Annotated in this window: 33 protein-coding genes, 1 tRNA gene and 1 pseudogene (1 of these 35 running past the window's edge); 15 read left to right on the top strand and 20 right to left on the bottom strand. The window is 34.8% G+C overall.

Going from position 1 to position 42,901, the window contains the following annotated elements:
- Positions 1 to 39: 39 nt before the first annotated feature.
- From K3248_RS06805 to parE, 4 genes are all read left to right on the top strand, one after another.
- The gene (locus K3248_RS06805; protein ID WP_220717635.1) at positions 40 to 684 is read left to right on the top strand and encodes a LemA family protein; all 645 of its coding nucleotides are present in this window, start codon (positions 40 to 42) and stop codon (positions 682 to 684) included.
- The gene (locus K3248_RS06800; RefSeq protein WP_220717634.1) at positions 684 to 1,526 is read left to right on the top strand and encodes a TPM domain-containing protein; all 843 of its coding nucleotides are present in this window, start codon (positions 684 to 686) and stop codon (positions 1,524 to 1,526) included. The genes K3248_RS06805 and K3248_RS06800 overlap by 1 nt, the downstream gene beginning before the upstream one ends.
- A 147-nt stretch (positions 1,527 to 1,673) precedes the next feature.
- Entirely contained in the window at positions 1,674 to 2,411 is a 738-nt protein-coding gene (gene lipB / locus K3248_RS06795; protein ID WP_220717633.1) for a lipoyl(octanoyl) transferase LipB, read from the top strand.
- 83 nt (positions 2,412 to 2,494) lie between these two features.
- Entirely contained in the window at positions 2,495 to 4,561 is a 2,067-nt protein-coding gene (parE, locus tag K3248_RS06790) for a DNA topoisomerase IV subunit B (protein ID WP_220717632.1), read from the top strand.
- 17 nt (positions 4,562 to 4,578) lie between these two features.
- On the opposite strand, the gene recJ is transcribed toward parE, so the two are convergent.
- A complete protein-coding gene (gene recJ / locus K3248_RS06785) occupies positions 4,579 to 6,363 on the bottom strand; it encodes a single-stranded-DNA-specific exonuclease RecJ (protein ID WP_220717631.1) in 1,785 nt (594 codons plus the stop codon).
- A gap of 297 nt (positions 6,364 to 6,660) precedes the next feature.
- On the opposite strand from recJ, the gene rplM reads away from it, so the two are divergent.
- Both rplM and rpsI read left to right on the top strand, forming a co-directional pair.
- Positions 6,661 to 7,125 carry a 50S ribosomal protein L13 gene (rplM, locus tag K3248_RS06780; RefSeq protein WP_220717630.1) on the top strand — a complete coding sequence of 155 codons (465 nt, stop codon included), beginning with the start codon at positions 6,661 to 6,663 and terminating at the stop codon, positions 7,123 to 7,125.
- A 2-nt stretch (positions 7,126 to 7,127) separates the two neighbouring features.
- A complete protein-coding gene (gene rpsI, locus K3248_RS06775) occupies positions 7,128 to 7,613 on the top strand; it encodes a 30S ribosomal protein S9 (protein WP_220717629.1) in 486 nt (161 codons plus the stop codon).
- Positions 7,614 to 7,963: 350 nt separating this feature from the next.
- Here the strand turns inward: rpsI and K3248_RS06770 are convergent, their stop codons facing one another.
- The 7 genes from K3248_RS06770 to K3248_RS06740 form a co-directional block, all read right to left on the bottom strand.
- Entirely contained in the window at positions 7,964 to 8,329 is a 366-nt protein-coding gene (locus K3248_RS06770) for a response regulator (protein WP_220717628.1), read from the bottom strand.
- A 915-nt stretch (positions 8,330 to 9,244) separates the two neighbouring features.
- Entirely contained in the window at positions 9,245 to 11,977 is a 2,733-nt protein-coding gene (locus K3248_RS06765; protein WP_220717627.1) for an autotransporter outer membrane beta-barrel domain-containing protein, read from the bottom strand.
- A gap of 1,145 nt (positions 11,978 to 13,122) precedes the next feature.
- Positions 13,123 to 13,533, bottom strand: a complete 411-nt coding sequence (locus K3248_RS06760) for a hypothetical protein (RefSeq protein WP_220717626.1) — start codon at positions 13,531 to 13,533, stop codon at positions 13,123 to 13,125.
- Between the two features lie 1,256 nt (positions 13,534 to 14,789).
- Positions 14,790 to 16,178, bottom strand: a complete 1,389-nt coding sequence (locus K3248_RS06755; protein ID WP_220717625.1) for an amino acid permease — start codon at positions 16,176 to 16,178, stop codon at positions 14,790 to 14,792.
- 475 nt (positions 16,179 to 16,653) lie between these two features.
- Positions 16,654 to 17,016, bottom strand: a complete 363-nt coding sequence (locus K3248_RS06750) for a hypothetical protein (protein ID WP_220717624.1) — start codon at positions 17,014 to 17,016, stop codon at positions 16,654 to 16,656.
- A gap of 241 nt (positions 17,017 to 17,257) precedes the next feature.
- Entirely contained in the window at positions 17,258 to 18,796 is a 1,539-nt protein-coding gene (gene hutH, locus K3248_RS06745; protein ID WP_220717623.1) for a histidine ammonia-lyase, read from the bottom strand.
- 291 nt (positions 18,797 to 19,087) lie between these two features.
- Positions 19,088 to 19,164 (bottom strand) — tRNA-Arg (locus K3248_RS06740).
- A gap of 269 nt (positions 19,165 to 19,433) precedes the next feature.
- Here K3248_RS06740 and K3248_RS06735 point away from each other — a divergent pair.
- Complete coding sequence (locus tag K3248_RS06735) at positions 19,434 to 20,207, top strand: NAD kinase (RefSeq protein ID WP_220717622.1); 774 nt, start codon at positions 19,434 to 19,436, stop codon at positions 20,205 to 20,207.
- A gap of 147 nt (positions 20,208 to 20,354) precedes the next feature.
- Entirely contained in the window at positions 20,355 to 21,770 is a 1,416-nt protein-coding gene (locus K3248_RS06730) for a DEAD/DEAH box helicase (RefSeq protein ID WP_220717621.1), read from the top strand.
- Between the two features lie 46 nt (positions 21,771 to 21,816).
- Here K3248_RS06730 and gltX (K3248_RS06725) read toward each other — a convergent pair whose 3' ends face one another.
- From gltX (K3248_RS06725) to K3248_RS06695, 7 genes are all read right to left on the bottom strand, one after another.
- The gene (gene gltX / locus K3248_RS06725) at positions 21,817 to 23,196 is read right to left on the bottom strand and encodes a glutamate--tRNA ligase (protein ID WP_220717620.1); all 1,380 of its coding nucleotides are present in this window, start codon (positions 23,194 to 23,196) and stop codon (positions 21,817 to 21,819) included.
- Between the two features lie 10 nt (positions 23,197 to 23,206).
- Positions 23,207 to 24,868 (bottom strand): NAD+ synthase, encoded by a 1,662-nt coding sequence (locus K3248_RS06720; RefSeq protein ID WP_220717619.1) that lies wholly within the window; start codon positions 24,866 to 24,868, stop codon positions 23,207 to 23,209.
- Between the two features lie 140 nt (positions 24,869 to 25,008).
- Positions 25,009 to 26,367 (bottom strand): class II 3-deoxy-7-phosphoheptulonate synthase, encoded by a 1,359-nt coding sequence (locus K3248_RS06715; protein ID WP_220717618.1) that lies wholly within the window; start codon positions 26,365 to 26,367, stop codon positions 25,009 to 25,011.
- Positions 26,368 to 26,439: 72 nt separating this feature from the next.
- Positions 26,440 to 27,831 (bottom strand): glutathione-disulfide reductase, encoded by a 1,392-nt coding sequence (gene gor, locus K3248_RS06710; protein WP_220717617.1) that lies wholly within the window; start codon positions 27,829 to 27,831, stop codon positions 26,440 to 26,442.
- A gap of 197 nt (positions 27,832 to 28,028) precedes the next feature.
- On the bottom strand, positions 28,029 to 28,586 hold the full coding sequence (locus K3248_RS06705) for a DUF2059 domain-containing protein (protein ID WP_220717616.1): 558 nt from the start codon (positions 28,584 to 28,586) through the stop codon (positions 28,029 to 28,031).
- A gap of 100 nt (positions 28,587 to 28,686) precedes the next feature.
- Positions 28,687 to 29,394, bottom strand: coding sequence for a ribose-5-phosphate isomerase RpiA (gene rpiA, locus K3248_RS06700; RefSeq protein ID WP_220717615.1), 708 nt, complete (start codon positions 29,392 to 29,394; stop codon positions 28,687 to 28,689).
- Between the two features lie 262 nt (positions 29,395 to 29,656).
- Complete coding sequence (locus tag K3248_RS06695) at positions 29,657 to 31,921, bottom strand: ComEC/Rec2 family competence protein (RefSeq protein WP_220717639.1); 2,265 nt, start codon at positions 31,919 to 31,921, stop codon at positions 29,657 to 29,659.
- 112 nt (positions 31,922 to 32,033) lie between these two features.
- Between K3248_RS06695 and gltX (K3248_RS06690) the strand changes: the two genes are divergently transcribed.
- The 7 genes from gltX (K3248_RS06690) (at position 32,034) to K3248_RS06660 (ending at position 39,408) form a co-directional block, all read left to right on the top strand.
- Positions 32,034 to 33,461: a glutamate--tRNA ligase gene (gene gltX, locus K3248_RS06690; protein WP_220717614.1), complete on the top strand. Its 1,428-nt coding sequence runs from the start codon at positions 32,034 to 32,036 to the stop codon at positions 33,459 to 33,461.
- Positions 33,462 to 33,698: 237 nt separating this feature from the next.
- Positions 33,699 to 34,994 (top strand): citrate synthase, encoded by a 1,296-nt coding sequence (locus K3248_RS06685; RefSeq protein WP_220717613.1) that lies wholly within the window; start codon positions 33,699 to 33,701, stop codon positions 34,992 to 34,994.
- A 184-nt stretch (positions 34,995 to 35,178) separates the two neighbouring features.
- Entirely contained in the window at positions 35,179 to 35,931 is a 753-nt protein-coding gene (locus tag K3248_RS06680; protein WP_220717612.1) for a transporter substrate-binding domain-containing protein, read from the top strand.
- Positions 35,932 to 36,323: 392 nt separating this feature from the next.
- Positions 36,324 to 37,076, top strand: coding sequence for a transporter substrate-binding domain-containing protein (locus K3248_RS06675; protein ID WP_220717611.1), 753 nt, complete (start codon positions 36,324 to 36,326; stop codon positions 37,074 to 37,076).
- Between the two features lie 77 nt (positions 37,077 to 37,153).
- Entirely contained in the window at positions 37,154 to 37,873 is a 720-nt protein-coding gene (locus tag K3248_RS06670) for an ABC transporter permease (RefSeq protein ID WP_220717610.1), read from the top strand.
- 1 nt (position 37,874) lies between these two features.
- Positions 37,875 to 38,582: an ABC transporter permease gene (locus tag K3248_RS06665; RefSeq protein ID WP_220717609.1), complete on the top strand. Its 708-nt coding sequence runs from the start codon at positions 37,875 to 37,877 to the stop codon at positions 38,580 to 38,582.
- Positions 38,583 to 38,634: 52 nt separating this feature from the next.
- A complete protein-coding gene (locus tag K3248_RS06660; protein WP_220717608.1) occupies positions 38,635 to 39,408 on the top strand; it encodes an amino acid ABC transporter ATP-binding protein in 774 nt (257 codons plus the stop codon).
- A 21-nt stretch (positions 39,409 to 39,429) separates the two neighbouring features.
- Here the strand turns inward: K3248_RS06660 and lpxB are convergent, their stop codons facing one another.
- The 5 genes and pseudogenes from lpxB to lpxD form a co-directional block, all read right to left on the bottom strand.
- Positions 39,430 to 40,629: a lipid-A-disaccharide synthase gene (lpxB, locus tag K3248_RS06655; RefSeq protein ID WP_220717607.1), complete on the bottom strand. Its 1,200-nt coding sequence runs from the start codon at positions 40,627 to 40,629 to the stop codon at positions 39,430 to 39,432.
- Positions 40,622 to 41,494 (bottom strand): LpxI family protein, encoded by an 873-nt coding sequence (locus tag K3248_RS06650; RefSeq protein ID WP_220717606.1) that lies wholly within the window; start codon positions 41,492 to 41,494, stop codon positions 40,622 to 40,624. Before K3248_RS06650 ends, lpxB begins: the two co-directional genes overlap by 8 nt.
- Positions 41,443 to 42,320 (bottom strand): annotated as a pseudogene (gene lpxA, locus K3248_RS06645) (acyl-ACP--UDP-N-acetylglucosamine O-acyltransferase). Before lpxA ends, K3248_RS06650 begins: the two are co-directional and overlap by 52 nt.
- Positions 42,321 to 42,349: 29 nt before the next feature.
- Positions 42,350 to 42,817, bottom strand: coding sequence for a 3-hydroxyacyl-ACP dehydratase FabZ (fabZ, locus tag K3248_RS06640; RefSeq protein ID WP_220717604.1), 468 nt, complete (start codon positions 42,815 to 42,817; stop codon positions 42,350 to 42,352).
- Between the two features lies 1 nt (position 42,818).
- Positions 42,819 to 42,901 carry the 3' portion of a UDP-3-O-(3-hydroxymyristoyl)glucosamine N-acyltransferase gene (gene lpxD, locus K3248_RS06635; RefSeq protein ID WP_220717603.1) on the bottom strand. 964 nt of this gene lie beyond the right edge of the window, so the window shows 83 of its 1,047 coding nt (coding positions 965-1,047); its start codon lies off the right edge, out of view; the stop codon is at positions 42,819 to 42,821.

Raw genomic sequence — 42,901 nt, 5'->3', positions numbered from 1 at the left:
ACCCTATATAATATATAAAATAATTGTGGAGATATTTTTATGTTCAATATACAAACTACTTCAACTGTATTTTTTTATCCTTCGTTTAAAATATTAAAACAATTTTTAAGCACTTTTTTCTTAGCATGTTTAATACCATTTTTAAGTGGTTGTGGATTTAATACCATACCAACAAATGAAGAAAAAGCACATGCTGCATGGAGTGAAGTACTAAATCAATATCAACGTCGTGCAGACCTCATTCCCAATCTTGTAGAAACTGTCAAAGCCTATGCAGCTCATGAACAAGCTGTTTTTACAAATGTTATTGAAGCACGTGCCAAAGCAACCCAAGTCAATATTCATACTGATATGTTAAATAATCCACAAATGATGCAGAAATATCTCAACAATCAAGCCAATTTATCAAGCGCCCTTTCGCGTCTTATGGCTGTAGTTGAAAATTATCCTGATCTGAAAGCAAATCAGAATTTTCTTGCTCTTCAATCACAATTAGAAGGAACTGAAAACCGAATTTCTGTTGCACGCCGTGATTATATTGAATCCGTACGTGCCTACAATACCGCACTAAAAACAATGCCAACAATGATATGGGTAAAATTATGGTTTCGCAATGCTAAACCTATGCCAACATTTACTATTGATACTGATAAACAACAGACACCGAAGGTTAACTTTAACTAATGAAACCATTTCGACATTGTATTGTTTTGCCATATTTATGGGCTTTTTTGGGTATTCTATATCTGTTTATTGCATTTGAAAATGTCGCTCATGCACAAAACAAATTTCCTCCCTTAACGGGCTATATTAACGATATAGCCCATTTGCTTGATAATGCAGCAAAGCAGGATTTAACAAAAAAACTAGCTGAACTCGAAAAGAAAACAGGGGATCAAATTGTTATTGTAACTCTTCCTACCCTTTCAGGAAACAATATAGAAACATATAGTAATTCGCTTTTCCGCAGGTGGGGCTTAGGTCAAAAACAAATCAATAATGGTGTCTTACTTGTCATTGCACCACATGAACGTGAAATGCGTATTGAAGTAGGCTATGGTTTAGAAGGAGTACTCACAGATGCTCTTTCTGCAGTTATCATTAATACTTTTGTTCTTCCTAATTTTCGCGAAGGAAATTATCAAAAAGGAATTGTCGAATCCGTTCATGCAATTATCAATCTTATTACAGAAAGTGATTCTGACTTTTCTTTTAAAATCAAAGAAAAAGCTAAAGCTGTTGAAGAAAAACGTAAGCAAGATGAAAAAGAAGAAAGGATCGTGAACACAATCATATTTTTAACCATTTTTATGGTATTGGTTCTGCCTATTTTCGCAATGATTTTTGGAAAAAAAATAGGGCCACAACAATATCTCTGGATGGGTATCATTTTCACACCTTGGTTTCTAAACTTAAATGCTGGAAATAGACGTTCTGGTGGAATCTTTAGAAAAAATTCAGGAGAAGGAGGATTTAGAGGCGGTGGAGGTTCATCCGGTGGTGGCGGTGCTACAGGAAGATGGTAAAGCGCACATAAACTTCTAGCTTAGCAACTTCTTAAAGATAAAACTTATCACCATATACTCTCATTTTTAATAAACTATTTTACATATTATTCTATAATTTTGTTACTGAGTATAGTACGAATTCAAATATAAACATAAATAGCGAGCATGACATTTAAATTAAAACATACTGATCGTAATCATCTATCACATCAGTTTAAAGCCCTCCCTGAAAACCCACCTGTTGAATGGAAAATAAGTAATAACTTAATCGAATACCCTGCAGCACTGCATTATATGCAAGAGCACGTAGAAAATATTCTTGCAAAAAATGCACATGAACAAGTTTGGCTCCTTGAACACCCTTCCCTTTATACGGCTGGTACAAGTGCGAATAAAAAAGATCTTTTATCACCTCATTTGTTTCCTGTTTACGAAGCAGGTCGAGGTGGTGAATTTACATATCATGGTCCAGGACAGCGTATCGCTTATATTATGCTTGATCTTAAACGTCGGAAACAAGATCTGCGTGCTTTTATTAGCGCGCTAGAAGAATGGATCATACAAATGCTTGCAAAATTTGATATTAAAGGTGAACGTCGTGAAGATCGCGTTGGTGTTTGGGTTAAACGACATAATTTTCCAATAACACAAGACAGACTCTCTTGCGAAGATAAAATCGCTGCTATTGGCATTCGCGTACGAAAATGGGTGAGTTTTCATGGAGTTTCCATTAATGTTAATCCTAATTTAGCACATTATTCAGGTATTGTGCCCTGCGGAATCTCAAATTACGGTATAACAAGCTTTTTTGATTTAGGTTATCCTGTCACAATGCATGATATTGATATTGCTCTCAAAAAAACATTTGAACAAATTTTTGGTCCAACAATTGATATCTCCTAAGCACATTGATTTTTAAATAGAAAACAGGCATAAAATTTACTATGTTGAAGGACTTATTTTAACGAGGTGGATAATCAAACGTTATGAGCGATAACAACAAGGATCTTTTCAGTATTTTTCATAATGCTCAATCTCGGATAAATACAAAAGAAAAAAAATTACAATCTCTAATAAATTCAAAAGCAGTGACTTCAAAAAAAGATACGAAAGATACACAAGAAGATAGCTATAATGCCCTTTCAATTCGTGTGCTTGAAGGCTTAGAGCCTGTGCGTTTACGCCCTGGAATGTATATTGGTGGGACAGACAGTAAAGCACTTCATCATTTGTTTGCTGAAATTATTGACAACGCCATGGATGAAGCCGTTGCTGGTTATGCAGATTTAATTGATGTATCATTAGATAAAAATGGTTATTTAACAGTTACGGATAATGGACGTGGAATTCCTGTCGAAAATCATCCTCAAATGCCCAATAAATCTACTCTTGAAGTCATTATGACGCAACTCCATTCAGGTGGTAAATTTGATGGTAAAGCTTATCAAACTTCTGGTGGACTCCATGGAGTAGGAATCTCTGTCGTTAATGCTCTTTCCGATGATATGGAAGTTGAAGTTGCACGAGAACGAAAACTTTATCGACAACGCTTCTCACGTGGAATTCCTCAATCTGGATTAGAAGAGTTGGGAGATGTTTATAATCGTCGTGGCACACGCGTCCGTTTTCATCCTGATCATAAAATTTTTGGCGAACAAGCAGCCTTTGATCCAGAAAAAATTTATAAAATGACACGCTCCAAAGCTTATCTTTTTGGTGGTGTAAAAATTCGCTGGAATTGTGATCCTTTCATACTTGAAGGAATAAAAAATATTCCAGAAAAAGATGTTTTCCACTTTCCTGATGGGCTTAAAGACTATTTACTTTCATCATTGAAAAATGAATATCGTGTAACATCGGAAATTTTTTCTGGCAAAACAAAACAAGATAATGGTCATGGTTCCGTTGAATGGGCTATTGCTTGGTATGGTGGCGACGCTCATGTACAATCTTACTGCAATACTATTCCTACTGGAGAGGGTGGAACACACGAAACAGGATTACGTCAAGCTCTTTTGCGCGGATTGAAATCTTATGCTGAATTAATAGGAAACAAGCGTGCTTCTATCATTACATCTGATGATATTATGATTTCAACAGCTGCAATACTTTCAGTCTTTATCAAAAATCCTGAATTTGTTGGACAAACCAAAGACCGATTAGCAACAATTGAAGCACAGCGTATTGTTGAAAACGCAATACGCGATCCTTTCGATCATTGGCTAACAAATTCTCCACAAGAATCAACAAAACTTCTTGATTGGGTTATTGAGCGTGCTGAAGAACGCATTAAAAGACGCCAAGACAAAGAAATAAATCGAAAAACGGCTGTCCGAAAATTACGTTTACCTGGAAAGCTTGCAGACTGTAGCCAAAACCGTGCTGCCGGTGCTGAATTATTTATTGTTGAAGGTGATTCTGCTGGTGGTTCTGCTAAACAAGCAAGAAACAGAACTAATCAAGCTATTTTACCTCTTCGTGGAAAAATCCTAAATGTAGCTAGTGCAGCATATGAGAAAATGAACTCAAGCCAAACAATCGGTGATCTTATTTTGGCACTTGGATGTGGAACACGCTCTAAATATCGTGAAAAAGATCTTAGATATGAGCGTATCATCATTATGACAGATGCAGATGTTGATGGTGCTCATATTGCCTCACTTCTTATGACCTTCTTTTTTCAAGAAATGCCTGACCTTATTCGCCAAGGACATTTATATCTTGCTGTGCCTCCCCTTTATAGAATATCACAAGGAGGAAAAATTGCTTACGCACGTGATGATATTCATAAAGATGAATTGCTCAAAACTGAATTTACTGGAAAAGCTAAAATTGAAATTGGACGTTTCAAAGGACTTGGTGAAATGCGTGCTGAACAACTTAAAGAAACAACAATGCATCCTGAAAAACGCACATTACTCCGCATTTCCATTGATGATACGGAAATGCAAGGAACTAAAAACACTGTCGAAAGTCTCATGGGAACAAAGCCAGAAGCACGATTTCGCTTTATACAAGAAAACTCTACCTTTGCTTCTAATCTAGATATTTAAATTTCAAACAATCTTTTTTACACTACTGCAGCTGCATCAATAACACGTAATTGCGGCGTAACTGTTCCATTCCAGTAATTCAAACTAAGATTACCAGCCAAATGGATTATTTCACCAACATTTCTAGATAGAAAATCACCAAGCGATGTTCCTACAGAACGAAAGGCAATAGCTTGTAGTTTTTTTCCTTCAATGTTAGAAATAGAAAGGCGAAGATGTCCTTTACCTACCTCACATAGATTAATTAACCTATGAGAAGGAAAAACAAAAACAGGCGTCATATTCCCTGAACCAAATGGTCCTGCTTTTTCTATCGTATCAAAAAGTATTTGATTAGCAGCAGAAGCAGAAAGACAACCATCTATACTAAGAGATTTTTTAGCACGTAACTGTGAAACCATTAAAGCGACTTTTTCTTCCAACCACTTTCGAAAATTTGCAATTTTTTCTGATTGGATTGTAACCCCTGCTGCCATGCTGTGTCCTCCCCCTTTTTCCAATAAATTTAATGTAACGGCTTCACGAACAAGGGCCCCTAAATCTATACCGCTAATTGAACGCCCTGATCCTACAGCACTTCCATCCTCTTTCAAAGCAATTGCAAAAACAGGACAAAAAAAACGCTCTTTCAAGCGAGAAGCAAGAATACCAATAATTCCCGGATGCCATTCTTGATGCGCAATAACAAGTGATAAAGGTGTTTCATTTCCTTTATAAAGTGAAGCAATAGAAGCTTCCGCTTGCGCCAATTGAATACTCTCCATTTCTTGGCGCTCTTGATTAAGTCTATCCAATTGTTCTGCCATTCTGTCCACTTCATTTTTATCCTCACAGCTTAGCAAACGTGCTCCTAAAGCTTGATCACCAATGCGCCCTCCTGCATTAATTCGGGGACCTAATAAAAAGCCAAAATGAAAACTATTAAGTGGTTCACCTATACGTGCTACCTTTGTTAAAGCCGCTATACCAGGATTATGCATGGAACGCGCAACTTGAAGACCTTTTACTACAAAAGCACGGTTAACACCTTGTAATGGAACGATATCACATATAGTCGCCAATGCAACAAGATCAAGCATACTTAAAATATCAGGAAGTGTTTCTCCAATTTTTTTCTTCCGCAGCAAACGATGAACCCATGCTAATGTTACAAATACAACACCAGCAGCACATAAATGACCTTGTCCAGAAAGATCATCAGGGCGATTAGGATTGACCAAAGCAACAGCTTCCCCATGCACCTCTGACATTTGATGATGATCTAAAACCACAACATCTGCCCCTGCAAGTCTAGCTGCCTTGATCGCATCTGGACTGTTTGCCCCACAATCAACAGTAATAATCAAATGAGCACCTTCTTGTACTAACATTCGCATCGCTTGTTCATTGGGACCATATCCTTCAACAATACGGTCAGGGATATAAATTCTTACTTCAATCCCAAAATAACGCAAAAAACGTGCAATAAGTGCCGATGAACACGCACCATCAACATCATAATCACCAAAAACTGCGATCTGTTCTTGATTCAAAATGGCTTGAAAAATGCGCTCTGCTGCAGATTCCATATCTCTAAAAGTTGTCGGATCTGGCATGAGCATACGCAACGTTGGATTAATAAAAGAAACAGCGTCAAATTCATCCACATTTCTTGCTGAAAGAACGCGCGCCAACGCGTCTGGAAAACCAAACTTTTGAGAAATAGCACGTGCATTATTGATCCCTTGGATATCTAAGGCATCCAACCAAGCCTGACCAGAAGCGGAACATTCAACATTGAGAAAATAACGAGATGATTGCATTATCCTTCATTTTATACATAGAAGTAAATAAAATACAATCACTCCTTCAAGATAAAGCATTCTAACATACTGCATTTTCACTACAAATGTGGCAAAATATTTTATAATAAAAAGTAGTATCATAACACCTCAATCGTAAGATACTGTTTTATAAATCTTTATTTTCTCTTGACGTCAATCAAAAGACATTATATCAGTGCTTGGAATAGACGTTAAATATTTTGTCATAATGGCAATTTTCAACGCAAAACAACAAAATTATCTTTGATTACAGAAGATTTAATAAAGGATACTTCTATGGCAACTTTTTCACAAAAGCCAACTGAAGTGGTGAAAAAATGGGTTATTATTGACGCAGAGAACCTTGTTTTAGGTCGTCTTGCCACATTTGTTGCTAATCGCTTGCGTGGCAAACATAAAGCTACATTTACTCCACATATTGATGATGGTGATAATGTTATTGTGATCAATGCAAATAAAATAGCTCTCACCGGAAAAAAATATACAGATAAAATATATTATTGGCATACCGGCTATATCGGAGGAATCAAGGAACGTACAGCGCGCCAAATTCTTGAAGGCCGTTTTCCTGAACGTGTTGTTGAAAAAGCTGTGGAGCGCATGATTCCTCGTGGACCACTAGGTCGTCGCCAATTGAAGAATCTTCGTGTTTATGCTGGAAGCCAACATCCGCATGCAGCACAACAGCCTGAAGCTCTTGACGTTGGTGCTTTAAACCGCAAAAACAAAAGGATTGCTTGATTATGGCTGAAATTAATTCTCTTTCTGAACTTAGCGTAGTAGAAAATTTTACAGAAGCTAAGGAAAATATTGCTCCTATTCACGTGCAAAAACTTGATTCGCAAGGACGTGCCTATGCAACAGGAAAACGTAAAGATGCCGTTGCTCGTGTATGGATCAAACCAGGTTCTGGAAAAATCACTGTTAATAATAAAGAATTTGATAAATATTTTGCTCGTCCTGTTTTGAGAATGATTCTTCGCCAACCAATTGTTGCAACAAATAGAGATACCCAATTTGATATTGTTGTAACCGTTGCAGGGGGGGGGCTTTCTGGGCAAGCTGGTGCAGTACGCCATGGTATTTCCAAAGCTTTAACTTATTACGAGCCAGAACTCCGTACCATTTTGAAGAAGGGGGGCTTTCTTACGCGTGATAGTCGTGTTGTTGAACGTAAAAAATACGGTAAAGCAAAAGCGCGTCGTTCATTCCAATTTTCGAAACGTTAATGTCGATTTTTGTATAAGATATAGAGTCCCGTTTTTGCGGGACTTTTTTTGTTTGCTAAAGCAAAATATCCTTTATAGTGTTATGCGACTGTTCATTTTTTTGAGGAACATATAGTAAAAATTTATATCTGTTAGAAAAAGTGAAAATCCAAAACAGCTTATTTTCTAAGTAAAGATTAAAAAGAAATCTCTTAAAAATAGCCCTAAACTTCGACCCTCATTCTTAGAATTATGCTCTCATCTCCAAAAATCTTTGGGCACACACTTGTTCACAAAAATATTCATAATATGCCTTTAGTGATCTCATGCATTTTTCAATGCTCTTTTTTCTACTATTATTAAGCAAGATTTTAGTCCAAAAAATTCTTTACCATTGTGATAAAATGAGGAACAGAAATGGGCTTTGACATATATTCCTCACAGCCACTAGCACGAATCCGTTCTTCATCCCCTTTCATAGCAAAGGCGGTCACAGCAACAACAGGGATAAATCTTAGTTCTGCATCCTCTTTTAATTGTTTAATAACATCGATACCTGATACCTCAGGCAATTGGATATCCACAAGGATGAGAGAGGGCATGGATGAACGCGCTAAATCCAATGCCATAAGACCATTACGCGTTTCAACTGTTTCGTAGCCACTCGCTTCTACAAGATCACGGAATAACTTCATATTAAGTTCATTATCTTCCACGATCATGACTTTTTTTGACATTAGTATTACTCCATCTTTTGAGATATATAGCAACTAATACATATTCCCTCTTAACTAAGATAAAATGATAAAAAAAATTGTAAACCACAAAGAAACTGAAGAGCTCTTAATAAAAGCATTTTTTGGCAAATATTTATATGCTCATCATTATGCTGCTTGAATTTATAAAAGTGAAATTCATAATAATCGTAAGATTGTGTTATCGTATGTTTTTTATTCAGTATGCAAAATTTATAAAATCCTAATCAACTCAAATCTCTTATTATCTTAGAAAAAGATATACATCGCTTTAATAAGCCGGACATTAATTTTTGAATATTTAAAAAATATAATTAAGTAAATTTTATTTATTATGTATAGATTTTCTATATAAAAATAATGATTTTATTTCTAAATGGAGATTATTTTTTCCATAAATAGAACATTTCATATTTTATTGTTTTTAAACTCTTTTAATTCATTAATATAACCGTTTAATAACAAGTTAGAATAAGAATATTATTGGTGGATTTTTAACAAAATTTTTAAGAGGTAACATATCTAATTAATGCGTTATTAAATGCAAAAGATAGTCTTTTGTAAGCTCTATATTACTGATCACTTTAGCTGTGTAATATATGTTAAAATTCATAAAATATTACATATGATTGTCTGATGCTTCATATTAAAATTTTAAAATAGAATCTTAACTGCTTATTCTGATATTCTCAAATAATTTCAGTGAAAAAGAAAGAAAAATAGGAAATAACACTCCAATATGCCAAATGGCAATAATGCTACAGGCGTTTTAAATGTGTAAAGTAATCTTCTTATAAGGTACTCTCTCTCAAAACAGACCGATAACTTATAGTTTAATAAAATACTGTATAAAAAATTAGACATTAACCATTTTAATTAACTCTTTTAAAATATTTATTAAAAGCGATAACGTAACCCTCCAGAAAAACGAATTCCAGAAAACCCCGCCTTGGTAAGCCTATGCTGATAATTTAAAGCACCGTGAAATATAACTTCAGAAGACAATTGTGAATTGATACCTAGTCCAACTTCTAAAGAAGAACCAAAATCACCCAACTGAAATTTATCTTTTAAATGCACAAACTCTTTTCTTCCAAAATGGTTTAAAAAATGAATCTTTCCATATAAAGAAATAATACGATTCTTTTCAGGTTCCGCAAATGTCTTAGTTACCTCCCCACCAATACGTATCACCCACTGTTCGAGATTTCCTATATCAATGTCAAATCTATCAATGTCGTGTGCTTTATAAAACTGAAGATATTGATAAATAAGCTGAATTTGTGGATCAAAAACAAAACCTTCATACTTTGTGATAAACTCTTTGCCAGCAGATAAAGAAATATTCAAAGGATTTGCCTTTACTGTTGCCATTTTTCCCAAAATGGTATGGACATCACCTGTAAATAGTCCATAGGATAAAAGCCCATTCACATAAAAGCTAGTGCTATGTTCCATATTACCATATGCTGTAAGCGACAATTTGTGAAATGCACTTTTTTTACTTTGTTCAACATTTTGAGGTTGTAAAGAAAGATTTCCATAAGTCCCCATAACCCCAAAAGATATCTTACGATACACGCTCTCTATTGTTTTGAGAAAAATGCCTGTCTCTATAGCATTATAATCAAGATTACCTCCATATCCATATTCCAGTACAGACAGATTAGAGGTGTAATGATATTTACCACCATACCCATAAACAAATAAAACTGGTATGTCCTCTATTTTTGATAATCTATTAGGAAGAGATTGCATAGCTTTCAATGGTTTATATTGATGCGTTACATCCATTAGCCCAGTATGAAATAAGAAATTTGGTAAAAGAAGATAGGTTGGAACTTGTGGCACAACATCTCTTATTCTTAATTCAGCATCAGTTACAACAGATGTATCTAAAGTAGACTGAATGTATTTATTCTCAAGGCGAAAATCCCAAAACTCTCCATCGCCTTTAACTAATCTTTGATTAGGATGTGCTTTTCCAAGAGAAGAACTAGAACCATAGGCACGGAGATAATATTTGTAAGGTAAACCTTCTAATGCAATGTAAGAATGACTCAGTACAAAAGAATCTTCCGCTGCTTTTCCAGAAACTTGAATAAGTGAAATATTTTGAGTCTTCTCATTACTTGCCACCTCTCCATGATTTCCTTTAATAAACTGCACATGGACTATTGTTTTCCCAGAAACATCACCATGAATTAAAAGCCGATCAGTCATGTGATTATTCAGCGAGCCATCGTCATTGAGATGCGTATTGAGATAAAGATGTGCACTATTCTCTACACTGTACACTTCTTCCCCTCCCCCTCCAACATGAAGGACCTGATATTCTTGAGATATTGGAAGATCAAAAGCAATAACGCTATCAGAAAGTTTTAAAAATGAAAGAGATGAAACTAAATGATTTGAGTTTTGTAAATTATTCTCTTTTCTCTTTGTTAATAACCACTTAGATCCTCCTGTTAAATAAAGCTCAACAAGAGAATCATCTGTAACACGAGTACCTCCCACAAGTGAAGAAGAATCTACCAACATCGCTACAGAAGCTTTCTTCTCAGCGGTTAATAATAAATCACCAGAAATTTTTGTGCCTGTGGTCACAGCGATATATGCATTACTCTTATTATTATAGATAGCTGTACCATCTGGAACCTCAAAAATCGTTTTTTTCAAAAAGACAATCCCTTGTTCATATCCATTACTTCTCTTATCCATATCAAAATCTATACCATATTCGTTACCTCTCACTGTAATTTTTGAATCTTCAATATTAACCCGAGAAACTAAAATACTCCCTTCCCTACCCATATTTGAGCGTGCATTGGTATCTAATCCAATCCACAAAGCACGAACATTATCAGCGATAACATCGGTATTTTTTAAATGGATAGAACCATCTTTATTGATATTGAAAACTGCATGAACAGTATCTTTATCCTTCATTTTATGACTTTTAGCACGAATTGTTAGACCATCTAAAGTTGCACGTCCCCTTTCCTCCACATAAAGTGCAGCAGCATCCTTCACATCAATAGACCCACTTATCATCTGAATATTTGCATCCGCCCCACTGAAAAGGGCCATCTCTTGACCAATAGCTTGGCCTTCTATTTTTATTGTTGAATTTGCTAAAATAACAGATGTTCCTTGCTTTTCTGCATAAACGCCTCCTTGAAAAGTCGTAATTTCTCCACGATTTACTTCTATTATTCCATCATCAGCTCTAAGACCTATTGATATATTTTTAAAAGTTGAATCGTTCAAAACCACCTTCCCCCCTCGTGAAGCTACAACACCATAAGAGTCTCTTAAACCATCTATACCTCTTACTTGTACACGCATTGCTTGGATAATTGTGTTTGGCTCTTGTGCTCCTATAACAGCAGATGATATAAGAGAATTCTCTTCCCTATTTTTCTTTTCGAGGGGCGCAATAAACTGATAGACTTTATCGCCTATTATATGTTTTTTACCATCACCACATCTATAAGGTAATCTGTTTTTGTCACATGAAAATAATACAGATGAATCAGCATATACTTTAGCATTCATATGCAATAAAAAAGAAAAAATAGTTGCTGTAAAAACGCATGCATATAAGCGATTTTTAGATACTCTGATCATCACTCTTTTTCAAACTTTCTTTAATAAAAATACATGAGAAACAAATCATACCATAAATAACATTACGTATAAAATAAACAAACAATTATATTAATTATCTAATTTATTTTTATGTTTATAATTTATTTTGTATTTTACTGAATGAGAATAATGCAAACCAATAGAAAACCAATTTTAGGCAACTTCTGCCAATAAAACATGTTATAAAATTGCAAACTATGAAAAAAGGGGCATAAAAAACTTAACCTCAATTCTTCTCTTAGAAAGAGCAAAACGGAGAAGAAATTTTAATATAACCTATAGGAAAATAGAATAATATACGTCTTTCTATAGCAATAGAAATCTTTAGAAGATTCTACCAACATACATTTGCTAACGACTTTGATATAAAAGCTATTGATCTTTAAAATATCAATTTGGCCAATAGGGTTTGGGCATCAAAGCATATCTTTCTTTCACACCCTATCATTAATTAATAAAATGCTTTAAAAATGAGCTTTAACGTAGCAATATTTTTTTTAAGAGATATATCATCCCAAGTGAACCATATAAAAAAATATTCTTTATATGAAAGATAGTAATATAAACTTCTGTAAATAATAACGAGAAAGTATTTTCCATAGCATTTAGATTATAAGAAAATTGATCATTGCCAATGTCCTTCTAAACTTTTATGAAAAGAGTGATGGTTTTAGCTATCTTACAGACATGTTTTCATTTAATTATTTCTTTTATAAGACCTTTTTCTTTGTTAATCTTTTTTTCTGATTTTCAAAGTGATTTATGAATAACGCATTCCAGTTTTATTAAATTACTTTAAATGCATTTCTTCGCAGTGATAATAAAAAGTAAACGCCCCTTCATTGAAGAAATAGCAGATTTATATTGTAATCATAGAACAGGGTAGTTAATCCTTGAAAACCTTATATAAATTGTTAACACTCAATAATTTGAATATTGTTTTTATTTTATCCTACGGTAATGAATTTATTTAGATAAAAGGGGAAAAACTTGTCGATACTTTCTTATCTAAAATATTAAAATAATTATAGTCTCTGTGATATGATGTACCAAGAAAACAATCTCTGCACTCATAAAATAGTAAAAAATATATGAAAACAGTTGATTATACTTAGCAGCAATATTCAAGGTTGGCATTCAGGTTGTTCTTTATTTTTTTGACAATGGGCACTACTCAAACGCTTTTTGATACTTCGCTGAGGTATAATAGCATCAGATTGGCAAATAGAAAGGTTTTCGTCTTTATACTTCTCACACCAATTTATTGATCCTAATTTATGATGAAAACCATCTTGAATTAAGCATGCATCAATGGATGCATCTGCATTAATTTTTTCATTAATATTATGATATTTTTCTGTGTTTATCCCTTCAAAGTTCTGTATTCCGCATTCTAACAGAGCTTTTTTTACCTCAACTTGATCAGCTCCTGGCTTTTTCCACACATCTACTACTGTTAAAGGAGGCTGCTCAGTTTCACATCCGGCCATAATAAAAAGACTTATCCCACTCAATAGCTTTAGAATTTTCTTCATTTCATTTTCCTTGAATAGCTTTTAATATACAAAAAAAATTATTAATTATTCTATCTGTGTTTTACTTACCGAGAAATAATGGTCATTATCATTGTGAAAACCTCTGTCAAAGAGATCATAGAAAATTTCTAAAATTACATCAGCACATATCTCTAACGATAAATGACTAATATTTGCATCATCACCTAAAGCAGATATCTTTAAATATAGCATTTTAGTATTTATCACTATGCACGCATAAATATTGATACTTTCTCCTGCCTCCACAAGACATGCCTGTTATCCATCTTCTCAAGATAAATAGATAATACAAAACATAACCCGTACTTCTAAAATGATAAATTTGATAAAATTATCTGCATCATGGCTTTCTATAATAGAACCCGCTCTTCTTCTTAAAGAACCAGTTTATTTGTTGTTATTATTCTACATTATTCCAAATCTTTTGACTTTATCCCCAAAATATCTTGTCCAGTATTCCAGGCTATAAAGTTATTTCATAAGCTCCATATAATATTCCGGAACTCCTTTATATAAAATAGTTATGAAAATTTTGAGGCCGTATTTTGAAATAAATAATCCCATAAATGCATGCAAAAAAGAATCCTGAAATGACACTCTTAGATACAAAACTATTTAGATTTTCATCTAAATAGTTTTTCATAATTTTTACAAAAAGGATTTATTTAAACGCTTCTTGATACTTTTTTTGAATATGACTGTAGCAACAAACAAACAACTTTTAGTTATATAGTCATGATAGCAAATTATGGACTTTCTTTGTTGCCCAGATCTATTTAAATCATATAAACTAATAAATTCACATTTAATTTTTTTATGTTTACAGCATAAATCATATTTTAGTATCGTTTTTTATTTATACTGATCTGATTTAGCTTTTTAACCATTTAGCCACTCTAAAATAGATGAATTGATATATTGCTTTATATTAAACAAACCTCTTCCATACCAATAATTTAAAATTTATTTTTCTCTTAAATTTGGAATATAAAAATGTACCGCTCCATAATATTTATCTCAATATATCTTTATTCATTCTTTGGTTAAGATTCTATATTAACAAGGGTGATACATTTCTCTGCTAAGAATCTACGATTTTTGTTATCAATAAAAGTATGTACATAATTTTCAAAAAAACAATGACGGAGCGTATACTTCTTAATCTCTTAAAATATTTATTGGAATTTTTTCTGTATAATTACCAAGCAAGTTATTCACCTCATTCTTTGTCTCTTTTATTCAAGCTCTAGCATGTTTTGTCTTTTCTTTGCATTATAAAATTTCAATATATAAAAGCAGATAATAAGCCAAATGATCCAACTGACACCTACAATCAAAATTGATCGTGTATCATTGAAAAACCATAACAAAACAAAAATAAAAATCATAAATAAAATAGAAAAAATGGGTCCTATTGGCCAAAATGGAATTGGAAATTTTAAATTACGTTGTACTTCTTTAGGCATTTTAAGCCGCATAAAAATTTGAGACAGTAAAATCATTGTCCAAACGAACACTGTAGCAAATGTTGCCATTGCTGCAATGAGAAAAAATAATCGATCATGATAAAAATAATTTAAGATAACCCCAAGAAGAAAAACACAAAAAATTAATAAAATAACAAAAACTGGTATACCATTTTTTGATAAATATTGAAACTTTTTCAACGCATACCCTTCCTGTGATAACCCATATATCATGCGACAAGCACCATACATTCCACTGTTCATTGCAGAAATCGCCGCTGTAACAACAACAATATTCAAAATATTGGCTGCTGATGAAATCCCAAGATTTTCAAAAATTGAAACAAAAGGACTATCCATAAGACCAATTTCATTCCAAGGATAAAGGGACATTAAAATAGCTAAGCTCATAATATAAAATAGTAAAATTCGAATTGGAGTCGAATTAATTGCTTTTGAAATCGTTTGATAAGGATTTTGTACTTCCATTACCGCCATCCCAATAATTTCTATACCACCAAAAGCAAAGATGACAACACTAAAACATGCCAAAAAACCAAACCAACCATTGGGAAAAATACCACCATTTTTCCATAAATTATGGACACTTACAGCAGAAAAAGTCGTATTTGTACCCCATCCATATAATATAATTGCTACACCTAAAATAATCATAGAAATGATAGCAATAATTTTGATAGAAGATAGCCAAAACTCCAATTCACCATAAACTTCTACTGCTGCTAAATTAATTCCGGTAATGATGAGTGTAATACTCAGTGCCCATATCCAAGGAGCAACATCAGGATACCAAAATCCCATATAAGTTGCAAAAGCTGTAATATCAGCTAGACCAACAAGAATCATCTCAAAAACATATGTCCACCCTGTTATAAAACCAGCTAATGGTGATATGTAATTTGCTGCATAACGAGCAAATGAACCGGGCATTGGATTATGAATAATCATCTCACCAAGAGCCCGCATAACCATAAAAATAACTAAACCAGAAACACAATAAGCAATCAAAACACTTGGACCTGCAAGCTTAATTGCTTGTGCAGACCCATAAAAAAGGCCTGTACCAATCGCAGAACCAAGAGCTAAAAAAATGACTTGGCGCTTATTCATGCCCCGCTTCAGTTCATTTGTTTGCATTTTTTTCCTTCTTTACTGAAAGCTTAACTAAAGCCTATACGACAACATCAGCTTTATGATAGATAAAGCCTCATGTTTTTTGCTAATCTATCTTTAAAAAGTATTGAATAATGGCCTATCAGATACTCTCTTCTAGGCAATGAAAAAATACTTTTATCGTGGATTATTCAGCATTTTTATGCTTACGATTTTGTATTATTTTATTGATATAACGTGATAATGATTTTTTTTGTAATTGTCATTTACTCATTTCGTATTATATGTATTTTTTATGGAAAATGAGTTCTAATTTAACAGTAATCCTCATGCTTTTTTCAGATCCTGAAATAGAGGCTCAAAAATTCATACTATACCAGTTGGTCATGAGTACACTAGTTTTTCCTGACTTTACACAAACTCTCTCTCATTAGCTTATATGATCATAAATCAGATAGTGTATAAAAAGACCTCTAGTAACAATGCAAAAGAAGCTTAATCATGAATAAAGTGAATCTCGCCAATTATAAAAAGATTGCGAAAATCTAGCCTCTACCCATCTTTTAAAAAAGGTAACCGCCTTCAATGAGATTTTTTCAAGAACAAGATCTATTCCAAATAAAATAGCCTTTTTGACTATTTGTCCAATAATAGATTTAGTATTTTCTCTAGTACTTTGATCTGAAATAGTAATAAATGCTTTATTGGTCCCTTGAACAAGAATCTTGTTTCTTTGTGCACCCATGGTAACAAAAACACTTTCTTGAGCTCTACCTTTCCAAAGATTCGCATTAACCTCTATAATTTTTGAAAAACAAAAAATGACCGCCAATAGAATATATAGTGTATTTTTTGTAGGCATTTATTTTCCCTTTGTGTTTACTTTAAAATACAAATAAGTAAATAATAAACGCATAAAAGATAATTTAGATTTTTCTTAAGTATAGTAAAAAACATTAAAAAAACAATCTTTAAAAATTGTTTTTATAGATTGTATTATCATATCACTTAATATCAAAAAGATGAATTGCTCCAAATATATAATTGTATAAGAAAATTAACAGTGAAATATTTTTTCTTCCTCATTGAATTCAAAATAAATATTATTTTAGATTCAATATAGGAAATATTGTTTTTGGTAATACCGATAATAGTATCCCTTCACGTATCAGTACATACCCTTTATCGAGATCTGGAGCCAAATAGCGATCTTCCTTTAGAGGATCAATATTTTTGCGTAATATCTTCATAACAGACTGCAAAAAAGAGCTTGTTTTTAAAGGTGCACGATATTCAATTCCCTGTGCTGCAATAAGCGTTTCAATACCAATAATAGTAAAAAGATTTTCACTCATTGCCAATAATCGACGCGCCCCATGACAAGCCATGGAAACATGATCTTCCTGATTTGCTGAAGTTGGCGTTGAATCAACAGAAGCTGGATGTGCCATTTGTTTATTTTCAGACATTAAAGCTGCTGCTGTTACTTCAGCAATCATAAAACCTGAATTAAGACCCGCATTATGTGCTAAAAAAGCTGGAAGACCATAAGAAACTGCTGGATCAACCATAAGAGCAATACGCCTTTGAGAAATAGATCCTATCTCACATAAAGCAAGAGCAATCTGATCAGCAGCAAATGCAACAGGTTCAGCATGAAAATTTCCACCAGAGACAACATTACCATTCTTTAAAATCAAGGGATTATCTGTAACTGCATTTGCTTCAATAATCAGTGTTTTTGCTGCTGCAATAAGAATATCAAAACATGCTCCCATAACCTGTGGTTGGCAACGTATACAATAAGGGTCTTGTACACGCTCATCATCACGCAAATGCGCGGCTCGAATTTCCGAATTCTCTACAAGCTTTTCTAATGTTTCTGATACAACAATTTGCCCATAATGTCCCCTTAAAATATGAATATCAGGATGAAATGGTGCCGTTGATCCCATAATGGCATCTGTGGTCAATGCGCCAGCGAGAAGTCCACCACACAGTGCCCGATACCCTTGAAAAAGTCCTGCAAGAGCAAGTGCTGTTGATGTTTGAGTACCATTAATAAGAGCCAAACCTTCCTTAGCTTTTAAAGTAATAGGAGACAAACCTGCTTTTTCTAAAGCCGCTGCTCCACGCATGCGAATATTTTGAAAAAACGCCTCACCTTCCCCCATCATCACAGCAGCCATATGAGCAAGTGGTGCAAGATCACCTGATGCACCAACCGATCCCTTTTCGGGGATAACAGGAATAACGCCATTTGCCAGCATATTTTCTAACAAATGCACAACTTCTAAACGAACACCAGAGGCTCCCCGCCCTAAAGAAACAAGCTTTAAAGTCATCATCAAACGTACAATATTTTCTGCTAAAGGATTCCCCACACCACAGCAATGAGACAAAATCAGATTTCTTTGTAAAAGGGCCACATCATTAGCATCAATTTTAATCGATGCTAATTTGCCAAAACCAGTATTAATACCATAAACTGGTTCACTTCCAGCGGCAATCTCAGTAATACGGTCTGCTCCCTTCTTGATGGATAAATGCGTATCATTATGAAGTTTACTTACTGCACCATTCCAATAAATAGCTTCAAGTTCGCTCAGTGTTACTTTTCCTGGATTGAGAATAATATTCATAATTTTTTCACCCATCTGGTCATAAAATATAAAAAAGCATTTTTTTCTCTCATACTAGATAAAGAGTAAAGATTATTGTATAAAGGAGGTATACTAATTTTTAAATATTTTAATGTTACTATGTTTTTTCTATATTTTCATAAAAAGCAAAAAGCTTTATTTTTAAAATTGACTTTTGTTATTTACTATACAAGTTCAAAGCATATTTCAATGAAGTTATTTTTTAAATAGTAACAATCTCTTTTGAGAAAAAAATATTATACAGATGGCATAAAATAAAAGTGAAGAATTTGGTGCACCCGACAGAATTCGAATCTGTGACCTCTGCCTTCGGAGGGCAGCGCTCTATCCAACTGAGCTACGGGTGCTCCACACTGATTATCAAAACAGTTGTGACCTTTTAACTTATCATACTCTCAGCTTCAATAAGCAATTATCATTGGAATAAAAAATACTTGTTTATAAATTTTATATAAAAATACAATATTTTTATTCTCTCTTGCTAGTGCTACTTACTTTTAAACCGCTTCTTTTTTGTATAAACTGCTCTTATTGTTGTAAAAAAATCTTTTATTACAACTTCAAAGCTTTCAAAAAGTAAGCTAAAAACAAGTTATAAATATCAGGATAATTCTTAATGACTATATTACCAAACCGCTTTCATTTTATCTCTGCGGACACTGAAGAAGCTACGAAAGCTACTCATAAATTAATATCCCTTTACGGTCATTCTCCTCTAGAAGAAACTGATGTTGTTGTTGCAGTCGGTGGGGATGGAACAATGTTACAAGCTGTGCGCGACGTTATGAATACCGGCAAGCCCATTTATGGCATGAATCAAGGTTCTGTAGGATTTCTTATGAATGAATTTCATGAACAAAAATTGCCAAATCGTATTGCTATCGCTCATAAAAAGGAAATTCATCCTCTGCGTATGATTGCAGAAGCGGAATGTCAAAAATATATTGAAGCACTTGCAATAAATGAAGTCTCTCTTTTTCGTCAATCTTATCAAGCAGCAAAAATTCGTGTTAGTATTGATAATAACGTACGCATGGAGCAATTAAGTTGTGATGGTATTCTCGTTGCCACACCTGCTGGATCTACTGCCTATAATTTATCAGCACAGGGACCTATTTTACCTCTCATGGCCCCCCTTATGGCACTTACTCCCGTAAGCCCCTTTCGTCCTCGCCGATGGCATGGAGCACTGCTTCCCAATACCGTAACAATACGTTTTGATATGCTAGAACCTAATAAACGTCCTGTAAATGCTGCAGCTGATAATGTGGAAGTGAAATCTGTCCATTCCGTTACTATTTCAACAGCAACAGAAGTAACAGCCTCAATCCTTTTTGACTCTAATCATTCATGGGATGAGCGTATTTTATCAGAACAATTTCGCTATTAGTTATTGTATTATGCTTTCTATATGTATATGTCTGTTATAGTTGACTTTTTTTTGAAGACATCTTAACTCTTTTTCTAAGAGTGTAGAATACTGGATCTCATTAACAGTTTATATGAAAAATTAAAATCACAGAGCAATTAATAAAAAATGATACCACCTTTAAACAGTTTTGATGATTTAGGTCTTTCTGCAAAAGTTATAAAAGCAGTAAAGTCGGTAGGTTATACAATTCCAACACCTATTCAAAGTGGAACAATTCCTCATGTTCTTCAAAGGAAAGACGTTCTAGGAATTGCACAAACAGGAACGGGAAAAACAGCTTCTTTTGTTTTACCTATGCTTACACTTCTTGAAAAGGGCCGTGCAAGAGCACGAATGCCCCGTACTCTTATATTAGAACCAACGCGTGAACTTGCTGCTCAAGTTGAAGAAAATTTTGATAAATATGGAATAAATCACCGTTTAAATATTGCGCTTTTAATTGGTGGCGTTTCTTTTGAACAACAAGATCGTACTCTTGAGCGGGGAGCTGATGTCCTTATAGCAACGCCTGGACGTCTTCTTGATCATTTTAAACGTGGTAAATTGCTTTTGATGGGGGTTGAAATTCTGGTTATAGATGAAGCTGATCGCATGTTAGATATGGGATTTATTCCTGATATTGAACATATCTGTAAACTAACGCCCTTTACACGTCAAACTTTGTTCTTTTCTGCAACAATGGCACCAGAAATTACAAAATTAACAAAACAATTTTTACACTCTCCCGTAGCTGTTGAAGTAACAAAAGCATCTTCAACTGCTAGCACAATTACACAACGACTCGTCAAATCTGGAAATAAATCATGGGATAAAAGAACCGTTTTACGAGAACTTATCTACAGTGAAGGAGATGAACTTAAAAATGCTATTATTTTTTGTAATCGGAAGAAAGATATTTCTGAACTTTTTAGGTCGCTTGTCAGACATAACTTTAGTGTAGGTGCGCTGCATGGAGATATGGACCAATACTCGCGCATGAATACATTAGCCGATTTTAAAAATAATAAACTCAAGCTTCTTGTTGCTTCTGATGTTGCAGCCCGTGGTCTTGATATCCCAGCAGTGAGCCATGTTTTTAATTATGACGTTCCTACACATGCTGAAGATTATATTCATCGAATTGGTCGTACAGGACGCGCAAACCGTAGCGGAAAAGCTTTTACAATCGTTACAAAAACTGACCAAAAATATATTAATGCTATTGAAGAAATAAGCCATGAAAAAATTGAATGGCTCAATGGAGATCTCTCTTCTTTAACAAACGATGATCAAGCTGAAAATACCATTCCAAAAAGAAAAACTTCTAAATCATCGAAGACAGCTACCCCAAAAGAACAGAGTATTCAAACTAAAAAGTTTTTAAAAAATGATAAAGTGGATGATATAAAAACTGCAAACAAGAAAACAAAAACACCTGAGCAATACCAATTTCGAAAAAATAAGGATTATGCTCCACTTGGATTTGGCGATGACATTCCTGCATTCATGCTTATACCTTCCCCCTCTAAAAAGGAAAAATGATTTTCTTTTTGCTAAAGAATAAACGAAGTATTCTGGAAAGCTGGTCTTATTTTTCGTGAAAAGCTAATCTTTTTTTTACCTTTTCACGTCCTAAAAGTTGCAAAATTTTTCCCATTTCAGGTCCATGCTCCATTCCTGTAAGCGCTTGACGTAATGGCATAAACAAAGCTTTTCCTTTACGTCCTGTTTTTTCTTTTAATGTTGTTGTCCAAACTTTCCAACTTTCATCCGTCAATACACCTTCAGGCAAAAAATTAAGAGACTGATGTACAAATGCGCGATCTTCGAATGCAACTGTATCAAAACTCTGTTCATCATGAATTATTTTCCACCACAAAACAGCATCATTCACTTTATCAATATTACTTCTTATCGCATTCCAGAAATATTCCGCCTTTTCTCCTTCAATAGAAAGATTTTGAAGGCGCGTTTTAACGTCCTCATAATTTAGTTCATGAACAAGATGACTATTCAAAGTATAAAGATCAGCAATATCAAATTTTGCAACCGATTTTGATGTATTTTGTAAATTAAAATGTTCTAAAAGCGCTGCTTGATGGGGATAGGGATGCACATTTTGTGATGTCCCAATCAAAACAGCAAGACACTGAACAGCTATCGATTCAAATCCTTCTTCCCGTAGAGAACGAATAGAAAGATCATTGTTACGTTTTGAAAATCCTTGTCCTAAAACTGTCGCCAATAAATTGAAATGACCAAAAACTGGTAATTCTGCATTGAGAGCTCTAAAAAGAGCAATCTGAGCACCTGTATTTGTAACATGATCATCACCACGAATAATATGTGTAATGGCCATATCTATGTCATCCACAACAGAGGGTAATGTATAAAGATAGCTTCCATCTTCACGAATAAGAACAGGATCTGAAAGAGATGCCAAATCAATCGTCTGCTTTCCCTTTACGGTATCATTCCAGCAAACTTCCGTTCGCTTTGTTTGCAAAGGATTATTTTCAAAATTAGGAAGAAGAAATCGCCAATGGGGTTTACGATTTTGTGATTCAAAGTTTTTTTTCTCTTCTGCTGTCAACTTCAATGCTGCACGGTCATAAATGGGAGGCAGTTTGCGTGAAAGCTGGATTTTACGACGTCGCTCTAATTCTTCCGCTGTTTCATAACAGGGATAAAGAAGACCACGTTGTTTGAGAGTTTCTGCCACTTCATCATATCGATTAAATCGCTTAGATTGGTAATAAATTGCATCTGGTTGAATACCAAGCCATTCAAGGTCAACGGCTATAGCATTGATATATTCCTGTTTAGAACGCTCAATATCGGTATCATCATAGCGCAAAATAAATTCTCCCTTATGCGCTTGCGCATAAAGCCAATTGAAAAGCGCACTACGAATATTACCAATATGAATATAACCTGTTGGAGAGGGGGCAAAACGAACTTTAACCATAAAAGAATACTCAATTTTTATCGCGAAAATAATTGACAATAGGATAACGACGATCACGTCCGAAATTCTTGTAACTGATTTTTACACCGGGTGCAGATTGTCGCCTTTTATATTCAGCACCATAAAGAAGCTGTTCAATTTTCTCAACAGTTTCCCGTACATGCCCACGTTGAACAATATCACAAATGCTCATGTCATTTTCTATAAGAGATTGTAAGATATCATCTAAAATAGGATAAGGAGGTAGAGAATCTTCATCTTTTTGATTTTCTCGCAGCTCTGCGGAAGGTGCTTTTGCTATAATATTGGATGGGATTACAATTCCTTCTGGCCCTTGAAAACTTTTTAAATAATGTTCATTGCGCCACTCAGCTAATGTATAAACTTGTGTTTTATAAATGTCTTTAAGAGGATTGAAGCCTCCATTCATATCACCATAAAGTGTTGCATATCCTACAGCCATTTCTGACTTATTGCCTGTTGTTATCACCATTGAGCCAAATTTATTCGAAAGAGCCATTAAAAAAGTACCACGTATACGACTTTGAAGATTTTCTTCTGTTACATCAGATGGCAAACCTAAAAAAACGGGCGTCATTATCTTCAAAAAAGCCTCAACAGCTTGCTCAATCGGTATGACTTCATAACGGCATCCCAAAAGATTTGCACAATTTTTAGCATCTTGTAATGATTCTTGTGAAGTATAATGATAAGGCATCATTAAGGTGCGAACCCTCTCCGCCCCAAGAGCGTCCACCGCTATTGCCGCACAAAGTGCTGAATCAATCCCTCCTGAAAGACCAAGAATAACATCTTTAAAGCGGTTTTTATTGACATAATCCTTCAATCCCAAAACACAAGCTTGATAATCAGCTGCTAATCCATCGAGAAGAATTTCATTGGGACCAGAAATACATTGCCATCCTATCGTTTTTCGTTGCCAATGACTTATAGCGATATGGCTTGCAAAATGTTTCATTTGAAATACAACTGCACCTTGTCCATTTAAGGCAAAAGACCCTCCATCAAAAACCAGCTCATCCTGACCACCAACTTGATTAGCATAAATAACTGGTATGCCGGATTGAAGCGCTTGCGCACGAACAATGTCTACACGTTTTAATATTTTATTACGTTGGTAGGGCGACCCATTAAGGACGAGAATAATCTCAGCTCCTTTATTACTCAGCTCTGTACAAAGAGAAGAATCATTCCAAATATCCTCACAAATCACTATTCCTAATTTTACTCCGTGATAAAGAATTGGTTCAGGACGCGGACCGGGAGAAAATAATCGTTTTTCATCAAATTCAGCATAATTAGGTAAATCAAATTTCAAGCTTTCAGCAATTATTCTTCCTTCATCAAGAAGCATAGCTCCATTGTAAACTTTATTATTACGCCTTAGAGAAAGACCAATGACGATTCCTGGTCCCCCTACGGTTATCTTTGCTAACTCTTTAACAGCATCTTCACACGCTTTTGTAAAAGCAAATTTTAAGACAAGATCTTCTGGCGGATAAGCACTTATAAAAAGCTCTGTCAATAAAACAAGGTCTGCACCTTCTTTTTTGGCTTTCTCATGTGCCATTGCAGCAAGAGAAAAATTTCCTTCAATATCACCAACAATAGGATTTAATTGAGCAACAGCTATCCGAAAATCATTTTTCATAATTTTTTATCATTTCAAAAGTTTAGCAATAATAATCCTAGTTTCATCATTGAAAATATCCCTTTTTTTCTCTTCTTTCATAAACACCTAAGATACAAAAGTATTATATTATTTCCTATTTAATTATTTGTAATACGTTATTATGAATTAATAATACGATTTTTTTTGAGAAGCTCAGCAACAAGAAAAGCTAATTCCAACGCTTGATCTGCGTTTAATCGTGGATCACACTGTGTATGATAGCGATCAGATAAATTTTCTGCAGAAATGGCATGTGCCCCCCCTGTACACTCAGTTACATCACGGCCTGTCATTTCAATATGAATGCCTCCTGGATAAGTACCTTCATCATGATGCACAGCAAAAAATTTTTCTACTTCCTTTAATACATAATCAAAAGGACGCGTTTTATAACCATTTACAGTAACCGTATTGCCATGCATTGGATCACATGACCATATAACTTTACGCTTTTCACGTTCAACCGTTCTAATGAGTTTAGGAAGATAATTCTCAATCTTATCATAACCAAAACGCGTAATGAGAATTAACCGCCCCAATTCATTTTCAGGATTTAGAATATCAATTAATTTTAAAAGCTCATCCGGCTCAAGAGAAGGACCACACTTTAATCCAAGGGGATTCTTAATACCACGGCAATATTCAACGTGTGCATGATCAATCTGGCGTGTACGATCACCAATCCATAACATATGGCCTGATGTTGCATACCAATCTCCTGAAATCGAATCAATACGCGTTAAAGCCTCTTCATAGCCTAGCAAAAGCGCTTCATGACTGGTATAAAAAGATGTTTCACGTAACGAAGAATGTGTTTTAGATGTAATACCAATAGAACGCATAAAATCAATTGCTTCAGAAATACGCTCTGCTAAGAGCTCATAACGTTCACCTTGTGGACTCTTCGAAATAAAACCCAACATCCATGTATGAACATTTTCTAAATTCGCATATCCCCCTTGTGAAAAAGCACGCAATAAATTGAGTGTTGCTGCTGATTGTCGATAAGCCATAGACATCCGTTGAGGATCAGGAGTACGAGAATCCATTGCAAACGTAATACTATTAATAATATCTCCTCGATAAGAAGGAAGTTCAATTCCTTCTCTATTTTCCGTATCAGAAGAACGTGGCTTTGCAAACTGGCCAGCAATACGACCTATTTTAACAACTGGTTTAGAACTACCAAAAGTTAAAACAATTGCCATTTGTAAAAACACACGAAAAAAGTCACGAATATTATCTGCTTCATGCTCTGCAAAACTTTCGGCACAATCTCCACCTTGTAATAAAAAAGCCTGACCTTGTGCAACAGCTGCTAATTCATTCTTCAAATCACGCGCTTCACCTGCAAAAACTAAAGGAGGGTAACTCTGTAGTTTTCGTTCAACATCTTCTAATATAGACTTATCTGGATAAATCGGAACTTGCTTAATTGGCCTTGCTCTCCAAGAGTTAGGCCTCCATTCTTCTACCATTCATTCTCTCCAAAGCTTATGCTCACGACTTTTTGCATAAAAAGCTTTGTAAGCTACCATAACACGCATTGTTTAATTTTCTACTTTTTTTCCATTTTCATATACGTAACTTGGTTTATACATCGTTACCAATTCTTCTGTCATCGTTGGATGTACCGCCATAGTTGCATCAAAGACATCTTTTGTAAGCTTTCCTTTAAGAGATATCCCTATCAGTTGTGCTATTTCACCAGCATTCTCTCCTAAAATATGTGCTCCTACCACAATACGACTTTCACCATCAACAATGAGCTTCATAAACATTTTTTCTAAACTCCCAGAAAAAACATCGCGCATAGGGCGAAAGACTGTACGATAAATTTCAAGACGCTTATAACGATGTATAGCCTCTTCTTCTGAAAGCCCAACCGTTCCAATCTCTGGTTGCGAAAAAATTGCTGTCGTAATTAAATCATAATCAGGTTTTGTAGGTGTATTCTCAAAAGCAGTTTTAACAAAACACATAGCATCATGGATCGCGACAGGTGTCAATTGCATATGCCCTGTCACATCACCAACAGCCCAAATATGAGATATATTTGTTGTCATCATGTCATCAACAATAACTGCGCCTGACTCATCTACTTTAACACCTGCTTGTTCGAGACCTAAACCTACCGTATTTGGTACACGTCCCATAGCAAACATAACTTGATCAGCGCTGATCGTTTGCCCACTTGATAAAACAACATCATAATACTCTTTTGCTGCTTTAACTTGAGAAACTGTTTCTCCATATAAAATAGAAATACCTTTTTCGATCATTGTATCACTGAGCAATTGCCGCAAATCATTATCAAAATTGCGAAGAATTAAATCACCACGATGGAGTAATGTTGTTTTCACACCTAACTCATGAAAAATATTCGCAAATTCAACGCCAATATATCCTCCTCCAACAATGACGATGGATTCTGGTAGTTTCTCAAGATCAAAAATCTCGTTGGAAGTAAGACATAAATCACTCCCTTTTATAGCGCTATTTGGAGCAACCTTTGCTCCCGTTGCAATCAAAATTTTTTCTGCGCTTACACGCTTACCCGTCGCTGAAATTTCTAATGTGTGCTCATCCACAAAAACAGCGCGACTTTCATAAATATGCACATTATTATTTTGAAGTCCCTTACGATAAAGCCCTTCCAATCTTGATATTTCTTTATTCTTAGCCGAAACGAGCTTTTCCCAACTAAAAATTGGATCCGCATATTTCCATCCAAAACCAACGCTCTTACTAAACTCTTTTGCATATTGTGAGGCATAAACATACAATTTTTTGGGAACACAACCTCGAATAACACAAGTTCCCCCTATACGATATTCTTCTGCTATAGCCACACGTTTACCAAGCGCCCCAGCAAGGCGCGCTGCACGCACGCCACCAGAACCACTTCCAATAACGAATAAATCAAAGTCAAAAGATCCCATAAATTATTCCCCTTTCATATGTCTCCAACAACCGAGCTATTATCTTTTTATTACCAGGTACAAATCTTTTTGTATTTTCAAGTATCATTTTCTTTATAAAAAAACATCATAAAAAGACCCTCTTTTATTAAAAGCGGCAAAAAAGCAGCCTTTAATAAAAAGGAATCGTACAATTATTATAATAATATCCAATCAAGCTATTTTGGGGTTGATGAAGAGTGCGATGCGGCAGGTGTAATAGGTTTGTTTAAATCAAGTACTTCAAACATCTCCTTTTTCACATTTTTTATAAGATCCTGCATAAGAGCAGAACGCCATACATCAAATGTAGAATAAGCATCACGCGCGATGCTTGGAACCTCTGTCAAAAACTTTTTACCGGTGTCAGAACTGTAGAATGCCGTAATTTCATCAAGTTCTTTTTGTGTGAAATATTTTGCATACACATGAGCAATTTCTTTTTCTAAATCAGAGCGCCTTTTAGCCAAAGCAAGGGCTTGCTTATCAACAATATCAGAAATCGTACTCGCCAAATTTGGATCATCACCGGTTAATTCGTTTTTGAGATCACGTGCCGCATTTGGTAAAAAGCTATCAAATTGATCGGTTGCATGAATAGCTCTAATAGCCTTTCTTGCTGAATCTAAATGCTGATCACTTACCCCTTGTGCATGAATAAGTTCAATATTCATAACAAAGACGACAATTGCACTAAAATATACGACGAAACGCTGAAAAAAAAATATTGTTTTCATTTAATGGTTACCCCGATGACTAATTATAATTTTAATTTATTATTCTATAAAAAGCTTCAGCACTTTTTATTGTGCTAGCATTACATTATGTAAACTGTTTTCATTCAAAATGAAACGGCTCTAAAACTTTTATTTGTCCATCAGCCATAGCTATAACTGCGTGAGACGCCAATCCTAAAAAAAGACCATGCTCGACAACACCAGGAATTGCAAGGAGCGCATCCGATAATTTTTTAGGCTGCAAAATACAGCCCCAAAATGCATCAAAAATAAAATGCCCACCATCCGTTTCAAAAGGATTTTCTCCATTCATTCGTAATATAATTTCTCCCGAAAGCCCTAAATTATCCGCTACTTTTTCAATGGCTTTGCGTGTAACACCTACACCAAAGGAATTGATTTCAATCGGCAATGCAAAAGCACCAAGCGTTTTAACTATCTTTGTTTCATCAGCAATAACAAGCATTGCACGAGATGCAGATGCTACAATTTTTTCATGCAACAGTGCTCCTCCCCCCCCCTTAATGAGAGACATCTCTGGGCCAATTTCATCAGCCCCATCAATATCAAGATCAAGTTCAGGCATTTGTTCTAAGGTTGTTGTAGGAATCCCAAACTTACGACAGAGTTGTTCAGAATATCGTGAAGTTGTAATACCTGTTACACATAAACCATCCGCAACACGCTCACCAAGAATGCGAATAAACTCATTGACTGTAGAGCCGGTTCCGATACCAAGCCGCATACCATTTTCAACAAAATCAAGCGCTTTAACAGCCGCCATTTTTTTTAACTGCTGAACATTCATAAATGACTTTACCTTTTATTAATCAACGATTGTTTACTATAAGTTGATAACAAAAGTAGCCACTTGCTTCAATTCTTCATAAATTTATTTACACCTTTTAGTGACAATAAACTGTAACTGTACAGCAAATAATAAACAATTTTATCTTTTAATAAAATTTATGCCTTCACAACTGTGTAAGAAAGTATGAAACATAATAAAAACGTACCTCTCCACCACCAACATATATGAAAAATATGAAGATCTAATACATTTAAGAGCTTTATGAATGCTGCCTATGCCTATTCCACGGTCTATAAAATCCTCTTGAAGACCAAATGATCTCTCCACTTTTGGTCATCATAACACTTCCTCGTGATAATAATTGCTGAGGACTAAATGTGAAGTGTCTTATTTTATTACATGTTTGATCACGTATTGGCAATGTCCTAATCAGAATATCTGCCTCTAAACATTGATTTGTTTTGCCATGCACAACAATTACTTTTAATCCATTTTCTAATAAAGAAGTACATAAGTGATTATCACAAATAAATTGCTCATGAAACGAAGGTCCATATTTTGTTGGTTTGACCGTCTCGTTTGCAAGAAATGATTTTTTCCATATGGATGTTATAAATTTAGAAATGCGAAAACGGTCAGTATATAATCTTTTCTCACCGAAAATACCTACAAGACTCATATTATCTGCTATTATCAGTTGTATAGGTGAGTGTACAAAGCAAATATAAATACTAATAAAAATAAAAAAACTAAAAAAGAATCTAATAGCTGTTTTGCAAAAAGTAAGTCCTACTAAACCTATACTAAATAAAATGAATGCAGATAAGGGTATAAATCCAATATTTATAGAAGGAGAAACAGCTTTTATAACATGAGCAATTTTTATAACAAGATCAATACCAAACCCCATAATTTGAAGAGGTAACCATTCGAGATCTACAAGCATCGCAAAAACTGCTATTAACCCAAAAGGCATAACGAGTATTGATATAACAGGTAAAGCTAAAGCATTGCTGACGATGCCCAGAAGAGCAATATTAGAAAAATGATAAGCAGCATAAAATCCGCTTGCAATCCCTGCCACAAGTGAAGATGCACATGTTGAAAGAATTGATAAGAAAGCAAAATTAATTATTCTAGCTCCAATATAAGATGGTGTTGTTTTTCTCGCCCAAGAAGATATTTTTCCACTCCACCAATCAAAAAATGCAATCAATGCTGCAGTTGCAGAAAAAGACATTTGAAAGCTAGGACCTAATATTTCATGCGGCGTAATAGCAAGGGTTATAAAACCTGCAATAATAAAATTACGTATTGTTATAGCAAAACGATTACATAAGATAGCAATCAACATAACAGCAATCATTACAAAACTTCTTTTTGCTGATACCGCAAGGCCAGATAATAGCAAGTAAAATGCGGTTACCATTAACGCAACAATAGCAGCAATTTTTTTAGTAGAATAATAAGATGAGAAAACTGGAAAAAATGCTAAAAAACTACGGACACTCATAAGAACGATGCCACTCAGCAAAGCCATATGCAAACCTGATATTGATAAAATATGTGCTAATCCCGCTATGCGCAATGCTTGATTTGTTTTGTTTGAAATACCAGCCCGCTGTCCTGTTATAAGAGCGACCGCAACATTTCCCTTTTCCCCTTTGATCGCTATGCGGATTCTTTGTGCTATTGTCATTCGTAAATTTTCAATTTTCTGTAAGATTTTATCCAATATTCTATCAGGTTGAGAAACTGATATTTTGATTGGTTTTCCTAAATAAAATCCCTGTGCACCAATTCCTTTAAAGTAATTATGAAAACTAAAATCATAGCCTCCAGGATGCACCGGTCCAGCTAATGCTCGCATTTTAACTTTCCCATACAGCCCATCTCCTATTGCCAATTTAGAGGGTAAATATCTTGATGATAAATGAATACGGGAAGGACTATGATGTAATACTGGCTTTTCTGTCTTCAATACATCCAAGACTAAACGAAATCCTCCCCATTGTTTTGACTCTATGGAAACAATTCTCCCTGTTAAGGTCGTAACAATATCATTCTTTAACATTGCTGTGGACATACGCCATGTTTCTATTTTTGCAGATAATGCACCCAATAGGATGCAAAATAAAAATCCTACGCTCATCCATATTCTGCGATAGCAACGTAAAAGATATAATATTCCAAGAAAGCTACTAATCAATATACCAAATTGTTCCCAACTTGGCTCTCTTTCTAAACTAAAATAAAAAATGATCCCTATGGCAAAAAAAATTAAAATTAAGGAAAAAAGAATTCCTAAAGAAATTTCTTTGTTTATGTAATCCTCCAACCATTTCTTGAAAAGAATGGCTGCCTCTTTTAAAGACGTAAATAAAAAAATCTTTTGCTTATTTTCGCTCTTATTGTTTACATTATCATGCGTAGAAAAAATATTCTGTCCTATCAGACGTGACTTTCTTTCCTTTAAGAAGTATCTTACGAATAAATTATCTTTAACTTTATTTTGATTAAATATCCGCAAATCCCCACCTTACTTGCAATGCCCTATTGCACACCCTACCGCCTATGCTAACATAAACCTTCAATAAAGTTCCATAACGAATATCTTAATTTAAAGGAAAATATCCGTGTCCGTTATTACCCGCTTTGCTCCCTCACCAACAGGCTTCCTTCATATTGGTGGTGCTCGTACTGCTCTTTTTAATTGGCTTTATGCCAAACATACTGGTGGAAAAATGCTTTTACGGATTGAGGATACAGATAGAGAACGCTCAACACATGCAGCTGTAAAAGCTATTATAGATGGCTTACACTGGATGGGTCTTAGTTATGATGGCTCCCCTATTTCACAATTTGAACGTGCAGAACGTCATCGTCAAGTTGCAGAACAATTGGTAAAAGATGGCAAAGCTTACTATTGCTATGCTTCTTCTCAAGAATTGAGTAAAATGCGTGAAAGTGCTCGTGCAGAAGGTCGTCCACCACGTTATGATGGACGTTGGCGAGATCGTGATGTTTCTGAAGCTCCTAAAGATATTAAGCCTGTTATTCGTATAAAAGCGCCACAAAATGGAGAAACTGTTGTACACGACCGTGTTCAAGGTGATGTTCACTTTCCGAATAAAGATTTAGATGATTTTATTATTCTTCGTTCTGATGGCTCACCTACATATATGCATGCTGTTGTCGTTGACGATCATGATATGGGTATTACACATATCATACGTGGTGATGATCACCTCACAAATGCTGCACGCCAAACAATTATCTTCAATGCAATGGGATGGGATATTCCAATTATGGCACATATTCCACTTATTCATGGTGAAAATGGTGCAAAATTATCAAAGCGGCATGGAGCTCTCGGTGTTGATGCTTATCGCGCCATGGGATATCTTCCTACTGCTTTGTGTAATTATCTCGTCCGTCTTGGCTGGAGCCATGGTGACGACGAACTCATGTCAATTGAAGAGATGATTTCTTGGTTTGATATTGATGATATTAATAAAGGTGCAGCTCGTTTTGATTTCAAAAAACTTGATGCTCTTAATGGGCATTATATTCGTATGAGTAGTGATCAAGACCTTTTTAATTCCGCGCTTCATATTTTGTCAAAAACTGAAGATGGATTACAAATAATGAAAAAACTTGATGAACAACGTCGTGCTCAATTTTTACAAGCAATACCAAGTTTGAAAGAACGCTCAAAAACACTGTGCGAACTCATTGATAATGCTTCCTTCATTTTTACACAACGTCCATTACAACTCGATGAAAAAGCGCAAACACTTCTTACTCCAAATAGCTTGGTCATTTTAAAAGACCTTTATCTTGCCTTGAAAACATGCTCTTCTTGGGATATCAAAATGCTAGAAGAAACTCTTCGATCTTATGCACAAATACAGAATCTCAAATTTGGATCTCTTGCTCAACCACTTCGCGCAGCTCTCACAGGACATGCAACATCGATAGGTGTTTTTGATATTCTTGTATTATTGGGACGAGATGAATCTCTTAAGCGTATTAATGATCAACTTATCACAACAGTATGTTAATGATATACTTATAAATATCTCAATGTAACTTAAAAGCTTTCTTTTATCTTAGAGCGTTAAAAAGAGAGCGTTTATTTGCTACAACGACAAATAAAAAAATATTTTTAGATTGCATGGACCAACTTTTAGAGTCAATCTATTCTCAACATAAGTAAGAAAAGCTTCAATTATACATCTCTTTAGCGAATGAAGCAGAAACTTGATTTTTAGAAGAAAAGGATCTGAAAGGAATATCTAATGTCTGATAATAAAGCACATATCACTGTGAATGATACAAAAATAGAGCTTCCCATACGTAAAGGTACAAGTGGACCTGAAGTTATTGAAATTGCCTCTCTCTACAAAAAAACGGATACTTTTACTTATGATCCTGGTTTTACTTCAACTGCTTCTTGTGAATCCAAAATCACTTATATTGATGGCGATAAAGGAATATTGCTTTATAGAGGTTACCCTATTGATCAACTTGCTGAAAAAGGAGACTTTCTCGAAAGTTGCTATCTTTTACTTTATGGTGAACTTCCAACAAAACAAGAAAAAACAAGTTTTGATCATTGTATTATGCAGCACACGATGGTGCATGAACAATTTTCACGGTTTTTCCATGGTTTTCGCCGAGATTCTCACCCCATGGCTGTCATGATTGCATGCCTTGGAGCGATGTCTGCATTTTATCATGACTCTATTGATATTACAGATCCTCAACAAAGAATGATCGCCTCTATTCGTCTTATTTCAAAGGTGCCTACCCTTGCTGCTATGGCCTATAAATACAGTATCGGACAGGCATTTGTTTATCCACGTAATGATCTTAATTATGCAGCAAATTTCCTTCGTATGTGCTTTTCTGTTCCTTGTGAAGAATATAAAGTAAACTCTGTACTCGCCCGCGCTATGGATCGTATCTTTACTCTTCATGCAGACCATGAACAAAATGCTTCCACTTCTACTGTACGTCTTGCAGGATCATCAGGCGCAAATCCGTTTGCATGTATTGCAGCGGGTGTTGCATGTCTTTGGGGACCAGCACATGGCGGTGCGAATGAAGCATGTCTAAAAATGTTACAGGAAATAGGTTCTGTTGAGAACATTCCTGAATTTATTGCACGTGCAAAAGATAAAAATGATCCTTTCCGCCTTATGGGTTTTGGGCACCGTGTTTATAAAAGTTATGATCCACGTGCCAAAATTATGCAAAAAACCTGCCACGAAGTTTTAAAAGAATTGAATATTCAAGATGATCCACTTCTTGATATTGCTATAGAGCTTGAAAAAATTGCCTTAAATGATGAATATTTTATTGAAAAAAAGCTTTATCCTAATGTTGACTTCTATTCTGGTATTACATTAAAAGCTCTCGGTTTTCCAACTGAAATGTTTACTGTTCTTTTTGCTCTGGCACGTAGTGTTGGCTGGGTTGCCCAATGGAAAGAAATGATTGAAGATCCAGCACAAAAAATTGGTCGACCACGCCAACTCTATACAGGCTATGCTATGCGTGATTATGTTCCTATAGATCAACGTATGCGTTAAAAAAAACACCAAAGCTTTAGTTTACTAAAGCTTTGGTATAAATAATTAAATGCTGCTTTTTAAAGAAGATTATTATAAGTAGAAATAGCAAATGAAACATAAATTTTTACATTGCTCTAAAAAAACTTATAGATTATAAAATCATAAGGGCTTATGTTTTTTGCTTATCCAATAGGAGAACAGAATGAAATTTTTAGCAGTAGCTCTTATAATAAGCGCAACGTTATTCCCTCAATTGACCAGTGCTGAAACATTAAAAATTGCCAGTGATGCCTCCTATCCACCATTCAGTTATATTGATTCAAATAACGAACTTAAAGGCTTTGATATTGATATATCTTATGCCCTTTGTAAAAAAATGAATGTCGAATGTACTATTATCACTCAAGATTTTGAGGGAATGATTCCTGGGCTTCTTGCAAAAAAATATGATGCAATTATTTCTTCCTTGGCTCCTACGCAAGAGCGCTTACAAAAAATCGACTTTACGGATGCTTATTATCATACAGCATTAGCCATCATTGTTAAAAAAGATTCAGAAATTAAAGAAATATCATCCAAGGCCTTTAAAGGTAAAAATCTTGGCGTACAATCCAATACAACACAAGCGGCATACGCAGAAGATCATTATGCATCTGAAGGAGTAAATATCAAACTCTACCCTACATCAATAGAAGTCAATCGAGACCTTTTAAGCAGCCGGCTTGATATTGTAATCCTTGATAAAATAAAAGCTCTAAATTGGCTCCAAAATGAAGGAAAAGATTGTTGCCAACTTCTAGGAACACTGGAAGAAAAAAAATTTCCTATTGCAATTGCACTCCGTAAAAACAATAATGATCTTAAAGAAAAATTCAATGCAGCAATAAAAGAAATTCGTAAAGATGGAACTTATGATGAAATTATGAAAAAATATTTCACATTTGATATTTATTAAATATCAATTTTGGTATATCCATCTCTATCTCAATGCTTTCCAATATTTATAATGGGAGTGATATTTTACTTTCGTCTTTTTAAGATTTAAAGTTTTCTTTTATATTTAAATTTGAATGTTTTTTTTGCAAAAAATTATTCTTAATTTTTATAAATAAATGTTCATAACAAAATTATCTTAATAAAAAATATATAATATAATCAATTAGATATCTATTTCTTTTTCTGGCTTTATAAAAAGAAAAAATTATTTTTAATAGTGATATCCATTCTATAAGCATAAAATAAATATCGATAAATTTTTGCATTGCTCCAAAAGAACTTACAGATTATAAAATTATAAAAGCATAGGATATGTCCTCATATTTTTCCGCTTATTCCAAGGAGAACAGAATGAAATTTTTAGCGGCAGCTCTTGTAATAAATATAGCCCTGTTCACCAAATTGGTCGATGCACAAACACTTAAAATTGCAACTGAAGGTTCTTACCCTCCATTTAGTTATATTGATTCAAATAATGAACTCCAAGGTTTTGATGTTGATATATCTCACGCTCTTTGCGAAAAAATGAATATCAAATGTAGTATTACTACTCAAGATTTTGAAGGAATGATTCCTGGGCTTCTTGCAAAAAAATATGATTCTATTATTGCTTCCGTCGCTCTCACACAAGAGCGCTTACAAAAAATTGATTTTACAGACCCTTACTATAGTACAGCATTAGCTATCATTGTTACAAAAGGTTCAACGATTAAAGAGATCTCAGCCAAGGCCTTTAAAGGTAAAAACTTAGGTGTGCAATCCAATACAACACAAGCTGCATATGCAGAAGATCATTATGCATTTCAAGGCGTAAATGTAAAACTTTATCCTTCAACAGTAGAGGTTAATCGCGATCTTTTAAATCATCGACTGGATATGGTTATTCTTGATAAATTACATGCATTAACTTGGCTTAAAAATGAAGGAAAATATTGCTGCAAACTTTTAGGAACTCTGAAAGATACACATTTTCCTATTGCAATCGCGCTACGTAAAAATGATGATGATCTTAAAGATAAGTTCAATAAAGCAATAAAAGAAATCCGTGTAGACGGAACTTATGAGAAAATTATGAGAAAATATTTTACATTTGATATTTATTAAATATTAATATGAACTAAAATTAAACACACTATTTATTTCTAGAAATCATTATCTAAGTCTTTACGAGGAATGCAAAAATGGCTGAGAGTTTAGCATTGCTATCATTTAGCAATGGGGGTTGGGGGATGGTTATACTTTCTAGCGCAGGAATGACATTATCATTGGCTTTATGCTGTGGGCTTCTAGGACTTCCTTTAGGTCTCCTAAATGCCGTGATGATTCGATCTAATATTAAGATAGTGAAGGCTATTGCTATCCTGTTTTCATCTGTATTCCGTGCCCTACCAGAACTTTTAACTTTGTTTTTAGTATATTACGGTTTACAAAATATTATTCAAACCATTTTTGATTATTTTAACATTGAAATAATCTTTAGTATCAACGCTTTTATTGCCGGTGTTCTCGCACTAAGTATGGTTCTTGCAGCTTTTTCTTGTGAAGTTTGGCTTGGAGCATTCAATATTTTTGATAAAGGACAATACGAAGCAGCTAAAGCCTTAGGACTTTCACGGTCAACCACATTTTTTCGTATTGTCTTTCCTCAATTAATCCGCAATGCCTTACCAGGACTTTCTAATAATTGGCTCACTTTACTTAAAGATACATCTCTCGTTTCTACTATCTCACTTGTTGATCTTATGAGACAAACAAATTTAGCCGTTGCCGCTACTAATGAACCCATGTTATTTTATCTTGTGGCATGCTTACTCTATCTATTATTTTCAACATTTTTTTCTGCAATTCTTCGTTCTCTAGAGATATATACGCAAACAGGCTATCGAAAGGCGTTGGGCTGATATGATTCCTGAATGGCTTTATTTTCTTTTTAACCCTACTCTCTTGAGCCGTTACGGATTCAAGTTTATCGATGGATTTATTATTACTTTTGAGCTTGTTTTTATTTCATGCTCTCTTGGTTTTTTTCTCGGTATATTTATTGCATTTGCACGTTTATCAAAGAAGAAGCCTTTGCAGTATTGTGCACATGCATATGTTTATTTCTTCCGCGGCTCCCCTTTATTGATTCAACTCTTCCTTTTTTATTATGGTCTTGGATCAATGAATAATTTCTGGCAAAAAATTGGTTTATGGTGGTTTTTTCAAAATGCATGGTATTGTTGTCTTTTTATTTTTGCACTCAATTCTGCGGCCTATCAATCTGAAATTTTTAAAGGAAGTTTTTTATCAGTAACAACTGGACAACGCGAAGCATCTAAAGCATTGGGACTAAGTAACTCTGTTATGTTCTTTAAAGTTATCCTTCCACAAGCAATTGTTGTCGCGTTACGCCCTTTAGGAAATGAATTTATTATAATGATTAAATCAAGTGCGATTGCCTCACTTATTACTGTTTATGATTTAATGGGTATTGCTAAATTAACTTATTCACGCACATTCAATTTCCAAGTTTACATTTGGGCAGCTCTTATCTATCTTTTTATCGTTGGGCTCATTCATTGCTTTATTACTCTTATAGAACGTCGTCTAACCCGATATTTGCGATAAAATAAAAATGTCACATTAATCAATTTATTTATTAATGAAAGAATACAGCAAAATGGATTTGGAAAATAATAAACTTGCCCATACTTCTGAAAAGTTAGTGATTTCTATCCGAAACTTAAATAAATGGTATGAAACTTTTCAAGTGCTACATGATATTAATTTAGATGTTAAAGCTGGCGAGCGCATTGTTATTTGTGGGCCTTCTGGATCAGGAAAGTCAACTTTGATTCGTTGTATTAATCAATTAGAACAGGCACAAAAAGGATCAATCTGCATCCATAATATTGATATTTATACTGCTCCTATACAACAACAACAAAATATTCTACGCAAAATAGGAATGGTTTTTCAACATTTTAATTTATTTCCTCATATGACTGTTCTACAAAATTGTATTTTAGCACCTATGACAGTTCAAAAACTTTCCAAACAACAAGCAAAAGAACGAGCAATTCGTTATTTAACGCAGGTTGGTATTGAAAAATATTGTGAAAAATATCCTTTACAACTCTCCGGTGGACAACAACAGCGTGTTGCAATTGCCCGTGCACTTTGTATGGAACCTGAAGTAATGCTTTTTGATGAGCCAACATCAGCTCTTGATCCAGAAAGTGTTGGAGAAGTTTTAGAAGTTATGGTTCAGCTAGCAGAAACAGGCATAACAATGCTTTGTGTGACACATGAAATGGGCTTTGCCCGTAAAGTTTCAGAAAGAATACTCTTTTTAGAAAATGGAAAAATTATTGAGGATACTGAATCTCAAAAGTTTTTTACCAACCCAAAAAGCCAACGTGCTCGTAATTTTCTTGCTAAAATTCAACATTAATCACTAACATTGCTTTATTTATTACAATTTTAAATGTCCTGCCTTTTTGAGAAGAGCAATAATTACTTTAGCACCAATAATTCCTGATGGGACTTCCGTTTTCATTTTCTGTTCCACTATCTCAAAAGCATCAAGTTGTGCTTGTCGTAATAAAGGATTATACAAAAGCTGTTCTATCTGTCTTGCTAACATGCCAGGGCGTAAAAATTCGTTAAAATATTCTGGCATAATAGGCTTATCAGAAATAATATTCGGAAGAGCACCAGTCCATATCATTATTTTAGGAAAAAGAAATAATTGAGAAAAAAGATCAAGTTTATAGCAATGAACCATGGGAATTTTTGCTAATGCCAATTCAAGTGAGACTGTCCCATGTGCAGCAAGTGCTACATCTGCTTGTGCAAAAGCACGCCATTTTTCATCTTCACCAACAACAACTTCTACTTTACTCTTCCATCCTTGCACAAAATCATGAATTGCATCCTGCAAATATGGTAGGGTTGGTAAAATAATACGTAAATGAGGAATACGTTGTATAAGAATTTCCACTACTTCTCGAAAAATTGGCATTAAAGAGCGAATTTCGAAATTGCGTGATCCTGGCAAAAGAACCAATGTAAAGGATGAATCCTCTTTATCACACAAGTTTTTTTTTTCTGCTTGGTGTTTTCTTTCTACTTGAACAGTCAAAAGAGGAGGATAAGTCAAAAGACGGTGTCCTACATAAGTTGTAGAAGGACCCTCCAAGTCCTGCATAACCTTTTCTTCAAAAGGAAAAACTGCTAAAACATGATCGACAAATTTTCGCATAGCTTTAGCGCGTTTCGGCCTCCATGCCCAAACAGTTGGTGCAACATATTTAATGATAGGAATAGAAGGTGCTAAAGCACGCACCTTTTTTGCAACACGATGGGTAAAATCTGGGCTATCGATAATAATTAGACAATCGGGTTTTTCACGCGCGATAAATTTAGATAAATTGCCAATATGCCGCAACAACAGTGGCAATTTTTTAAACACTTCTCTCAAACCAATTAAAGCAATATCTTGAGAATCAAAAAAACTTTTTAAGCCTAATGCCTGTAAATGCCTTCCACCAACACCAATTAAATGAATATTGTATCCTGTTTGTTGTGTTAAACACGAAATCAAATCTGCTCCTAGTAAATCACCAGATTCTTCACCTGCAATAACAGCAATTTTTAAGAAACAATTATTCATGATCAAATCTTTCAAATGTTTCTATAAACAAGGAATATTCATTTGCTTTTTCTATTGTTGTTTTCACTGATAAGATCAAACTTTTATTTGCCTCCACCGCAATACCAGATAATCTACTTTTCGCAATATTTTTCACTGTCTCAGGTCCAATTGATGGCAAATCAACACGATGATCTTGTTGTGGTTTTGCACATTTTACAAGAACACCGCCTTTAGATGGAATTTGCCTTCTTTTCCGCATTTCATAAACACGATGCAGCATATTATCGGTCCCTTCTGCTCCCTCAACTGCAACCACCCTTCCATTAACAGCCACTGCTGCTTGTCCAATATCCAATTCTCCTAAACGCTTTGCTACTTTTACTGCTAAAAAAATATCCTTTTTTTCTTTTTGTGTAGCGCGCCGTAATGTTAAATCAAATCCTACTGGTGCTAAAAGATCTGGTACTATCTCATGAGCACCAATAACGCGAAAACCATACCCTTCAATAACACGTATAAAAGCTTTTAATAATGCGTCATCTCCCGCTTTTAAAGCACTGATTAACTTAGGAAGAGCTAAACATGTTATCCAATCAAGTCGCAATTCTGTAAGAAGCGGTCGCCTTTTTACACCACCGGCTAATACAATATTACAAATTTTAGCTGCTTTTAAGACTTTAACGAGTCGTGCTAACTCCACTACTGATAATTCGCAATGCTCATAGCAACGAAGTATAACATCTGCTTCATCACGCAAAAGTACAATGAATGGATTCTGTCCACTTTCCTCAAGTGCTTGCGCAATAGTAATAGGCAAAACACCACTTCCTGCTATAATAGCAGTACGTTGGGAAAGAAAATTTCTGACATTTGAGACAGGCACTTTAAATCCCCATTTTCTCTTATCCTACCACCTTCACATTTGGTGTGCAATAAAAACGTCTTCCTTCTTCTTGAATAAAATTAACAACGTCAACAACTGACTGAGAAGTAGAATAAAAATCCGCAACATCACTAACACGCTCTTTAAACGGCTTACTGTGATCAAAAAGCATAGCAACCGCATGGCGTAATGCATGAATATCTTTACGTTCAAAACCTGCACGTTTCATGCCAATAATATTTAACCCTGCAAGCTTTGCGTGTACACCAACAGCTGTCCCATAAGGGATGAGATCACCAGCCAATCCAGAGACACCACCAACAAACGCATGCTGCCCGATACGAACGAATTGATGAACAGCAGCACCACCACCAATAATAACATAATCGCCAACAGTAACATGACCAGCAATCATCACATTATTGGCAAATGTTACATGATTCCCCACATGACAATCATGAGCAACATGCGCATAACAAAAAAACTGGCAATTATCACCCACAATCGTCATTCCTATACTCGAATCGGAACCTCTATGCATTGTGACACCTTCACGAATCGTACAATTTTTCCCAATAGAAAGTGTTGTATGACCTCCCTTATGTTTACTATTTTGCGGCTCTGCTCCCAAAACTGCATGCGAAAATACTTTACTATGAGCACCTAATATTGTATTGCCCATAATCACAACGTGACTCATCAAATTGCATCCATCGCCAATAACAGCTTCTGAGCTGATATAACAAAACGGCCCAACTTGTACATTCTCACCAAGCTGTGCTCCCTTTTCCACAAGAGCCGTTGGATGAATTTTCGTACCGGACATTATAAAATTCCCATTAATATTAATATCGTTTATTCTTTTTCGATAATCATCGCTGCAATCTCTGCTTCAGCGACGCGAATATCTTCTACTTTTGCAACACACGAAAAACGTCTCATGCCAGCTCTTTTTTTTAAAAGCTCAACATGAAGCTTAAGCTGATCACCAGGCATAACAGGTTTACGAAATTTCGCATTATCAACAGTCATCAGGTAAACAAAATTTATTTGCTTATCCCCTAACTTTAAAAGTGAAATGGCCCCTGCTGTTTGCGCCATAGCTTCTAAAATTAATACTCCCGGCATGACAGGCTTTGTAGGAAAATGTCCCATAAAATGTGGCTCATTAATCGTTATATTTTTAATACCGATAGCCCGTTGTTCACCATCAATGTCAACGATGCGATCAATCAATAAAAATGGATAACGGTGTGGTAAGATAGAAAGTAATTCTTCAATATCTACAGCCTCTAAACTTCTCATTTCTCCGCTGTTGATCATACTAACGTTTTTCCCTTCCTACTTTGCCAATATTACGCAAAGCTACTACTTCACGGAACCATTGTTTAAATGGTCGTGCTGGAC

The sequence above is a fragment of the Bartonella raoultii genome, assembly GCF_019659805.1.
Classification (GTDB): domain Bacteria; phylum Pseudomonadota; class Alphaproteobacteria; order Rhizobiales; family Rhizobiaceae; genus Bartonella; species Bartonella raoultii.
This window is presented reverse-complemented; position numbering and strand designations above follow the sequence as displayed.

Excerpts from the sequence above, each read along its gene's own strand:
- K3248_RS06805 (WP_220717635.1), top strand. The coding sequence starts at position 40 with ATGTTCAATATACAAACTACTTCAACTGTATTTTTTTATCCTTCGTTT.
- K3248_RS06800 (WP_220717634.1), top strand. The coding sequence starts at position 684 with ATGAAACCATTTCGACATTGTATTGTTTTGCCATATTTATGGGCTTTT.
- lipB (WP_220717633.1), top strand. The coding sequence starts at position 1,674 with ATGACATTTAAATTAAAACATACTGATCGTAATCATCTATCACATCAG.
- parE (WP_220717632.1), top strand. The coding sequence starts at position 2,495 with ATGAGCGATAACAACAAGGATCTTTTCAGTATTTTTCATAATGCTCAA.
- recJ (WP_220717631.1), bottom strand. The coding sequence starts at position 6,363 with ATGCAATCATCTCGTTATTTTCTCAATGTTGAATGTTCCGCTTCTGGT.
- rplM (WP_220717630.1), top strand. The coding sequence starts at position 6,661 with ATGGCAACTTTTTCACAAAAGCCAACTGAAGTGGTGAAAAAATGGGTT.
- rpsI (WP_220717629.1), top strand. The coding sequence starts at position 7,128 with ATGGCTGAAATTAATTCTCTTTCTGAACTTAGCGTAGTAGAAAATTTT.
- K3248_RS06770 (WP_220717628.1), bottom strand. The coding sequence starts at position 8,329 with ATGTCAAAAAAAGTCATGATCGTGGAAGATAATGAACTTAATATGAAG.
- K3248_RS06765 (WP_220717627.1), bottom strand. The coding sequence starts at position 11,977 with ATGATCAGAGTATCTAAAAATCGCTTATATGCATGCGTTTTTACAGCA.
- K3248_RS06760 (WP_220717626.1), bottom strand. The coding sequence starts at position 13,533 with ATGAAGAAAATTCTAAAGCTATTGAGTGGGATAAGTCTTTTTATTATG.
- K3248_RS06755 (WP_220717625.1), bottom strand. The coding sequence starts at position 16,178 with ATGCAAACAAATGAACTGAAGCGGGGCATGAATAAGCGCCAAGTCATT.
- K3248_RS06750 (WP_220717624.1), bottom strand. The coding sequence starts at position 17,016 with ATGCCTACAAAAAATACACTATATATTCTATTGGCGGTCATTTTTTGT.
- hutH (WP_220717623.1), bottom strand. The coding sequence starts at position 18,796 with ATGAATATTATTCTCAATCCAGGAAAAGTAACACTGAGCGAACTTGAA.
- K3248_RS06735 (WP_220717622.1), top strand. The coding sequence starts at position 19,434 with ATGACTATATTACCAAACCGCTTTCATTTTATCTCTGCGGACACTGAA.
- K3248_RS06730 (WP_220717621.1), top strand. The coding sequence starts at position 20,355 with ATGATACCACCTTTAAACAGTTTTGATGATTTAGGTCTTTCTGCAAAA.
- gltX (WP_220717620.1), bottom strand. The coding sequence starts at position 23,196 with ATGGTTAAAGTTCGTTTTGCCCCCTCTCCAACAGGTTATATTCATATT.
- K3248_RS06720 (WP_220717619.1), bottom strand. The coding sequence starts at position 24,868 with ATGAAAAATGATTTTCGGATAGCTGTTGCTCAATTAAATCCTATTGTT.
- K3248_RS06715 (WP_220717618.1), bottom strand. The coding sequence starts at position 26,367 with ATGGTAGAAGAATGGAGGCCTAACTCTTGGAGAGCAAGGCCAATTAAG.
- gor (WP_220717617.1), bottom strand. The coding sequence starts at position 27,831 with ATGGGATCTTTTGACTTTGATTTATTCGTTATTGGAAGTGGTTCTGGT.
- K3248_RS06705 (WP_220717616.1), bottom strand. The coding sequence starts at position 28,586 with ATGAAAACAATATTTTTTTTTCAGCGTTTCGTCGTATATTTTAGTGCA.
- rpiA (WP_220717615.1), bottom strand. The coding sequence starts at position 29,394 with ATGAATGTTCAGCAGTTAAAAAAAATGGCGGCTGTTAAAGCGCTTGAT.
- K3248_RS06685 (WP_220717613.1), top strand. The coding sequence starts at position 33,699 with ATGTCTGATAATAAAGCACATATCACTGTGAATGATACAAAAATAGAG.
- K3248_RS06680 (WP_220717612.1), top strand. The coding sequence starts at position 35,179 with ATGAAATTTTTAGCAGTAGCTCTTATAATAAGCGCAACGTTATTCCCT.
- K3248_RS06675 (WP_220717611.1), top strand. The coding sequence starts at position 36,324 with ATGAAATTTTTAGCGGCAGCTCTTGTAATAAATATAGCCCTGTTCACC.
- K3248_RS06670 (WP_220717610.1), top strand. The coding sequence starts at position 37,154 with ATGGCTGAGAGTTTAGCATTGCTATCATTTAGCAATGGGGGTTGGGGG.
- K3248_RS06665 (WP_220717609.1), top strand. The coding sequence starts at position 37,875 with ATGATTCCTGAATGGCTTTATTTTCTTTTTAACCCTACTCTCTTGAGC.
- K3248_RS06660 (WP_220717608.1), top strand. The coding sequence starts at position 38,635 with ATGGATTTGGAAAATAATAAACTTGCCCATACTTCTGAAAAGTTAGTG.
- lpxB (WP_220717607.1), bottom strand. The coding sequence starts at position 40,629 with ATGAATAATTGTTTCTTAAAAATTGCTGTTATTGCAGGTGAAGAATCT.
- fabZ (WP_220717604.1), bottom strand. The coding sequence starts at position 42,817 with ATGATCAACAGCGGAGAAATGAGAAGTTTAGAGGCTGTAGATATTGAA.